At 56.8% G+C, this 55610-nt stretch carries 60 protein-coding genes (2 of these 60 running past the window's edge); 30 read left to right on the top strand and 30 right to left on the bottom strand.

Translation table 11 applies throughout. The annotated features are described in order from the left end of the window. From AC0J4F_RS09555 to AC0J4F_RS09540, 4 genes are all read left to right on the top strand, one after another. Positions 1–479, top strand: the final stretch of a protein-coding gene (locus AC0J4F_RS09555) for a sugar ABC transporter ATP-binding protein (protein WP_473026072.1). Its footprint begins 1090 nt before the window's first position; the window shows 479 of its 1569 coding nt (coding positions 1091–1569); its start codon lies off the left edge, out of view; the stop codon is at positions 477–479. Next, positions 476–1474, top strand: a complete 999-nt coding sequence (locus tag AC0J4F_RS09550; RefSeq protein ID WP_306147602.1) for an ABC transporter permease — start codon at positions 476–478, stop codon at positions 1472–1474. Before AC0J4F_RS09555 ends, AC0J4F_RS09550 begins: the two co-directional genes overlap by 4 nt. A 92-nt stretch (positions 1475–1566) precedes the next feature. Further along, positions 1567–2493: a ribokinase gene (gene rbsK, locus AC0J4F_RS09545; protein WP_473026071.1), complete on the top strand. Its 927-nt coding sequence runs from the start codon at positions 1567–1569 to the stop codon at positions 2491–2493. 79 nt (positions 2494–2572) lie between these two features. Continuing rightward, the gene (locus AC0J4F_RS09540; protein ID WP_473026070.1) at positions 2573–3559 is read left to right on the top strand and encodes a LacI family DNA-binding transcriptional regulator; all 987 of its coding nucleotides are present in this window, start codon (positions 2573–2575) and stop codon (positions 3557–3559) included. Here AC0J4F_RS09540 and AC0J4F_RS09535 read toward each other — a convergent pair. The 5 genes from AC0J4F_RS09535 to AC0J4F_RS09515 all read right to left on the bottom strand — a co-directional run bounded on the left by AC0J4F_RS09535 (position 3556) and on the right by AC0J4F_RS09515 (position 8070). Next, positions 3556–4257: an ABC transporter ATP-binding protein gene (locus tag AC0J4F_RS09535; protein WP_473026069.1), complete on the bottom strand. Its 702-nt coding sequence runs from the start codon at positions 4255–4257 to the stop codon at positions 3556–3558. The genes AC0J4F_RS09540 and AC0J4F_RS09535 overlap by 4 nt on opposite strands. Next, positions 4244–5026 carry an ABC transporter ATP-binding protein gene (locus tag AC0J4F_RS09530; protein WP_473026068.1) on the bottom strand — a complete coding sequence of 261 codons (783 nt, stop codon included), beginning with the start codon at positions 5024–5026 and terminating at the stop codon, positions 4244–4246. Before AC0J4F_RS09530 ends, AC0J4F_RS09535 begins: the two co-directional genes overlap by 14 nt. After that, positions 5026–5982 (bottom strand): branched-chain amino acid ABC transporter permease, encoded by a 957-nt coding sequence (locus tag AC0J4F_RS09525; protein ID WP_473026067.1) that lies wholly within the window; start codon positions 5980–5982, stop codon positions 5026–5028. The genes AC0J4F_RS09530 and AC0J4F_RS09525 overlap by 1 nt, the downstream gene beginning before the upstream one ends. Positions 5983–5985: 3 nt before the next feature. Next, positions 5986–6858 (bottom strand): branched-chain amino acid ABC transporter permease, encoded by an 873-nt coding sequence (locus AC0J4F_RS09520; RefSeq protein WP_133951815.1) that lies wholly within the window; start codon positions 6856–6858, stop codon positions 5986–5988. Between the two features lie 72 nt (positions 6859–6930). Beyond that, a complete protein-coding gene (locus AC0J4F_RS09515; RefSeq protein WP_473026066.1) occupies positions 6931–8070 on the bottom strand; it encodes an ABC transporter substrate-binding protein in 1140 nt (379 codons plus the stop codon). A 430-nt stretch (positions 8071–8500) separates the two neighbouring features. Between AC0J4F_RS09515 and paaG the strand changes: the two genes are divergently transcribed. The 4 genes from paaG to AC0J4F_RS09495 all read left to right on the top strand — a co-directional run bounded on the left by paaG (position 8501) and on the right by AC0J4F_RS09495 (position 11820). Continuing rightward, entirely contained in the window at positions 8501–9295 is a 795-nt protein-coding gene (gene paaG, locus AC0J4F_RS09510) for a 2-(1,2-epoxy-1,2-dihydrophenyl)acetyl-CoA isomerase PaaG (RefSeq protein WP_473026065.1), read from the top strand. 1 nt (position 9296) lies between these two features. After that, positions 9297–9743, top strand: a complete 447-nt coding sequence (gene paaI / locus AC0J4F_RS09505; protein WP_473026064.1) for a hydroxyphenylacetyl-CoA thioesterase PaaI — start codon at positions 9297–9299, stop codon at positions 9741–9743. Positions 9744–9778: 35 nt separating this feature from the next. Then, on the top strand, positions 9779–11089 hold the full coding sequence (paaK, locus tag AC0J4F_RS09500; RefSeq protein ID WP_473026063.1) for a phenylacetate--CoA ligase PaaK: 1311 nt from the start codon (positions 9779–9781) through the stop codon (positions 11087–11089). 131 nt (positions 11090–11220) lie between these two features. Continuing rightward, on the top strand, positions 11221–11820 hold the full coding sequence (locus tag AC0J4F_RS09495) for a TetR/AcrR family transcriptional regulator (RefSeq protein WP_133951805.1): 600 nt from the start codon (positions 11221–11223) through the stop codon (positions 11818–11820). 51 nt (positions 11821–11871) lie between these two features. Here AC0J4F_RS09495 and paaZ read toward each other — a convergent pair whose 3' ends face one another. The 8 genes from paaZ to pcaF all read right to left on the bottom strand — a co-directional run bounded on the left by paaZ (position 11872) and on the right by pcaF (position 19812). Further along, positions 11872–13926, bottom strand: coding sequence for a phenylacetic acid degradation bifunctional protein PaaZ (gene paaZ, locus AC0J4F_RS09490; protein ID WP_473026418.1), 2055 nt, complete (start codon positions 13924–13926; stop codon positions 11872–11874). Between the two features lie 29 nt (positions 13927–13955). Further along, positions 13956–14735 (bottom strand): Phenylacetic acid catabolic protein, encoded by a 780-nt coding sequence (locus tag AC0J4F_RS09485; RefSeq protein WP_473026062.1) that lies wholly within the window; start codon positions 14733–14735, stop codon positions 13956–13958. Further along, entirely contained in the window at positions 14725–15801 is a 1077-nt protein-coding gene (gene paaE / locus AC0J4F_RS09480; protein ID WP_133951801.1) for a 1,2-phenylacetyl-CoA epoxidase subunit PaaE, read from the bottom strand. The genes AC0J4F_RS09485 and paaE overlap by 11 nt, the downstream gene beginning before the upstream one ends. A gap of 23 nt (positions 15802–15824) precedes the next feature. Next, positions 15825–16346, bottom strand: a complete 522-nt coding sequence (gene paaD, locus AC0J4F_RS09475; protein ID WP_133951799.1) for a 1,2-phenylacetyl-CoA epoxidase subunit PaaD — start codon at positions 16344–16346, stop codon at positions 15825–15827. 11 nt (positions 16347–16357) lie between these two features. Beyond that, complete coding sequence (gene paaC, locus AC0J4F_RS09470; RefSeq protein WP_473026061.1) at positions 16358–17176, bottom strand: 1,2-phenylacetyl-CoA epoxidase subunit PaaC; 819 nt, start codon at positions 17174–17176, stop codon at positions 16358–16360. Then, positions 17176–17463: a 1,2-phenylacetyl-CoA epoxidase subunit PaaB gene (gene paaB, locus AC0J4F_RS09465; RefSeq protein WP_040450973.1), complete on the bottom strand. Its 288-nt coding sequence runs from the start codon at positions 17461–17463 to the stop codon at positions 17176–17178. The genes paaC and paaB overlap by 1 nt, the downstream gene beginning before the upstream one ends. 29 nt (positions 17464–17492) lie before the next feature. Continuing rightward, positions 17493–18491, bottom strand: coding sequence for a 1,2-phenylacetyl-CoA epoxidase subunit PaaA (gene paaA, locus AC0J4F_RS09460; RefSeq protein ID WP_420339891.1), 999 nt, complete (start codon positions 18489–18491; stop codon positions 17493–17495). Positions 18492–18606: 115 nt separating this feature from the next. Further along, positions 18607–19812, bottom strand: coding sequence for a 3-oxoadipyl-CoA thiolase (gene pcaF, locus AC0J4F_RS09455; RefSeq protein ID WP_133951794.1), 1206 nt, complete (start codon positions 19810–19812; stop codon positions 18607–18609). A 329-nt stretch (positions 19813–20141) separates the two neighbouring features. Between pcaF and AC0J4F_RS09450 the strand changes: the two genes are divergently transcribed. Beyond that, positions 20142–20822 carry a GntR family transcriptional regulator gene (locus AC0J4F_RS09450; RefSeq protein ID WP_133951792.1) on the top strand — a complete coding sequence of 227 codons (681 nt, stop codon included), beginning with the start codon at positions 20142–20144 and terminating at the stop codon, positions 20820–20822. Positions 20823–20909: 87 nt separating this feature from the next. On the opposite strand, the gene AC0J4F_RS09445 is transcribed toward AC0J4F_RS09450, so the two are convergent. From AC0J4F_RS09445 to AC0J4F_RS09415, 7 genes are read right to left on the bottom strand one after another with little or no spacing between them, the layout of a single operon-like run. Continuing rightward, positions 20910–21779, bottom strand: coding sequence for a dioxygenase family protein (locus AC0J4F_RS09445; RefSeq protein ID WP_473026060.1), 870 nt, complete (start codon positions 21777–21779; stop codon positions 20910–20912). 10 nt (positions 21780–21789) lie between these two features. After that, positions 21790–23097, bottom strand: coding sequence for a TRAP transporter large permease (locus AC0J4F_RS09440; protein WP_473026059.1), 1308 nt, complete (start codon positions 23095–23097; stop codon positions 21790–21792). Further along, a complete protein-coding gene (locus AC0J4F_RS09435) occupies positions 23094–23711 on the bottom strand; it encodes a TRAP transporter small permease (protein WP_473026058.1) in 618 nt (205 codons plus the stop codon). Before AC0J4F_RS09435 ends, AC0J4F_RS09440 begins: the two co-directional genes overlap by 4 nt. A 29-nt stretch (positions 23712–23740) precedes the next feature. After that, a complete protein-coding gene (locus tag AC0J4F_RS09430; RefSeq protein ID WP_473026057.1) occupies positions 23741–24826 on the bottom strand; it encodes a C4-dicarboxylate TRAP transporter substrate-binding protein in 1086 nt (361 codons plus the stop codon). 29 nt (positions 24827–24855) lie between these two features. Further along, positions 24856–25314 carry an OsmC family protein gene (locus AC0J4F_RS09425; protein ID WP_409694041.1) on the bottom strand — a complete coding sequence of 153 codons (459 nt, stop codon included), beginning with the start codon at positions 25312–25314 and terminating at the stop codon, positions 24856–24858. A gap of 6 nt (positions 25315–25320) precedes the next feature. Continuing rightward, positions 25321–26001 (bottom strand): malonic semialdehyde reductase, encoded by a 681-nt coding sequence (locus tag AC0J4F_RS09420; RefSeq protein ID WP_473026056.1) that lies wholly within the window; start codon positions 25999–26001, stop codon positions 25321–25323. Then, positions 25998–26879 (bottom strand): fumarylacetoacetate hydrolase family protein, encoded by an 882-nt coding sequence (locus AC0J4F_RS09415; protein WP_473026055.1) that lies wholly within the window; start codon positions 26877–26879, stop codon positions 25998–26000. The genes AC0J4F_RS09420 and AC0J4F_RS09415 overlap by 4 nt, the downstream gene beginning before the upstream one ends. A gap of 103 nt (positions 26880–26982) precedes the next feature. On the opposite strand from AC0J4F_RS09415, the gene AC0J4F_RS09410 reads away from it, so the two are divergent. Together AC0J4F_RS09410 and AC0J4F_RS09405 are read left to right on the top strand one after the other, a co-directional pair. Next, the gene (locus AC0J4F_RS09410; RefSeq protein ID WP_133951776.1) at positions 26983–27369 is read left to right on the top strand and encodes a YciI family protein; all 387 of its coding nucleotides are present in this window, start codon (positions 26983–26985) and stop codon (positions 27367–27369) included. A gap of 101 nt (positions 27370–27470) precedes the next feature. Further along, positions 27471–28529 carry an MBL fold metallo-hydrolase gene (locus AC0J4F_RS09405; RefSeq protein WP_133951774.1) on the top strand — a complete coding sequence of 353 codons (1059 nt, stop codon included), beginning with the start codon at positions 27471–27473 and terminating at the stop codon, positions 28527–28529. A gap of 103 nt (positions 28530–28632) precedes the next feature. On the opposite strand, the gene AC0J4F_RS09400 is transcribed toward AC0J4F_RS09405, so the two are convergent. The 4 genes from AC0J4F_RS09400 to AC0J4F_RS09385 all read right to left on the bottom strand — a co-directional run bounded on the left by AC0J4F_RS09400 (position 28633) and on the right by AC0J4F_RS09385 (position 32229). Then, positions 28633–29499, bottom strand: coding sequence for a metal ABC transporter permease (locus AC0J4F_RS09400; protein ID WP_133951772.1), 867 nt, complete (start codon positions 29497–29499; stop codon positions 28633–28635). After that, entirely contained in the window at positions 29499–30401 is a 903-nt protein-coding gene (locus tag AC0J4F_RS09395) for a metal ABC transporter permease (protein WP_473026054.1), read from the bottom strand. Before AC0J4F_RS09395 ends, AC0J4F_RS09400 begins: the two co-directional genes overlap by 1 nt. Next, entirely contained in the window at positions 30398–31297 is a 900-nt protein-coding gene (locus tag AC0J4F_RS09390) for a manganese/iron ABC transporter ATP-binding protein (RefSeq protein ID WP_473026053.1), read from the bottom strand. The genes AC0J4F_RS09395 and AC0J4F_RS09390 overlap by 4 nt, the downstream gene beginning before the upstream one ends. Positions 31298–31371: 74 nt before the next feature. Beyond that, positions 31372–32229: a metal ABC transporter substrate-binding protein gene (locus AC0J4F_RS09385; RefSeq protein WP_133952085.1), complete on the bottom strand. Its 858-nt coding sequence runs from the start codon at positions 32227–32229 to the stop codon at positions 31372–31374. Positions 32230–32458: 229 nt separating this feature from the next. Between AC0J4F_RS09385 and AC0J4F_RS09380 the strand changes: the two genes are divergently transcribed. From AC0J4F_RS09380 to AC0J4F_RS09335, 10 genes are all read left to right on the top strand, one after another. Then, positions 32459–33727, top strand: coding sequence for an MHYT domain-containing protein (locus AC0J4F_RS09380; RefSeq protein WP_473026052.1), 1269 nt, complete (start codon positions 32459–32461; stop codon positions 33725–33727). 422 nt (positions 33728–34149) lie between these two features. Beyond that, positions 34150–35016 (top strand): FAD binding domain-containing protein, encoded by an 867-nt coding sequence (locus tag AC0J4F_RS09375; protein WP_473026051.1) that lies wholly within the window; start codon positions 34150–34152, stop codon positions 35014–35016. Positions 35017–35039: 23 nt separating this feature from the next. Next, entirely contained in the window at positions 35040–35549 is a 510-nt protein-coding gene (locus AC0J4F_RS09370; protein WP_473026050.1) for a (2Fe-2S)-binding protein, read from the top strand. Then, positions 35546–37966: an aerobic carbon-monoxide dehydrogenase large subunit gene (locus tag AC0J4F_RS09365; protein WP_473026049.1), complete on the top strand. Its 2421-nt coding sequence runs from the start codon at positions 35546–35548 to the stop codon at positions 37964–37966. Before AC0J4F_RS09370 ends, AC0J4F_RS09365 begins: the two co-directional genes overlap by 4 nt. 61 nt (positions 37967–38027) lie before the next feature. Then, a complete protein-coding gene (locus AC0J4F_RS09360; protein ID WP_166672802.1) occupies positions 38028–38180 on the top strand; it encodes a hypothetical protein in 153 nt (50 codons plus the stop codon). 20 nt (positions 38181–38200) lie between these two features. Continuing rightward, the gene (locus AC0J4F_RS09355; protein ID WP_473026048.1) at positions 38201–39085 is read left to right on the top strand and encodes an AAA family ATPase; all 885 of its coding nucleotides are present in this window, start codon (positions 38201–38203) and stop codon (positions 39083–39085) included. A 3-nt stretch (positions 39086–39088) separates the two neighbouring features. Further along, positions 39089–40288 (top strand): vWA domain-containing protein, encoded by a 1200-nt coding sequence (locus AC0J4F_RS09350; protein WP_473026047.1) that lies wholly within the window; start codon positions 39089–39091, stop codon positions 40286–40288. Positions 40289–40307: 19 nt separating this feature from the next. Continuing rightward, positions 40308–41180: an XdhC family protein gene (locus AC0J4F_RS09345; protein WP_473026046.1), complete on the top strand. Its 873-nt coding sequence runs from the start codon at positions 40308–40310 to the stop codon at positions 41178–41180. Positions 41181–41203: 23 nt separating this feature from the next. After that, positions 41204–41779: an SRPBCC family protein gene (locus tag AC0J4F_RS09340; protein ID WP_473026045.1), complete on the top strand. Its 576-nt coding sequence runs from the start codon at positions 41204–41206 to the stop codon at positions 41777–41779. A gap of 57 nt (positions 41780–41836) precedes the next feature. Next, a complete protein-coding gene (locus AC0J4F_RS09335; protein ID WP_473026044.1) occupies positions 41837–42022 on the top strand; it encodes a hypothetical protein in 186 nt (61 codons plus the stop codon). A 145-nt stretch (positions 42023–42167) separates the two neighbouring features. Here the strand turns inward: AC0J4F_RS09335 and AC0J4F_RS09330 are convergent, their stop codons facing one another. Together AC0J4F_RS09330 and AC0J4F_RS09325 are read right to left on the bottom strand one after the other, a co-directional pair. Next, on the bottom strand, positions 42168–43592 hold the full coding sequence (locus tag AC0J4F_RS09330; RefSeq protein ID WP_473026043.1) for an aldehyde dehydrogenase family protein: 1425 nt from the start codon (positions 43590–43592) through the stop codon (positions 42168–42170). 21 nt (positions 43593–43613) lie between these two features. Beyond that, the gene (locus AC0J4F_RS09325; protein WP_473026042.1) at positions 43614–44588 is read right to left on the bottom strand and encodes an NAD(P)-dependent oxidoreductase; all 975 of its coding nucleotides are present in this window, start codon (positions 44586–44588) and stop codon (positions 43614–43616) included. 118 nt (positions 44589–44706) lie between these two features. Here AC0J4F_RS09325 and AC0J4F_RS09320 point away from each other — a divergent pair, with 118 nt between their 5' ends. Next, on the top strand, positions 44707–45582 hold the full coding sequence (locus tag AC0J4F_RS09320; RefSeq protein WP_133951751.1) for a LysR substrate-binding domain-containing protein: 876 nt from the start codon (positions 44707–44709) through the stop codon (positions 45580–45582). Between the two features lie 6 nt (positions 45583–45588). Here the strand turns inward: AC0J4F_RS09320 and AC0J4F_RS09315 are convergent, their stop codons facing one another. Beyond that, a complete protein-coding gene (locus AC0J4F_RS09315; RefSeq protein ID WP_473026041.1) occupies positions 45589–46677 on the bottom strand; it encodes a YeeE/YedE family protein in 1089 nt (362 codons plus the stop codon). A gap of 123 nt (positions 46678–46800) precedes the next feature. On the opposite strand from AC0J4F_RS09315, the gene AC0J4F_RS09310 reads away from it, so the two are divergent. Beyond that, the gene (locus AC0J4F_RS09310) at positions 46801–47739 is read left to right on the top strand and encodes an MBL fold metallo-hydrolase (protein ID WP_473026040.1); all 939 of its coding nucleotides are present in this window, start codon (positions 46801–46803) and stop codon (positions 47737–47739) included. A 92-nt stretch (positions 47740–47831) separates the two neighbouring features. Here the strand turns inward: AC0J4F_RS09310 and AC0J4F_RS09305 are convergent, their stop codons facing one another. The 3 genes from AC0J4F_RS09305 to AC0J4F_RS09295 form a co-directional block, all read right to left on the bottom strand. Continuing rightward, positions 47832–48938 carry a YeeE/YedE family protein gene (locus tag AC0J4F_RS09305; protein ID WP_473026039.1) on the bottom strand — a complete coding sequence of 369 codons (1107 nt, stop codon included), beginning with the start codon at positions 48936–48938 and terminating at the stop codon, positions 47832–47834. 139 nt (positions 48939–49077) lie between these two features. After that, a complete protein-coding gene (locus tag AC0J4F_RS09300; protein WP_133951745.1) occupies positions 49078–49437 on the bottom strand; it encodes an ArsR/SmtB family transcription factor in 360 nt (119 codons plus the stop codon). Between the two features lie 93 nt (positions 49438–49530). Next, positions 49531–49920 carry a thioredoxin domain-containing protein gene (locus AC0J4F_RS09295; protein ID WP_208326760.1) on the bottom strand — a complete coding sequence of 130 codons (390 nt, stop codon included), beginning with the start codon at positions 49918–49920 and terminating at the stop codon, positions 49531–49533. Positions 49921–50014: 94 nt separating this feature from the next. Between AC0J4F_RS09295 and AC0J4F_RS09290 the strand changes: the two genes are divergently transcribed. The 7 genes from AC0J4F_RS09290 to soxB all read left to right on the top strand — a co-directional run. Further along, positions 50015–50749: a cytochrome c biogenesis CcdA family protein gene (locus AC0J4F_RS09290; protein ID WP_133951743.1), complete on the top strand. Its 735-nt coding sequence runs from the start codon at positions 50015–50017 to the stop codon at positions 50747–50749. A 22-nt stretch (positions 50750–50771) separates the two neighbouring features. Next, positions 50772–51368, top strand: a complete 597-nt coding sequence (locus AC0J4F_RS09285) for a SoxW family protein (RefSeq protein WP_133951741.1) — start codon at positions 50772–50774, stop codon at positions 51366–51368. A 154-nt stretch (positions 51369–51522) separates the two neighbouring features. Continuing rightward, the gene (gene soxX, locus AC0J4F_RS09280; RefSeq protein ID WP_133951739.1) at positions 51523–52002 is read left to right on the top strand and encodes a sulfur oxidation c-type cytochrome SoxX; all 480 of its coding nucleotides are present in this window, start codon (positions 51523–51525) and stop codon (positions 52000–52002) included. A gap of 23 nt (positions 52003–52025) precedes the next feature. Beyond that, positions 52026–52475: a thiosulfate oxidation carrier protein SoxY gene (gene soxY, locus AC0J4F_RS09275; RefSeq protein WP_133951737.1), complete on the top strand. Its 450-nt coding sequence runs from the start codon at positions 52026–52028 to the stop codon at positions 52473–52475. Positions 52476–52598: 123 nt separating this feature from the next. Continuing rightward, on the top strand, positions 52599–52928 hold the full coding sequence (soxZ, locus tag AC0J4F_RS09270) for a thiosulfate oxidation carrier complex protein SoxZ (RefSeq protein WP_473026038.1): 330 nt from the start codon (positions 52599–52601) through the stop codon (positions 52926–52928). Positions 52929–53014: 86 nt separating this feature from the next. Next, the gene (gene soxA / locus AC0J4F_RS09265; protein WP_209174925.1) at positions 53015–53833 is read left to right on the top strand and encodes a sulfur oxidation c-type cytochrome SoxA; all 819 of its coding nucleotides are present in this window, start codon (positions 53015–53017) and stop codon (positions 53831–53833) included. A 198-nt stretch (positions 53834–54031) separates the two neighbouring features. Continuing rightward, positions 54032–55610 carry the 5' portion of a thiosulfohydrolase SoxB gene (gene soxB, locus AC0J4F_RS09260; protein ID WP_473026037.1) on the top strand. The gene runs 119 nt beyond the window's last position, so only the first 1579 of its 1698 coding nucleotides appear in the window; the start codon lies at positions 54032–54034; its stop codon lies off the right edge, out of view.

Here is a 55610-nt window from a genome sequence, read left to right as displayed (position 1 = left end):
ATATGCCGATCTCGGCCAACATCTCGCTGGCTAATATGAAGTCCGTGTCGCAATCGGGTCTGCTCAAATTCGCGGCTGAACGGCGAAAGGCCATGGAGGCCGGCGAAAAACTGAAACTTAAATACGGCAAGACAGCCGACCCGGCCTCAAGCCTGTCTGGCGGCAACCAGCAAAAAGTGGTGCTGGCCAAGTGGCTCGCACGGGACCCAAAGGTCCTGTTGCTGGATGAGCCAACAAGGGGCGTCGATGTCGGCGCGAAAGCTGAAATCTACGCGATCTTGAAAGATCTGGCCCGCAACGGCGTTGCTCTTTTGGTTGTCTCGTCCGAAATGCCGGAACTCATGACGCTGGCAGATCGCATTCTCGTTCTTGCAGAACACCAGATCCAGGGCACGCTCCAGCGCGCCGATTTCTCTGAAGAAAACATCCTGAAACTGGCCTACGGGCAAACCGAACTGGCCGGAGGAAACAGCCAATGACACTCCAGACAACAACCGATACGCTCCCGGCTCCATCCAGATTTTCCTTCCGGACAGTTTTGCAAAACGCGGGCATCGGCCTCGCCTTGCTGGCTCTGATCATATTTTTTTCCGTGTTCACCGAACACTTTCTGACACCGAACAACATCACCAACATCTTGACCCAGATCACCATCAATCTGGTCCTCGCCGTTGGCATGACATTCGTCATTCTGATCGGCGGCATTGACCTGTCGGTGGGGTCGGTGATGGCGTTTGCGGCGGTTGTTGCCGGCAAAGCCATCACCCTTCCCGGATTTGGGCCGGCCGAGGCAATTGCACTTGCGGTGATTGCCGCAACGCTGACCGGTGTGCTGTGCGGGTTCATCAACGGCGCCATCAGTGCTTATTGGGCGCTGCCATCGTTCATTATCACTCTTGGCATGTTGAACATTGCCCGCGGTGCGGCATTGCAGGTCTCCGATGCGCAGACAATCTACTCCTTCCCCTATGCATTTGAGGAATTCGGGTCCGCCATGATCTATGGCGTGCCTGTCGTATTCCTGGTGGCGCTGCTCCTGGTCTTCGTGGCTTGGTTCGTGTTGAACTTCACAGTTTTCGGGCGATTGCTCTACGGGATTGGCAACAACGAGGAAGCCGTCCGTCTGGCCGGACATTCGGTGCGTCGCTACAAGATTGCAGCCTTCACGATATGCGGCTTCACAGCCGGTATCGCGGCCGTTGTGTATATGGCCCGCCTCAACATCTCCAGCCCGATCGCCGGGATCGGTTTTGAACTCAATGCGATCGCTGCAGTGATCATCGGCGGCACCAGTTTGAGCGGCGGCCGGGGTTCGGTAATCGGGACACTGCTCGGCGCTTTCATCATTGGTGTGCTCGCAAACGGCTTGATCCTGATCGGTTTAAGCGACTTCATGCGCCAGATGATTACCGGTGTGGTCATCATCTTTGCAGTCATCCTTGATCATTACCGCGCCAAGTACGCGGCGACTTGATCGCCTATATTTAAAGCCTCAGCGGACACATCTTCCGCTGAGGCAAAATAATACGGTATACACAATCCGAACCCTATAAGCGGAGCGTAATTTTGAAGCCGGTTACTGTCGTTGGCAGCATAAACATCGACCTCTTCAGCTATCTCGATCGCTGGCCAAAAATCGGTGAAACCGTGATGGTCCGGGAAACCGCCAATACATTGGGCGGCAAAGGCGCAAATCAGGCTGTTGCAGCGACCAAGCTCGGCGCCAATGCCACGATGATCGGCGCAGTTGGTCAAGACGGTTTTGGCCGCGTTGCCGCAGATCAGCTGGCGGCCTTCCACGTCACCGCGGAATTAATCGAAAAACGCGATTGCGGAACAGGCATGGCATTCATCGATGTTGGGCCAGACGGCGACAACATCATCCGTTTAGCAAGTGGCGCCAATGGTCAGATGCAGCCCGAAGACCTTGGGCCGCATTCAAACCAGCTAAGCCTAAGCGGTGTCGTCCTCCTTCAAAACGAAATCAACCTGGAAACGTCATTGAAAGCCGCGGAACTTGCACGCGCTGGTAGCGCTTTGGTGATTATGGATCCAGCTCCAGCCCCTCACCCGGCCTGGACCAGGGATGTGATTGCCGCTTTTGATGTACTGACCCCGAACGCAAGTGAGGCTGGTGCCATCTTGGGAAAAACACCAGAAACGCTAGACGAAGCCCGCGACGGCGCGCGGCACCTGCGCTCTTTCGGACTGAGTGGTGCGATCATCACGCTCGGGGGAAAAGGCGTCGCCTGGTCCTTTGGAGATGAAGACGGCGTAGAACCTGCTCCGAATGTAACCGCAATTGACACGGTGGCTGCCGGGGATTGCTTTAACGGCGCGCTGGCAACTGCGCTCTCAGAAGGTGCCTCAATGCGGTCCGCGATACGATTTGCTATGCATGCTGCGGCCCTTGCAACCACCCGAAAGGGTGCATCGGCTTCTCTGCCGACCCGAATCGAGGTCGACCGGTTCTACGCGCCCGACCTGGTATAGCGCTGGCTTAAAAGAGGCAGTAAAAGGAACAGCGGCCCGCGGTCGGCTGCGACTATAGTATTTAGGGAGAAGCCTGTCTATGCCGACGATAAAGGATGTCGCGCGCAAAGCCGATGTGTCGGTCGGGACGGTTTCCAGGGTTCTTGCGAAAAACGATACGGTCAAACAGCCGCTCAAGCTGCGAGTGCAGGCTGCCATGGACGAACTTGGCTACAAGCCCAACCTGGCAGCCCGGGCACTGCGCACAAACAGCATCGATGTCGTAGGGCTGGTGGTACCGGATATTACTAACCCGTTCTTTGCCCAACTGGCCAAGGATATCGAAAAGGAAGCGGCCAGCCGCAGCCACTCAGTTATGCTGGCGAATTCGGATGACGACCTGGAAACCGAAAAGATCCAGATCGCGGCCTTGCTGGACCGCTCTGTCCGCGGTGTCATCGTTGTTGCAACATCAGACAGCAACCATCCTTACGAAGCAGATGTTCCAATTGTGTCGCTTGACCGCCGTCTTGGCGATCATGCGCTGGTCAGCACAAACCATTTCGACGGCTCAGCCCAGATTGCCGACCATCTCCATCAGCTTGGCCATCGGCGGATCGCCTATATCGCCGGACCGGGCACGATGGATGTCGCCCGCCGCCGCAGCGAAGGGTTTGTGACCCGGATAAAGACGCTCTCAACACCTGATGATCCAATCGAACTGACAATCCACGCAGGCCAGTTCGATTATGATTCCGGCGAAGAGGTTTGCCGGGAGATACTTGCAGAAACTGCGGACAGCGGTGATCGCCCGACCGCAATTGCCGCGGCCAGTGACCAGCAGGCGATTGGGGTCTTGCGCGCAGCTCGAGACTTGAAACTGGACGTTCCTGGTGACCTGTCCGTTACCGGTTTCGACGACATCTCCCTGGCTGCCCTTGTTGTGCCTAGGCTCACAACCATCCGCCAGCCGACCGCAGCCTTGGCACACTCCGTGATCGACCGGATTTTCAAAACAGAAAAAGCCACCGGAGACGAAGAAATCTCCGGCGACCTTGTCATCCGGGAATCAACGGCGGCTCTTTAAATCCCAAGATAGGCTTCACGGATACGTGGATCGGCGATCAGTTCTTCCGAGGGACCAGAAAGCGTGATCCGGCCGGTTTCCATGACATAGCCTCGATCGGCGATCTTGAGAGCGCCAAAGGCATTCTGCTCAACCAGAAGAACGGTCACTTCCTTTTCCCTCAAGGACTTCACCACATCGAAGATCTGCGCGACCAGAAGTGGCGCCAGCCCCATCGAAGGTTCGTCCAGTAACAGACAATGCGGCCGCCCCATCAAGGCCCGGGCAATCGCCAGCATCTGTTGTTGCCCACCTGAAAGGCCACCCGCTGCCAGGTTCCGCTTTTCCCGCAGGATTGGGAACATCTGGAAGGCGTCCTCCATGTCCCTTTCGACCCGGTCATCCGTAAATAGAAACGCGCCGAGACGCAGATTTTCTTCAACCGTGATGTTCGTGAAGATCTGCCGGCCCTCCGGCGATTGCGACAACCCCCGTTTCAAGCGCTTGTATGCCGGCACGGCTGTCAGCGCATCGCCGCGAAACCGGATATCGCCGCCGGTGATGGACTGCGTCCCGGACAAACACTTCAGCAAGGTGGTCTTGCCCGCTCCATTGGCGCCAACCACAGTCACGATCTCTTTGGATGTCACTTCCAGATCGATTCCGTGCAGCACCTCGATGTGACCGTAGGCCGACCGCAGACCCTCAACTGTCAGCATGGGCAGGCTCCTCTTCCGTACCGAGATAGGCGGCAATCACATCCGGATTCCTGGAGACATCCTGGGGCGTCCCTTCGGCGATCTTTTCGCCGTGATCCAGCACCACGATGTGATTGGAGATCCGCATCACCATTTTCATGTCGTGCTCCACGAGCAGGATCGCGATGCCGGATTTGGCAAGCTCCGCGATGAGCTCATCAATTTCTTCCGTCTCGACCGCATTGCAGCCAGCTGCCGGTTCATCCAGCAGAAGAACCTGCGGACCAACAGCCAGGGCGCGCGCGATCTCAAGGCGCTTGAGTGCACCATAAGAAAGGTTCCCGGCCTCTTCTTCGGCAGCCTTTGACAGATGAACCTTTTCAAGAAGCTGCAACGCTTGCTCGCGCACTTCCGCAGACCGCCGCCGTGCAGACGGCAGCGACAACAGATCAGCCCAGACGGACGGATTTTCCGTCAGATGAAATCCGGCGACCACATTTTCCAGAACCGTCATTTCCTGAAAGATCTGCAGGTTCTGAAAGGTCCGCGTCAGGCCCTTTTTCGCCAAGATATGCGTGGCCTTAGCGGTCACGTCTTCCCCGTTCAGTTTCACGTGACCTGCATCTGGCAAATAGACACCGGAGATCATGTTGAAGAGGGTTGTTTTGCCTGCCCCGTTTGGTCCGATGACCGATACGATTTCACCCGGTTTGACCGAAAACCCGACATCGTTCACCGCCCGGAGCCCGCCGAAACTGATGCCAAGGCAGCTGATTTCGAGAATGCTCATCAGACACCCCTCCATCTGATACGCGCTGCAAGGGACGGCAAAAGGCCAAGCGGCAGGAAGATCATCACCAGGATCATGACGAGACCAAGCACCAGATGCTCATAGTCGTGGAACACGGTCAGAATCTGCGGCAAGAGCGTCAGAACAGCTGCGCCGAATGTTGCACCGAGGACCGAGCCGACACCTCCGAGAACAGCCATGGTAACCATTTCCACAGAGTGCATGAAACCCGCGACATCCGGTGTGATAAACCCGTTCTGCAAGGCCAGAAGCGAGCCGCCTACCGACGCGTAGACAGCTGAGATGATGAACGCTTGCAGCTTGAAACGCGCGACATCAATGCCGACGGTTTGTGCTGCAGTCTCTGACCCGTGCAGGGCCCGCATCGCCCGCCCGGTCGCGCTCTGGTAGAGATTGAGTGCAATCCAGATCCCGATCAAAAGCGCAGCCGCATTGAAGATGTACCAGAATTCACCGCCGGACAGCCGAAGCCCCATGTCCCTGAGGAGTGGCCGCAAACCGAGACCTGGAACAGACATCCCATCCGGGCCGCCGGTCAAACCGCGTTCATTGGAGAGCACCATGGAGACCAGAATGCCAAATCCGAGCGTTGCAACTCCAAGATAATACCCCTTCAAGCGCAGAATTGGACGGCCGATCAGAAGGGCGAGCACAGCAGAAATCGCAGCGCCGAGCAGAATGGCCAGGACCGGCGGGATGCCGAGATGAACCGGTGCCAAGGCGCAGGCGTAGGCGCCAATTCCGGCAAAACCTGCATGCCCCAGACTGATCTGTCCGGCGTATCCGATCAGGATCACCAAACCGACAACGGACAGGGCATTTACGAATACAAGCGCGCCAACACGGTAGTAATAGCCGGACGGGAAAAAGGCCGGCAGAATGATGATGATTACAGCCAGAATGGCCAGCTGAACCCATTTGTTTTTGAGTGCCATCACCTAGACCCTTTCTGTCGTCTTTTGACCGAAGAGGCCCTGTGGCATGACAAAAAGCACAGCAAGGATCACGACAAAAGCGACCGCTTCCTTATACTGGGAGGAGATGTATCCAGCAGTTAGGGCTTCAAACAGGCCGAGCAGCAACCCGCCCACCAAAGCCCCTTTCGGATTTCCCATGCCGCCGAGCATTGCAGCCGCAAACCCTTTGAGGGCGAGGCCAACACCGACGTCATAGCTCACCAGCGTGATTGGCGTGACCAGAACACCGGCCAGCGCACCGATGGCCGCTGACAAGGCGAAAGACAAAGTCATGACGAAACCGGTGTTGATGCCCACGAGCTGTGCGGCCAGCCGATTGTTCGCGGTTGCCAGAACTGCTTTGCCCAAAAGCGTACGCGTGAAGAACAGCCAGAGCGCAATGAAAATCGCAAAGGCTCCACCAATCACCCAAAGGCTCTGCGGCAGCAAGGTTGCGCCGAGAAGATGGATCGGATCATCCCCGGAGAAGGCTGGCAAACGGTGCAGCTGCTTGTCGAACAGCACCTGTGTCGCGCCGCGGATCAGGATCGAGGCCCCGATGGTAATGATGATCAGGGAGACAACCGGCGCGCCCCGCGCAGGCTCGATCGCAAACTTGTTCAGCGCAACACCAATGGCCGCTGTTGCCACGATTGCAAGCAAGGCCGCCAAGGGCAACGGCAGACCCGCATCGAAAGCGAAAACGGTAATCATGCCGCCGAGCATGACGAATTCGCCTTGGGCGAAGTTCACAACATCAGAGGCGTTGTAGATGATGGTAAAGCCAAGCGCGACAAGGGCGTAGACCGCGCCGACGGTCAAGCCGGAAAAGACGAACTGCATCAATGCGTCCATCGACGTCTCCTAAGCGGGATTTTGGGTGCAAGGTTGGAAGCCGGACTTGATGCCCGGCCTCCGAAAATGGCGTCAGTCAATCGAAGTCCACTTGCCGTCGCGAATTTCCAGCATGCGGAACGCACTGAGATCGAGCCCCAGGTGATCATCCGGGCTGAAGGTGTAGGTGCCGGTTGTACCGACCATGCCGCTGGTTGCTTCAAGAGCATCGCGGATCGCGCTTGGATCGGAGCTGCCCGCACGGGCCATCGCATCCGTCATCAGCCGGAACGCATCATGCGCATAGCCGCCAAAGGTCGAGACTGCTTCACCGTACTCTTCCTCGTATGCGGTCTTGTAGGCGATCACCACTTCCTTCTGCGGGTCCCCCTCTTCCATGATGTCTGCAATCAGCAGCGCGGTGCCTGGAAGACGCACACCTTCGGCAGCCTCCTTTCCGGCCAACTCAATGAAACCATCGGAAGCAACTCCATGGCTTTGGTAGAGCGGCAGATCAATCCCAAGCTGGGCATAGTTTCGAGTGACGATGGCCGGCCCCTGACCGAAGCCCGGATTCAGAACGGCCTCAACACCCTCAGTGGACTTGATCTTGGTAAGCTGCGGGGTCATGTCCGCGTCCTGACGGGAGTAGGTTTCCTGAACCAGGATTTCGACACCGTAATTGCCAGCAACATCGACGCATTGCGCTTCCATCGACGCACCAAATCCGCCAGTGCCGGAAATCATGCCGATCTTGGAGATGCCGTTCTTCTGCATATCCGTGAAAATCTTCTCACAAGCCATGCGGTCGGTATGCGGGGTCTTGAAGACATACTCGCGAACCGGATCAATAATCTGGATTGCACCGGCGAGTGAGATGAACGGAATACCCTCATCTTCGGCAACCGACAGGATGGACATGGTCGTACCCGTCGTGGACCCACCGATGATAGCTACGACTTCATCGTCTTCCACCAAACGGGTGGCAAAGGTGCGCGCTTTGTTCGGGTCGCCGCCATCATCGTAAATCACCAGCTCGATCTTCTCGCCGTTGATCCCGCCCTTGGCGTTTAGATCATCAACGAGCATGTAGAGGGTCTTTGCTTCCGGGTCGCCAAGGAATGCAGCAGGACCGGAAGCGGACAGGCTGGCACCCAACTTGATGTCGGCGGCGGCGCCTGTAACTGTTCCCAGAACCATCAAGGTGGCGAGAGCTGTATTTGTAACTTTCATGATTTCCTCCCAGAGTGTGAAAATTCCGAAGTGACGGGCAGCCGGGGTCAGCTGCTGTGAGAGCTCCGGTCAGTGATGCGACGAAGACGGCTGAGGTGAGTAAACACGCCGCCGGCCACGCATTGCTGATGACTACGGAGCGATTTGGAGACGCCGGCTAACCGGGATTGTGCCGGGCGGGGCAGCGCAATGCTGTGTCGGTTTGCCGGTTTAAAAAACACTAAAACCAACATTCTGACGCTCTGGTCCCCGATCACCGAGAACGCAGCGCTCAAAATTCTGTAATGCCGGTCAAGCAGTTTTGGCATAAGGTCTCCTCCCAAGTCCGTAACGAGCGTTACGCCTCAGTTCTTATAATTGACCGACCGGACGGTTTATGCAACGATTTGTTTTGTCGGCATCGTGAGAAAATGATGTCAGGGAGAGAAAGATGTCGGAAAATCAGACTGTTATTTCGGAAATAAACAACGGCGTTTTGAAGCTAACCCTCAATCGCCCGGACAAACTCAACTCGTTTAACGAGGAAATGCACCTGTCGTTTCGCGCAGAAATTGAGCGTGCGCATTCCGAAAAAGCAGTTCGCTCGGTGTTGTTGACAGGGTCCGGGAGGGGCTTTTGTGCCGGGCAGGATCTGGGCGACCGGGACCCAAGAAAAGGCGGCGAGCGCTCCGATCTCGGACATACAATCGAGACCTTTTACAATCCGACCCTGCGTCTGATCCGCAGCTTGGAAAAACCAATCATCTGCGCGGTGAATGGCGTGGCGGCCGGTGCGGGCGCAAACATCGCCCTTGCCTGTGACATCGTTCTGGCGGCACGCTCGGCAAAGTTTATCCAGGCCTTTTCCAAGATAGGACTGATCCCGGATGCCGGCGGCAGCTGGTCTCTGCCCCGCATTCTTGGAGAACCACGTGCCAAGGCTCTTGCCCTCCTTGGGGAGCCGCTACTGGCCGAACAGGCCGAAAGCTGGGGCCTGATCTGGAAAGCGGTCGATGATGCTGCTCTCCTTGATGAGGCGACCGCACTGGCTGAGAAGCTGGCTGCCGGCCCCACCGTCGGACTGGGCCTCACCAAACGTCTCATCCAGGCCGCCGCCGACCAAGATCTCGACACGCACCTCGACATGGAGCGAGATTGTCAGCAGACAGCAGGCTTCACCGACGATTATGCTGAAGGTGTAATTGCGTTTTTGGAAAAACGCCCTGCACAGTTTCGCGGTGAATGACATGAAACACATATCTGAACTCGGCCCGCAGGAGTTGGCAGAAACCTGCGCCAAGCTGATGTGGGAGGAGGACAACGCCTCTCAGAAGCTCGGTATGAAACTGCTCCGCATCGCACCCGGTGAAGCAGACATCTCCATGACCGTGACGAAGGACATGACCAACGGCCATGGCAACTGTCACGGCGGCTATATCTTTGCGCTGGCCGACAGCGCCTTCGCCTTTGCCTGCAACACCTACAATCAGGTAACCGTCGCCCAGCACTGTTCGGTCACCTACATCGCACCGGGCGGCCTGGACGATTTCCTGACCGCCTCAGCACGCGAGGTCTCCCGTACCGGGCGCTCCGGTATTTACGACATCAGCGTTGCCCGCGACGACGGGACCGTGATCGCTGAATTTCGCGGCCACTCCCGCACTATCAATCGCACCTTTTTGCCAACAGAATAACTGCCGGCCTGACCTGTACCTTGTGGAGGAAACACATGATCGATCTCACACCGGATCGCGCCACTCTGGACCCCATCGAAATTGCAAGCCGTGACGAGATTGCAGCCCTTCAGGAAAAGCGCCTCGCCTGGACGCTATCCCACGCCTACGACAACTCTGCTTTCTTCAAGAAGCGCTTTGATGAACACGGCGCGCACCCGGGCGATTTCAAATCGCTGGCAGATATGGCGAAATTCCCCTTCACCGTGAAACAGGATCTGCGCGACACCTATCCGTTTGGCATGTTCGCGACACCACGTGAAGACCTCGTCCGGATCCACGGCTCCTCCGGCACAACAGGCAAACCCACGGTGGTCGGATACACCGCCAATGACATTTCCAACTGGTCAGATCTGATTGCCCGCTCCATCCGCGCAGCCGGGGGACGCAAAGGCAACATTCTGCACAATGCCTATGGCTATGGCCTCTTTACCGGCGGGCTTGGCGCCCACTATGGTGCGGAAAAGCTGGGCTGCACGGTCGTCCCGATTTCCGGCGGCATGACAGAGCGTCAGGTCACCCTGATCGAAGACTTCAAGCCGGACGTCATCATGGTGACGCCATCCTACATGCTGTCCATTTTGGACGAGTACCGGCGCCGTGGCCTCGATGCTCGTCAAAGCTCGCTGAAGGTCGGCATTTTCGGCGCAGAACCCTGGACAAATGCCATGCGTCAGGAAATCGAACAGGCCTTCGACATGCATGCCGTCGACATTTATGGCCTCTCGGAAATCATGGGCCCTGGCGTTGCCCAGGAGTGCGTTGAGACCAAGGACGGCCTCCATGTTTGGGAAGACCATTTCTATCCGGAAATCATCGATCCGGTGACGGAAGAGGTCCTGCCAGACGGTGAGATGGGTGAACTGGTTTTCACGACACTGACCAAGGAAGGCCTGCCGATGGTCCGCTACCGGACCCGCGATCTGACCCGCATCCTGCCGGGAACTGCCCGCTCCATGCGCAGAATTGAAAAAATTACCGGCCGCAGCGACGACATGATCATCCTGCGCGGCGTCAATGTTTTCCCGACCCAGATCGAGGAGCAGATCCTGAAATGTGAAGGTCTTGCGGCGCATTTCCATATCGAGCTCGTCCGTTCTGGCCGCATGGATGCGATGATCGTTCATGGAGAAGCGATGCCGGATGCCAGCAGCAGCGAGGCGCGGGAAGCGTCGGCCAAAGAGCTGGCGCACCACATCAAATCAACGATCGGGATTTCTTCAAAAATCGAGATCCACGAACCAGAAAAACTTCAGCGCTCAGAAGGCAAAGCCAGGCGGGTTATCGACAACCGGCCCAAGGACTGAATCAGTCGCCGCTTTTCTATCCCCCATGTTGTGAAGCCGGCCAGGCATTGGTCGGCTTCGCTCTACATTGACTTAAAAAAGGCATTGGGTTGCTATGGCGGCACCGTGTCAAGAAATGGAGCTCCAAACACATGGCGAGAACCCGCGCCAATGATTTTGAGGAAAAACAGCATGGCCTTCTGCTGACGGCAGCCAATGTCTTCGCAACACAAGGCATGGAGAAGGCGTCCATGGCGCAGATCGCTCAGGAAGCCGGCGTTTCAAAATCCCTGCTCTATCACTACTACCCGTCGAAAGACGCGCTGATTTTCGAGATCATCCATTCCCACTTGGCAATCCTCGACAAGGCACTGGAGGAAGCAGACGATCCGACCCTACCACCGGAAGACCGGCTGCAAACTCTCGTGATGACCGTCCTTGACTCCTACCGGGGAGCCGACGATCAGCACAAGGTGCAGCTCAATGCCGGCCCCGCGTTGTCGGACGAGCAAAAGAGTGAGATCGTCGCAATCGAGCGGCGCATTGTCCGGCATTTTTCAAATGCCTTGAAAGACATCCATCCGCACCTCGACACACCGGATCGGCCCCTCTTGATGCCCGTGACAATGTCGCTCTTCGGCATGATGAACTGGGTCTACATGTGGTTCAAGGAAGGTGGACCGATCTCGCGCGAAGACTACGCCAAGGTCGCCACCACCTTGATCCTGGAAGGCGTGAAGGCCGTCCGCTGAATGGCTTGCCGGTCACGCTTCATCAGCTGACCGGCAGTACCACATAGTTTTTTATGCCGCAGGCGGCCAAGTCTTGGCGACCATGGTCAGGACGTCGTATTGCGCGACGACTTCGTCCTTCTGGTTGGTCACCTGACAATCCCAGCGCACCTCGCCGTGGTCGGCGTTCTCGCGCGGATTGATTTCCTTGCATGTAAGCCGGACTTTCAGGCTGTCGCCGAAGTAGACCGGTGTCAGGAACCGGAGATTGTCGACGCCGTAGTTGGCGAGAACCGGACCCGGCTCCGGATCCACGAACAAACCCGCCGCAAAAGACGCGATCAGATACCCATGGGCGACCCGATCCTCGAAGAACGGATTTGCCTTGGCCGCTTCGCTGTCCATATGCGCGTAGAAGGTGTCACCGGTAAACACTGCGAAATGCTCAACGTCTTCCAGCGTTACTTCGCGCGCCTTTGTGGCGATCTGATCGCCAATTTTGAGCTCGGCAAGCGATTTGCGGAACGGATGGACGTCGGTGCGTACAGATGCTCCATCGACCCATTGCCCGGTCACCGCGGACAACATTTCCGGTGTGCCCTGAATAGCAGAGCGCTGCATGAAATGCTTAACGCCGCGCATGCCGCCCATTTCCTCGCCGCCCCCTGCCCGGCCCGGGCCGCCATGAACAAGCGGGGCCAAAGGCGAGCCGTGCCCTGTGGAGGTTTTCGCGGAACCGCGATTGCCGATCAACACGCGCCCGTGGAACGGCGCAAGTCCTGTGACCACCTCATGAACCAAGCCGCCATCATTGGTGAACAGCGAGGATGCGAGCGAACCCCGGCCCTTGCGGGCCAGCTCAACGGCTTCTTGATTGTCTTCGTAGGACATCACGGTCGCAACCGGCCCGAAGGCCTCAACGGAGTGAACGATCTCGGCAGTGAGCGGTTTCGCGCAGTGAAGCAGTAGCGGCGCCATGAACGCACCGCGATCTGCTTCGCCGGAAACCAGGTCAACCGTGTCCAAAGATCCGGACACAATCTCCGCTTCCGTTGCCAGTTCGGCGACCTTTGCCTTGACGCCATCGCGGTCCTTCAGGGAGACGATTGCCCCCATACGCACGGCATCATCATCCGGCAAACCGACTTTCGTCTTGGAAAGCCGGGCGGAAATTGCTTCGACGGCTGCCTGCTCGTGCATCTTCGGAACGATGATCCGGCGAATGGCCGTGCACTTTTGGCCCGCCTTGACAGTCATCTCGTTTGCGACTTCGCGCACGAAAAGATCGAACTCGTCCGTCCCAGGACCGGCATCCGCACCCAGAATGGACGCGTTCAGACTGTCGGCTTCCATAGTGAAGCGAACAGAATGCTTGAGGATCGCGGGGCTGGATTTCAGTTTCTGACCGGTCGACGCAGAACCGGTGAAGGTGACCACATCCTGTTCATCGACATGGTCGAGAAGATCACCGGCTGACCCGGTCACGATTTGCAGCGCGCCTTCCGGCAATACGCCGGTTTCCAGCATCCGCCGCACCACCAACTCTGTCAGATATGCGGTTTGCGAGGCCGGTTTGACGATGCACGGCATGCCGGCGATCAGGGACGGTGCGATCTTTTCCAGCATCCCCCAGACCGGGAAGTTGTAGGCATTGATGTGCACGGCAACGCCGATAAAAGGCGAAAGGATGTGCTGTGCCACAAAGGATCCATCGCGGGACAAGACTTCCACCGGCCCCTCGGTCAGTACCTTGGTATTCGGCAACTCGCGGCGGGCCTTTGACGCAAAAGTTAGCATCGTGCCGATGCCGCCTTCAATGTCGATCCAGCCGTCCCGGCGCGTTGCACCGGTCGCAAAGTTTTCCAGATAAAACTCTTCCTTGAGTTCCATCAGCCTCAAACCGACGGCCTTCAGCATCAAAGCCCGTTCGTGGATCGTCATGGCTCTTAGCGCAGGTCCACCTTTGGCCCGCCCCCACGCAAGTGCCGCCTTGAAATCGAGCCCCTCGGTCCCGATCAGCGCGTGAACGTTTCCGGTGGCAGCATTCAACACAGGTTGGCCTTCGCCGTCTCCGCGGCGCCAGGCGCCTTCCACATAGCTTTCCAAACGGCGCGCCGTCGTCCCCATGGCCATTCTGGATTTCCCTTTATGTTTTTTTATTTGGTGAGCTTCAGTTCATTGAGCCGCTCGTTGGCGTCAGCTTGCCAGGCGGCTCGAAGCGTTTCGTTTTCCGTCTGGCGCAAGCCCATCTGCTTGAGCCGGTCAAACCGCTCCGACTTGGCCGGACCAAAGGTTTCAGAAACCTTGGGCAACCAATAGCCAACAGACGACAGCGCTTCATCGCGCGTTGCCTCGTCGGCAGCCAGAACTTGAAGCCCCTCCAGGCCGAGTTCCATGTGACGCTGTTCCCGCGGCAAGATCTTGCGGAACACTTCGCCAAGCGGCTGGTAAGAGGTTTGGCTGAGGTCCTTGAGCTGGTGGACGGTCGCCAGCCCCATCAGGAAATTCATGACAACAGCGTCTGTCCAGCCTTGCAGCGGGTAATGAAACACCGACAGGCGCATATCTCCGCCTTGGCGTTTTGCATCCACCTGTGCATCGCGCGGCCGACGAGCGGACCACGAGTGCGCTCTGTTATAGAGCGCCTTGTCGGTTCCAAAGTCGCTCATCAGGTCCAGCACCTGTTCGGCGTGGTCGACCTTTTCCAGCGTGATCCTGCTTGCCGCGATCCGTTCTTTCAGGCCAGGTGCCCAATTGATGGCGTCGGCAAACCCGGCAGACCCGGCAAGTTCACTGTCGACAAAAGACGACATCAAACGCAGGAGTTCGGCGCGGTAGCGCGGCGGGACATTATTTGGCGACGTGAGCTTACCGCCCCGGGCCAGATAGTCGGCCAAGGACATGGTGTCGTTGTCCAGTACGGCTTCATTCGTCATAACTGATCACCACCTTGTCCGAGACCGGGATGCATTGGCAGGAGAGCACGTAACCGGCGCGGACTTCATAGTCTTCCAACGCATGGTTCACTTCCATCTCCACCTCCCCTTCAATCACCTTTGCCCGGCAGGTGGAACACACCCCGGCCTTGCAGGAATAGGGCGCGTCCATTGAATTCGCGATGGCCGCCTCCAGAACAGAGTTGCCGTTTTTCTCCATCTCGAAATTCCGCGTGCTGCCATCGAGAGTGACCGAGACCTCGCATTTCCCGGCACCTGTTGCCGCTGCTTGCGACTGGGCGCGCGCTTTTGCACGTCCGGGCTGGGAAGAGGCAAACAACTCGAACCGGATCTGTTCGTCGGCAAGGCCATGTTTGCGCAGGCTGTCCGCGATGGTTAGCATCATCGGCTCCGGGCCGCAGATGAAAGCGGTATCGACCTCTTCGGCATCGACCCATAGACGGAACAGGAGATCCATCTTTTCCGCATCGATCCGGCCGGTGAAGAGATCAATGTCCTGGGTTTCCGTCTCCAGAATATGGATCACCGAGAACCGGCCGAGATAGGTGTTCTTCAGGTCTTCCAGTTCCTCGCGGAACATGATCGAACTGGTTTGGCGGTTGGCATAAATCAGCGTGAATGTGCTCTTCGGCTCGCGCGCCAGAACGGTCTTGATGATCGAGAGAACCGGTGTAATGCCTGACCCGCCGGCAAAGCCGAGATAGCTTTTGGCCTTCTCCGGCTCAAGTTCGGTAAAGAACCGGCCCATTGGCGGCATGACATCAAGGCGGTCGCCCACTTTCAGGTCTTCATTGGCCCAGGTCGAAAACGCACCGCCCTCGACCCGTTTGATCCCGACCTTCAGGCACCCCTCATCCTTGCCCGCGCAGATCGAATAGGATCTGCGCAACTCCTCGCCGTCGAAGTCGCGGCGAAACGTTAGATACTGCCCCTGAATGAAGTCAAAAGCGTCTTGATCTGCGGCGTCGGGCTTCAGCGTGACCACAACGGCATCGCGTGTGTCGCGGCGGATATCGGTAACTTGTAGCGCGTGAAATCGTGCCATAGGCGAAACCCTCCTCCTGGGTGTCAAATGCACTTGAAATAATCGAACGGTTCCAGACAGTCCTTGCAGCGCCAGGCGGCCTTGCACGGTGTCGACCCGAACTGGCTGACCCGTTCGGTATGAGCAGAGCTGCATCTTGGGCAGGGAACCACGAGATTTGTCTGGCCGGACAAGCGGGCCGCCTTCGCGCCCATGCCATCAGCGGCCGTGCCATCGATCGGCGGCGCGATGCCAAATTGTTTCAGTTTCTCGCGCGCTTCAGGCGTCACCCAGTCAGTTGTCCAGGGCGGTGAGAGGCGGCGTTCCAGACGCACATTCTCCATGCCCTTTTCGCGCAGCTTGTCCTCGATCATCAGATCGATGACAGCCGTTGCAGGACATCCCGAATACGTCGGGGTGACCGCCACCACGAGAGTATCGCCGTCATATAGAACGTCGCGGATGATGCCGAGCTCTGTCACAGAGACAACAGGGATCTCCGGATCCGGGACTTCGGCAAGCCAATCCCAGACCTCTTCAGTCGGCGTGGTATGGGGTGCGGGCATGGCAGACTTCCTTACCAGCTCGCGCCAGGGTAGGCGCGTTGCAGGAACTGCATCTCCGCAAGGATGTATCCAAGATGCTCCGTGTGCCGGCCCTGCTTGCCGCCCTTATGAACGAAACCGGCTGCCTCAGGCGCTTTCAGCGTCGCCTCATCCAGGATCTCGCGCACGGAAGTTTCCCAGTCCGCTTTCAGATCCTCTGGTTTCGGCGCAATACCGGCATCAGCAACGGCCGCATCCAGTGCATCACCTTCGAACATCTCGCCTGTGTAGGGCCATAGTAGATCAAGGGCATACTGCATCCGGCGATGGCTTTCCGGCGTCCCGTCGCCCAGGCGCACAACAAGATCAGATGCCCGTTCCAGGTGATAGCTCACTTCTTTCAAAGCTTTTGCGGCAATTTCGGCAACGCGCGGGCTCTTGGAGTTTTCTGCAAGCCAGGAGAGCAACAGATGATGATAGGCGTCGAACAGAAACTCCCGCATCACCGTGACGGCCATGTCACCCTTCGGAAGTTCAACGAGCAAGACATTGCGGAACTTGAAGGCATCGCGCAGGTAAGCGAGCTTGTCCGCGTCGCGCCCCTCACCTTCAACCTCGCCTGCAAGACCAAGCCACATCTGCGTGTGGCCGATCAGATCGAGCGCGGTGTTCGCGAGAGCGATGTCCTCTTCCAGAACCGGGCCATGACCGCACCATTCGGACGTCCGGTGACCAAGAACCAGAGCGTTGTCGCCCATGCGGCAGAGCCATTCAAAGAAGGCCGGTTTCAGCTCAGTATCGGAAACGAACGGATCGTGAGCTGCACCGGAAGCTACAGTTTGATCGCTCATCACATTTTCCCCACTTCTTCCGGAATATCGAAGAAGGTCGGATGGCGATATGTCTTGCTTTCGGCCGGATCGAACAACGGGCCCTTTTCGGACGGGCTGGAAGCCGTGATCTCCTTGGACGGCACCACCCAGATGGAAACACCTTCCTTGCGGCGGGTGTAGACATCCCGAGCGTGGTTGATCGCCATCTCCGCATCCGGTGCATGCAGGCTACCGACATGACGGTGGTTCAGGCCATGCTGACCGCGGATAAACACTTCCCAGAGCGGCCACTCTTTCTTGCTCATGACTGTCTCTCCCTCAATCGTCTTGTCGGTTATTCTGCGGCCACGGAGGCAGCCTGACGGCGGTCTGCCGCCTTGTCGGCATAAGCGTTCAAGCCATCGCGGAACCACTCGCCGTCATCCCAGGCCTTGACCCGGGCCTCCAGGCGTTCGCGGTTGCACGGACCGTTGCCCTTGATCACTTCAAAGAACTCGTTCCAATCCGGCTCGGCGAAGTCGTAGCCCTGCTTCTCCTCGTTCCAGGCGAGCGTTTCGTCTGGAACGGTGAGCCCGAGGTATTCGGCCTGCGGTACGGTCTCGTTGACGAACTTCTGGCGCAATTCGTCGTTGGTGTTGATCTTGATCTTCCACGCCATCGATTGGGCGGAGTGGACGGAATCCTTGTCGGACGGACCAAACATCATCAGCGACGGGTACCAAAACCGATTCAGGGCATCCTGTGCCATTTCCTTCTGATCAGGCGTGCCGAAGGCCATCTTCATCATTATGGAATAACCCTGACGCTGGTGGAAACTTTCCTCCTTGCAGATCCGGATCATCGCTCGAGAATAGGGCCCAAAGGATGTTCGCTGCAGCGGCACCTGGTTCATGATGGCAGCGCCATCGACCAACCAGCCGACCGCGCCCATATCGGCCCAGTTCAGTGTTGGGTAGTTGAAGATCGACGAGTATTTCATTTTGCCGGAATGCAGAGCCTCAAAGAGCTCGTCCCGGCTGACGCCCAGTGTCTCGGCCGCTGAATAGAGATAAAGCCCATGCCCGGCTTCGTCCTGAACCTTTGCAAGGAGGATGGCCTTGCGCTCAAGGGTCGGTGCACGGGTGATCCAGTTGCCTTCCGGCAGCTGGCCAACGATTTCTGAATGCGCGTGCTGGCCAATTTGGCGGATCAAGGTCTTGCGGTAGCCTTCCGGCATCCAGTCCTTCGGCTCGATCTTTTCACCGTTGTCGATCCGCTCTTGGAAAGCCTGCTCTTCGGGCGACATTTCCTCGCGGGACTTTAGAGCGTCAGATTTCACAAGCTGTGCGTACATGCCACTTCCTCCAACTGTGCCGGACTTAAATCCAGCGCGTTCCGATCGGGCTTTCCTCAAAGCGACCGCCTGCTTTCAAAGCTGCCGGCACCGTCCCGAGCCCTTCAAATCCAGTTTACACCCGCTCCAGGACGAGCGCGATCCCCTGACCAACACCCACACACATGGTGCAAAGCGCATACTGCCCACCGGTCCGCTGCAGCTGATTGGCGGCGTGCAGGACCAGCCGCGATCCGCTCATGCCAAGTGGATGGCCAATGGCAATGGCCCCGCCGTTGGCATTCACGTGGGGTGCATCATCGGGCAAACCAAGCTCACGCAAAACTGCGAGCGACTGGGATGCAAAGGCCTCATTGAGCTCGATCACGTCCATCTGCTCAAGCGTCAGACCCGCGAGGCCCAGAACCTTTTGCGTCGCTGGCACTGGACCAATGCCCATAACTCGCGGCGGAACGCCGGCTGCTGCCATGGCAACAATGCGGGCCTTGGGCGTCAGCCCATTCGCACTTGCGGCTTCTTCCGAAGCGATCAGCGCTGCGGCAGATCCATCGTTGACCCCGGACGCATTTCCAGCCGTAACCGTTAAATCAGGCGCGTTTACGCCACGCAGTTTTGCCAAGGCCTCGACACCCGTGCCCGGCCGCGGATGTTCATCCGTATCAACGACAATCGGATCGCCTTTGCGTTGCGGGATCGAAACCGGAACGATTTCATCTTGAAAAACGCCAGCTTCCTGCGCTGCGGCCCATCGGCGTTGGCTTTCCGCTGCAAACTTGTCCTGATCCTCGCGGGAGATCTTGTAGTCCTCCGCCACATTGTCAGCCGTCTCCGGCATTGAATGCGTGCCGAAAGCCTTTTCCAGTTTCTTGTTCTTAAAGCGCCAGCCAATAGTGGTGTCATACATCTCGGCATTGCGCGAAAACGCTGTCGTCGCTTTGCCTACAACAAAGGGTGCCCGGCTCATGCTTTCAACACCGCCCGCAAGCATCAACTCAGCATCTCCTGCCCGGATCGCGCGGGCCGCCATGCCGATAGCATCCATCCCGGATCCACAAAGCCGGTTCACTGTTGTGCCAGGAACGGAGACCGGCAACCCGGACAAAAGCACAGCCATACGGGCAACATTGCGGTTGTCTTCGCCAGCCTGATTGGCACAGCCGAGGATTACATCAGCAACAGCCTCCCAATCGACACCAGGGTTGCGCTCCTTCAGGGCCTGGAGAGGAATCGCTGCCAGATCATCTGCACGTACTGGAGACAGGGCTCCGCCATACCGGCCGATAGGCGTGCGCACGGCGTCGCAGATGAAGGCTTTTGGCATTTGTTTCTCCCATTTCGCGATCAATCAGGCATTCGCCGACCGATCGGTCAGCTTTGTATAGCACCAAAACATCACACTTTGAACTATTTTTTTGGAAAAAATGTGATACTTTGAATTTTATAACTGTCTTTCAGCTACTTAAATCGAAAACCGATCTCTTCAATGCGGCTCACAGATCGGTTTGGACGGGCGTTCATATACGACTGTGGCACCGAACCACCTCATGCGGCAGAACTCTCGGGAATTTGACTGATGATTTACGTATAAGCACGTAGGGTTACACAAGAAAAAACTGGCATTTTTGCAAAAAAATCGATATTATCACTCTCATGAATATTCAGCCTCATATCGACCCGGCTCAAGAACCGTCTGCCACCCAGCGCGCCTATCTCGCGATACGGCAGATGATTCTGACCGGAGAAATCCCGCCCGGCGAAAAACTGAAAATCGAAAACCTGCGCAAGAAGCTGGATATGGGCGGTTCACCGATCCGCGAGGCTCTGACCTTGCTTGTATCGGACCTTCTGGTCGAAAGACTGGATCAACGTGGCTTTCGGAGTGCGGAGGTTGGCCGGGAAAACTTTGCCGAAATCCTGAAACTCCGGTGCCATCTGGAAGAGATGGCGCTGCGGGAAAGCATTGCCCATGCTGATCAGGTGTGGGAAGACAACCTGGTCATCAGCCACCACAGGATGATGCGCGAACCACGCAACAATGTTGAGCGGTTCGAAGACCTGCACAAGACGTTCCATATGAACCTTCTCGCAGCCTGCACCTCGAAGGTTCTCCTGAAGTTCTGCAATCAGCTCTATGATCTCAATATCCGGTACCGCTATCTGGCAGGGAAAGCGTTGGACTATTCGACCCGTGATATTGGCAGCGAACACACTGCGATCATGAATGCAGCTGTCGACCGCGACACAGAAACCGCATGCCATCTATTGCTCGACCACTACCAGCGCACTGGTGCTTTTTTGGAGAGGCTCTTCACCTCAGAAGCTGCCGAATAAAGCAGCAGAGCATCTTTCAAAAAGTGGATCAGCTGCAAAAAAGAGGCGGGCCAAAAGACCCGCCGTTGTATTGCCTGGCTTCAGAACTTATTCCCGTACCAGAACCAAATCGAAATCGGCGAGAAGATAGGGTCCGTCGACCTTTCCGGAAAGCTCAAATCCGTCTGCCGGGAAGCTCCCAGCTGGCTTCTCGACATAGGTCATTACGAGATCTTCACGCACCCCGAACACGGTGTCCTCATCCAGATACGGATCATCATCTGGAAAAATCTCTGTGACGAGCTGTCGGAACCCCGGAGCCGTAACAATGTAATGAAGGTGTGACGGCCGCCATGGATGGCGCCCGCTGGCCCGAAGAATATCGCCAACCGGGCCATCACTTGGAACCGTGTAACTCACCGGCTTTACAGACGTGAAAGCGTATCGGCCATCTGCGCCCGTGGTTTGGATCCCGTGGAAGGAGTAAGTGTCCTGATCCGGGTCCTGACTGGAGTACAGACCATTCGGTGCCGTTTGCCAGATATCAAGTTCGGCACCCTCAATGGGATTTCCGTCCATGTCCCGCACAATGCCTTGGGCGAGCAGGACTTGTTCCTTGAAATCACCACGCAGATCCCCGCCAATCGGAAGCGCTGGAGACCCCGTAATATGGAACGGCCCAAGCACGCTGGAAGACGTGCCCTCAGGATGAGAGTGCAGCATGTCAACCAGCGAGGAGAGGCCAAGAACATCGGACAAAAGCACAAACTCGTGCCGTTCCTTGTCTGAAATATCTCCGGCCCACTCGAGGAACTCGATGCCCTTGCGCCATTCGGCATGGGTGAGGTTCGTCTCCCGGGCAAAGTTATGCAGATGGGTGACAAGGCTCTGCAATATCTCCCTGAGGCGCGGATCCGTATCCGGCCCGAAATAGTTCATGAAGACGTCAGTTATGTTGTCTTTGGTGACGCTGCGCATGGAGCTCCCTCTAGTTTAAGATGGCCAGGCTCAAGGACGGCCAGCGGATCAGAGCGATTAGAACGATCAGCATCACCAGCGCGAAGGGAAACGCGCCGATGAACACATCCTTCAAAGAAATCCTAGGGTCGTTCAATGTTGCCTTGATCACAAAACACGAAATTCCGAGTGGCGGAGTTAGAAGCCCGATTTCCGCGCCGACCACCGTCACAATGCCGAACCAGACAAGGGACATGCCCATCGGTTCGACCAGCGGCAGGAACAAGGGCACCACGATGAGAATGATCGACGCGGTATCGAGTATGGTGCCAAGGAAAATCATCATCAGCACATAGATCACCATGACCCAGAAGAAGGTCATTTGCGTTTCCGTCAGGAGATCTCCGAGATCATTCGGCAGGCCCGCGAGACCGAGCATCCGGCTGTAGATCGATGCGGCAGTGATCAAGAACAGAATAGACGCCGTGATGTGACCGGTTTCCAATAGCGCCTGCCACAGCGACTGCAATGTCAGCTTTTTACGGAACGCAGCGATCAGCAGACCAAAAAGAGATCCTGCAGCACCTGCTTCAACCGGAGTTAGCCATCCAGTGTATATCCCGCCCAGGACCGCAACGATCAACAAGAGCGTTGGAATGGTTTTGTCGGCGATTTCCAGAGGGCTCATCCACTCTGTTTCATCCGATGTACGACCGCCGACATACTTTGGCGTGAAACGTCCCATCAAAAAGATCGCAACAACGTAAGCGGCCGCCAACATCAAGCCCGGGACAACACCGGCAAGGAACATATCTCCGACGCTCTGCTCAGCGACGAAGGAATAGATGATCAACATCGCCGATGGCGGAATGATCATCCCAAGGACCGACGACCCGGCCACCACCCCGACTGCGAAACGCGGGTTGTAGTTGAACGCCAGCATTTGCGGCACAGAAACCTTGGAAAAGACCGAAGCGGAGGCAATGGAAGATCCGGTCACCGCAGCGAAGACCGCATTGGCACCGACGGTCGCCATGCCGATCCCGCCCTTGACCCTCCGGAATCCGGAATTCATGACCTGATAAATATCGGCCCCAAGCCCTGCCTTGGAGACGATCAAACCCATGAATGTGAAGAGTGGCACGGTGGCGAAAGTGTATTCCATCACACTGTCGCCAATGGCAATTTTCAAAAGGTTGATCGCGAGATCGAAATTGTCTCGCATCAACAAGATTGAAACGAAGGACACCAAGCCGAGAGCGATCGGAATGTAGACGCCGAGATAGACGAGAACGACGATCGCGACAACGGACGCAATTCCAATTTCAAATGGGCTCATTGAATTTTCTCTTCAGCCGCAGGCTCATCGGGTTTTGGTGCGTTCTTCTGGCCGAAATAGGGCCCGCTGTACCCCAGTTCACTGTCTTCGTCTGAAGGCTTACCCAGTCGTTCGAAGGCCTTGAAAAGAAACAGAAGTGTGCACAGTCCAGCGCTAAGATAGATGGCCAGCTTGATCGGCCACCAAGGGGCCGTGAAGATACCAGGGACACCGAAGAAGTCTTTTGTCTCATACATTTCGACGAACTCCGGCCAGATTGCATAAGCAACCAAAGCCATGAATATCGCCGATGCAAAGTCGATAACCCGGCGGATCGTGTCAGCCAGCTTTGGCCGGGTTGTTCCCAAGATCGTCAGAAATCCATCAGAGCGGGTAAGCCGGCTCATCCGAACGACATCAGGCAACTGCAGGAAGACGATCAGAACCATCGAGAACTGAACAACTTCGACGACCCCCCGGAATGGCGCGTTGAAGAAGCCACGCGCCACCACATCGTAATTGACCACCAGAACCAGACCGAGGACGATCAGGGTGCCAACTGCGTTAGCGCCAATCGCTACCCAGTTGGCTGCTGTTGCCAAGGCCTTGAGGCCGGTGTCCAGAAGACGCAGCATAGAGCTAATCCTGTACTCAAGCCTGCGGCTTACTGCGTCAGTTCCGCGGACCAGTCCCGGACCGGGGTATGGCCAGCTTCCTTCAGTTTGGCCGTATAGGACTTCAGCATATCGCTGCCTGGCTCGCCTTTTGTGTCGAGATCTGCAGCCCATTCGACCGCGATATTCGGCATGTTTGCGGCCCATTGTGCACGTTCAGCCGGGTCCATCTCGACGATCGTACCGCCGGATTCCACATAAGCGGCACGGCTTGCTTCAGCGCGGTCCATCGCAACACCGGCCACGTGATCGCGATAGGCAACAGCCACGTCCTGCAGCACCTCTTTGACTTCATCCGGGAGCTTGTCCCAGTAGTCCTTGTTCACGGTGATTGTTTTGGAATTCACCGCGCCGAGGTCCGCTTTAAGCATATACGGTGCCACTTCAGCGATCTTGAAGGTTTTGGCAGCTTCCGGCCACAGCATCGCGTTGTCGACCAATCCAGTCTGCAGCATGTTGTAGAAGTCCGTCAGACCACCGCGCACACCAGCGGCATTGTCGAGACCTTCCAGGTACCGCAAGTTCATGCCTGCACCGGCAACCTTGGATCCGCTCAAGTCGGACAGCGAGTTGATCGGCTCCTTGGAAAACACCTGGTAGGTGTCGAGCACCACGCCCGTTGCCAGATAGACCTGGTTTTGAGCCTCAAACTCTTTCTGCATGGTCGGGTATTCCTTGGCGATTTCGTCGACCGCTTTGGCAACAGCCCGGGCATCCGGTGCAATGAACGGTGTCACGGCGGACAACGCCTGACTTGGCAGCTTGGATGAATGGAAGATCGTGGTGACAATCCCGATGTCGCCGAGGCCGAGCTTAACGCCCTCAAGAACACCTTTCGGTTTGACGATTGACCCACCATAGCTCTCTTGCCAGTCGATCTTGTAGTTGCCTTTTTCAGCAAGGCGTTTGTCGACTTCAGGAATAAAGAAGTTTGTGAACTCCTTGACCCACATCGCACGGGCCGGATAGCCATCAATCACGACCGCCTTGATGGTTTCGGTCGCAAAAGACGGCATTGCAATTGCGCTTAACGCGGCAAGAGCGATTACGCTCCGTCTGGTCAGTTTTCCGATCATCACATTTCCTCCCAAAAACATCAGAGACGTCAGGCCTTGGCCCAAGTTGTCTCCATTGAGGTCCCCGACTGTTCAAACAGTTTGGACAGGGGACAGTACTTGGCGACTTCAGATCCGACGCGGTCGAGCTCCTCTTGCGAGACCGAACCATCGCTGGTCACTACCTGCCGCAACGCGACAAAGGGAACGTCGATCTCCTCCTCAAGAGTGACCCCCCGGCGATCGAATTCGCAGGTAATTTCGATTGTCAGGTGACCGATGTCGGCCCCCAGTTTGCTGGCACACTTGTGCCCGATTACATTTGTACAACCTGCCAGTGCGGCCAATGCAGCTTCTGTTGGCGCCGGTCCCAGATTTGTGCCACCCCGCGCCTCCGGTTCATCGATCTGAAAGGTCAAGTCGCGTATGGAAACGTCTGTCCGTGAATGGCTGATGCCCAGCCCTTTGGCACGAAGCTTGACGACTGTTTTTTCTCTCAAGCTCGGCATGCGGCCTCACAAGAACTTGCAGGCGATATCAAACGGCAACCGCGGCAGTTTTTGGAACAACGCACTCTCATCCGCATATCCAAGATTACACAAGAAGTTCGATTTCAACGTCGTGCCAGCAAAAAACTCCTCATCGACTATCGTGTTCGAAAAGCCGGACATGGCTCCCACATCAAGACCGAGGGCCCGTGCAGCGATCATGAAATAGGCGCCTTGCAACGTCCCGTTCCGGAATGCGGTCGTCTCGGAATGCTCGGGCTTCCCTTCGAAATGCGGCCTCCGGTCCTCGTGCGGAAACAGGAAAGGCAGCTCTTTCCAGAAGTCCAGATCATGGGCAATGATCACAGCCACCGGTGCAGACATCATCTTGTCGATGTTCTTGTCCTTGAGCGACTTGGCCAGCCGCTCTTTTGCAGCCTGGCTCTCGATGAAGAAGAACCGCGCCGGACAGGTGTTCATACTCGTTGGACCTGCAGCGGTGATCTCGTAAAGCAATTCAAGCGTGTCACGGGACACTGGCTTGTCCTGCCAGGCATAATGCGAACGCGCCTGGCGCAAGATCAAATCAATGCCGTCATCATCAAGTTTCGTGACTCGTTCGCGTAGGGACCGGACCACATCCTGGGCCTCAGCACGCAATGTTGCCAGAGCTTCTCCAACCGGTGCTTGCGACGCTGCCATTGTCATTCGGCAGCCTCCGTCGCGCGCATGTCTTCTTCAGCGACAATCGGATTTGCACAAATACCGATGCCTTCGATTTCGACTTCAACCACTTCACCCGGCCGCAGCCAGCGTTGAGGCGTCTTCGCGTGGCCCACTCCAGGGGGTGTCCCCATGGCAAGGTAATCACCCGGCTCCAGGGTCGTATACTCAGAGATGGTGGAGATCGTACGGGCCACGCTCCACAGCATGTCGGACGTGGTCGCGCTTTGCAAAATTTCGCTGCCGACCCGGCTTTCGATCTTCAGGCCTTCAGCGCCCTTTGGCAGCTCGTCGGGCGTCACAACAACTGGACCCACGGGACCTGTGCCGTCAAAGTTCTTGCCAGGCGTCCACTGATGAGTTTTGCGCTGATATTCGCGAACGGAACCATCGTTGAAAAGCGTGTAACCGAAGACGTGATCCAACGCGCTGTCTTCACTGATATGCCGGCCGCCTTTGCCGATGATCACCATAAGTTCGGCTTCATAATCGAGCTGCTCGGAACAAGAAGGACGCACCATCGGAGCCCCGGCGGGGATCATTGACGTCATCGACCGCATGAAGAGCGCCGGATAGGTCGGCACATCGTAACCGCCTTCCTTGATATGATCGACGTAATTCAACCCAAGGCAAATGATCTTGCCGGGTGCCGCCACCGGCAATTCCGGCGTTATCGCGGACAGATCAAAACTGGCAGCTTCGTCTTTTTTGGCCACCAGTTCGGAAAGATCCGCTGCGCCGGAAATCAAACCCATCAGATCATGGCCAACTTTGCGGTCCAGTGCCGTCAAGTTCCAAGCCTTTTGACCTTCGACCAGATAAACGCCCTGACCTCCAGGTCCGGTTCCCACAATGAAGCGCATGATTTCCTCGGTGTTAACGAATACCACCTCACTTTGACGACGTTTTTTTAGTTTGTCAAATAATATCGATTTTTTTATACTGCTGCAAAATTGGAGGATAAAAATGCCCAAATGGCAGGAATATAAGCAGATCGCCAAAGAGCGCGGTGCGCTTGCTTTGGAGCTTTATGTCGTCAACACAAAACCTGTCGGACCGGACGCGGACATTCCCGGGACCCTCCCTGATCACCTCGCATACCAGGCGCAGTTGGAAGCATCCGGCAGTCTCGCCTTTGCTGGTCCGGTCTCCGATGAAACCGGCGAAGAAATGCAGGGCGAAGGCATGATCGTCTATCGAGCTAAGACTCTAGAAGAAGCTCGAGCTCTTGCTGATGGCGACCCAATGCATGCGCGCGGGGTTCGCAGCTACACACTCCGACGCTGGATGATCAATGAAGGCAGTTTCACGCTGTCGGTCGGTCTTTCGGCGAAAAAAACGAGTTTCTCGTAAGCAAAAATCGGCCGGCGCCGCGCAAAGCACGCAGCGCCGTCCAAAGGATCAAGAAAAACGGGACTCAAAGAAGGAAGAAACGAAACCATTGGGAGGAAACGATGTTTCGGACACTGATTTCTGGATTACTGCTCAGCTCAGGCACCTTGATGGCGCCGCCCGCACTGGCAGAAAACTGTCTCAAAGTCACCTTAACCGGCACCCAAGGCGGACCACCTGTCTTTCAAGGACAGGCGGGTGCCGGTACTCTTGTGCAGTACGGCTCGGAAGAAAACAAATGCAACGACATGCGCTTGCAGTTCGATACCGGCCGTGGAACCACACAACGCCTGTCCCAGGCCGGTGTACCGGTCGGCAAAATCGATGCGATTTTCCTGAGCCATCTGCATTCCGATCACACCGAGGGCCTTGCAGACATGATGCAGCTGCGCTGGCACTTTAATTCTGGCGGGCCGAAGGTTGATCTGGTGTGCAGTGAGGAAACCAAATCTCCGCTTGGCTTCTCCTTAAGCTGCGAGCGCTTTGCCACACATATCGGAGATGCCTTGATCAACTCCGGTGAAATCGCCCAACGGCTTGCTGAAAACAAAAAACGCCTTCCCGGCGGCCCGGCCGAGCTGATCAATGTCAAGGACTTCAAACCTCAAGATGAGGCCCAGGAAGTCTGGTCAAAAGGCTACGTAACAGTCAGCGCCATCCGGTCAACACACATCCCAGGACATGCTTCCTATCGGGTAGATACCCCTGCCGGCAGCGTGGTGATCGGCGGTGATGCAGGCAATGATGTGCGCAAGCCGCCGCGAGAGACATCTACATCAGGCCAGGTCGAAAAGCTGGCACAAGGTGCGGACATTGTCGTGCATTCCACGATCCACCCGGTCATGGGGCCAGACGGTGGCACGGGCTTCCCACCACCGATTTACTTCCGTCAAAGCAATGCCACGGACCTTGGGCATCTTGCCCGCAGGGCCGGGGTAAAACACTTGATGCTCACCCATCTGATCCCGCCGGTCGGCGCCCCGCGCCAAGGTCCCTACAAACTCCCTGAAGGCGCACTGACCAACGAGGACTATACCGGAGCCGTGGCCGAAAGCGGTTTCGACGGCACCACGATTGTGGGCCAGGATCTTGTCTCGTTGACACTTCCGGTCAAAAACTGACCCGGTCAAAAGTCCAAAACGAAAAAGCCGTCCCGAACGCTTCGGGGCGGCTTTTTTCGTCACTGTTCCTAAACGATTTCAAAGGAAACAAACGTTGTAAAATTCAAACCTCTTTGAGGGTCCTGTCCTCCTCAACCCTGCGCAAAGACATCTGCCGAGTAACAATTTGCCGGCGGATGAAGGCAGCAATGAACGCTGCTGTCAGGATCAAGACAATGGTCGGTGCCGGCGCACTGTCGATGAAAAAGCTCAAATACGTACCGGCAAGCATGGAGAGCATGCAGACAACCACGGACACCCAGAGCATCGTGCTGAATTTCCGCACAAGCAAGAATGCGATCGCGCCCGGTGCAATCACCAAACCAATGGCAAGGATCAGCCCGGTCGCCGAAAGGGTCGCAACGATCGTCAATGAGAGTGCAGCAAGCAGGCCATAGTGAAGCAAATTGACCGGCAGCCCCGAGGCCTGTGCCTGCGCGGCATCAAAGCTGTGAAGGACGAGATCCTTCCATTTCAAAACCAGACCACCTGCAACAACAAGTGAGATGATGCCGGCGGTCCAGAGGTCCTGATTGCCAACACCCAGCATGTTTCCAAACAGAATGTGGTCAAGGTGAGCGTTTGTTTCGACTGCCACATAGAGCACGATCCCAAGACCGAACATGCCGGAGAAAACAACACCCATAACGGTATCCTGCTTTACCCGGCTGTTGGTCGAGAGATACCCAGTTGCCACAGCGCATACCATGCCGGCGGCAAAGGCACCCAGGATCAAGGGAAGACCGACGATGTAGGCCAGCACAATGCCGGGAAGAACGGCGTGACTGACAGCGTCACCCATCAGCGCCCATCCTTTCATGACCAAAAAACAGGATAACAGCGCGGTCGGAATCGAAACCAGAACGCAGATCAGGAACGCGTTCTGCATAAATGGGAATTTGAACGGCAGAAGAAGAAAATCGAGATCCATCACTGCGGCCCTCCGCCGGGCTGTCCTGGCAACACGGTATCAGAGGGCCCATTGCGAAGCGCTTGAGATGCTTTCCGGCGCGCGGACAAAAGGCCGTGTTTTGGCGCAAAGACAAAGGCAACAAGAAAGATCAGGGTCTGCAGCACCACGATGATCCCGCCGGTCGCTCCATCCAGAAAATAGCTGATATAGGCACCGGAAAAACTGGTGACCGATCCAATCACAACAGACAGTGCGATCAGTCTTGGGAACCTGTCACACAGAAGATATGCCGTTGCACCCGGCGTGACCACCATAGCGATCACCAGAAAGGCACCGACCGTCTGCATGGCCGCCACAACGGAGGCAGAAAGAAGTATGAAAAAAACAGCCTTCAGGAGTCCTGGTCGCAGACCAATGGTGCGCGCGTGGTTCTCGTCAAAGAAAGTGACCATCAGGTCCTTCCACTTGAGCAGCAGCACGCCCAGCGACACAAACCCGATAATAGCAAGCTGAAGCGTGTCTGCCGGTGTGATAGCCAGAATGTTGCCCATGGTGATGGTCTGGATCGATACCGACATCGGATTGACCGACACGATGAAGAGACCCAGTCCAAAGAATGATGTGAAAATCAATCCGATGATCACATCGACTTTCAATCCCGAGCGTTCAGATAGAAAAAGCATCGCTCCGGCAGCCAGACCGCCGGCAATGAAAGCCCCAAGAGCAAAGGGCAATCCGAGGATATAAGCGCCGGCGACACCCGGCACGACAGAGTGCGAAAGAGCATCGCCAATCAAAGACCAGCCCTTGAGCATGAGATAGGCAGAAAGGAACGCACAAACGCCGCCGACAAGTGCCGACACCCACATGGCGTTGGTTATATAGGCGTAGTTGAAAGGCTCAAGCAGAGTGGCAATCATGGCCGTTTCTCGGCCGTTTGCGTTTCATTTCCATATTGAACAAATGGGCGTTCATCATCGGTCAGGATGGTCACCTTCCGGTCATCCCCATCCGTGTGCAACGTCTGATCGCTGATGGTGAAATGCCGGAGAACGCCGCCAAAGGCCTGCTCCAGGTTCTCACGGGTGAACGTCGTTTCGGTGGGGCCAAAGGCCAGCACCGTTCCCTTGACCAGCACAGTGCGGTCACAGAACTCTGGAACAGATCCGAGGTTGTGTGTGGAGACCAGCATCACACGTCCCTCGGCCCGCAATTCTCCAAGGAGTTCGATAATCTGTTCCTCGGTTTTGACGTCGACGCCCGTGAACGGTTCATCCAGCAGAATGACTTGACCGTCTTGCGCTAATGCTCGCGCAAGGAACACACGTTTGCGCTGACCACCAGACAGTTCCCCGATCTGGCGCTTCCGGTAATCCTGCATGTTGACCCGGCTGAGCGCTTCGGCAACAGCATCGTGATCGGACTGTTTGGGACGGCGCAAGAACCCCATGTGGCCATACCGGCCCATCATGACAACGTCTTCAACCAGCACCGGAAACGACCAGTCAACTTCTTCCGACTGCGGTACGTAGGCGACGAGGTTTTTGCGAAGCGCTTCTTTGACGCTCATGCCCAGAAGTTGAATGGTTCCCTTCGCAGCTGGCACGAAGCCCATGATAGCCTTGAAGAGTGTTGATTTACCGGCCCCGTTGACGCCGACGAGTGCGGTGACTGTGCCCCGCGGGATCTCAAAACTGGCGTTCCAAAGCGCGGTATGGCCATTGCGGTAGGTTACGGTCACGTCCTCTGCGGAGATTCCGATATCTGACACCATGTTTGTCGATGCCAACTCCGGCTCCTCGATGACCTTCAACATTCAACAAATCCAATCATTACAAAATCCGGTCCGCCGGGGAAGAGCCGCGGCACCGAAAGGCGCCGCGGAAAAAATCAATTGGTCGCGCTTTCGAGCCCTTCGGCGACCGTTGTAGAGGTCACCCGCAGAAGGTCGAGATAGGTCGGGACCTGCCCGTCGGCTTCGCTGAGTGAGTCGACATAAAGCACCCCGCCATAACTAGCCCCAGTCTCCCGGGCGACCTGTTCAGCAGGCGCGGTATTGACTGTGCTTTCACAGAAGACCACCGGGATGTTGTTTTCTTTTACGCCGTCAATAACCGAGCGGACCTGTTGCGGTGTCCCAACCTGATCAGCATTCATCGGCCAAAGATAAAGCTCTTTCATGCCGAAATCGCGCGCAAGATAACTAAACGCACCTTCACAAGTCACAAGCCAACGCTTGTCTTCCGGAACTTGTGCGATTGTCTCACGAAGCGGTTCGATCACGCCGCGCAACTGCTCTTTGTAAGCTTCCGCGTTCTTTTTATAAATGTCCGCGTTAGCCGGATCTTGAGCAGAAAAGGCAGCTGCAATGTTGTCAATGTAGACCTGCGCATTGTTGAGGCCCATCCAGGCGTGGGGATTGGGCTTGCCCTCGTAGGAGCCGCTTCTGATGGAAATCGGATCAATGCCGTCTGTCAGTGTCGCCGACGGAATGTCGCCGAGGTTTGACAGGAACTGTTCAAACCAAAGCTCCAGGTTCATGCCGTTCCACAGAATTAGGTTGGCATCGGAGGCCCGTACGATGTCCTGCGGCGTCGGTTCATACCCATGAATTTCAGCGCCTGGCTTGGTGATGGACACCACCTCAGCCGCATCACCGGCAACATTCGAGGCCATGTCGGCAATGACGGTAAAGGTCGTAACGACCTTCATCTTATCTTCCGCCCAAGCGCTCTGCCCGGACATCATCGCGACCGCTGCCACAGCAGCAAATAAAGCAGTCTTTTTCACTGAAACCTCACACAATAAGTGTTTGACCCTGATGCAAGTGATATTGCAACTCATTCGCAAGTGTCAAGCTTATTGCGAATGAGTTGCATTAAAAACTGGCAACTTGGCCTGAGCCAAATCTTGACCTATCCTGAACCGAGGACACTGCTTCGTTCTATGAATGGTGTTGAGTGGGAGGACGCTCACAATGACAGTGACGCACGAGCCCTGGCTCGTGGCGCTTTCCCTGATAATGGCATTTCAGGGCAGCTATGTTGGTTTGGGTTTGGCCGTCCAAGTCCGCACGTCGACAGAACCCCGTCGGCGTCTGTTGTTGGCTGGAGCCGCGCTCACACTCGCATTGGCAATTTGGTCGATGCATTTTGTTGGTATGCTCGCCGCCCGCCTTCCTGTCCTGACAAACTTCCTTGTATTGCCGACCCTTCTTTCCTTTCTCGTCTGTGTGCTCGTCGTCGGTATCGGCGTGTTTGCGGCCAGCAATCGCCAACTGACACCCGTTCGCCTTGGGATCGCATCCTTTGTCATGGGGGCCGGGATATGCACGATGCACTATCTAGGCATGTACGCGTTGCATCTGTCGTTAAGTATGTCTCATGACACGGCCTATGTATTTGCCAGTTTCTTGATCGCCTTTAACGCCTCAGGCCTTGCGCTCTGGCTCTTATTCGGCCCCGGACGACGGCCACCAATGTTTGTCTCTGCGGTCGTGATGGCGCTTGCGATCTCTGCAATGCATTACATCGCGATGGCCGGCTTGACCGTTGAACCGCTTGAATCGCCAACACCCTCACTTGCTCCGGCCCTAGACCCCGGAACTCTCGCCATTTTGGTGTCCTGTGTGGCTTTTCTTGTCTCCGGTCTTTTTCTGCTCAAGCTTGTCCCGGAACAGCCTCTTGAAGGGGATGAGGCTCCCCACTTCGATGATGAGCTTGCTTTGCAAGCGGCAACACCAGCGAGCCCTGCGGCTGCGGAAGCGAATTCCGGAGGTTCGTCTTCTGCCAAACCGGAGCAGACCTCCAAACGCACTGCCCATGGCTTACAGTCCGCCGCCACTCCGATCCAAGCGCAGAAATTGACGGCAAAAAGGATGCTGCCGATCGAACATGACGGTCAAAAAACTCAGATCGCCACAACGGAGATCGTGGCCATCCATGCAGATGCGCATTACACGAAGCTGTTCGACGGATCACGGGAGTATTTCTGTCCCTTATCCATAAGCGAAGCCGAGCGTCAGCTGGACAGCAAAACTTTCAACCGGGTGCACCGGAGCCACATCGTGAACCTTGCATGTGTCGCTTCCTTCAAGAGATCCGGTGATGGTGGCCTACTGGTCCTGCAGGGTAAAGGAGGGCAGTCTGTACCAGTTAGCCGCTCTCGCTGGAGCCGTGTCAAATCCCAGCTCACGACAATGTCGGCGACCAACGCTCCAGAGCCCGACCCGGCTCCCGCTCACTAGCATCGTACTATCGGTTTCCTTCGGCAAAACGCCCAGCACGCAGTGCAACATACGCGTGCAAAGGCCGCATTTCGTGAACCAGACCGCTTTTCTGGCTTTTCGCTGCACAGCCACAGGTCTATTGAAAATAGATTTCCTTAAATTACTGACATTTCGAACAAATTTACCTCTACACCAAAGTCAAAAATATCGATTTTTTCACAAAAAACGTCAGCAATGATGACGTAATTCGTGAGGGAATAAACGTATTCCGTGCATACTCCTAGGTCATTTGTGCAGGTTTCCTTGAGAGTGCGCTGCAGCAACTGCGACGCTTACAGTCAGATGAGGCGCGTGGGAGAGCGCCGTACCCAAACGAAAGGGCCTGTCCAGATCTCGGACCACCGCCCAACCGTTTAAGCTGCATGAGGGAGGAGAAAGACGTGATCCCAGGTGAATTCACATATCACCGGCCAGCGACTGTCAAAGAAGCAGTGGCGATCCTGGCCGAACACGGCGATGAAGCCCGGCCCCTTTCCGGAGGCCACAGCCTGATCCCAATGATGAAGCTGCGAATGGCGGCACCGGAACATCTGATAGATCTTGCCGGCGTCGAAAGCCTTAAGGGCATTTCGGAAGACAGTGGAACCATCGTCATCGGAGCGATGACGACCCAACACGAGATGATCCATTCGGAGTTGCTTGCAGAAAAATCGCCGATCATTCGCGAAACATCCCTGCTGATCGCCGATCCTCAAATCCGGTATCTCGGTACACTCGGTGGCAACGTCGCTAACGGCGATCCGGGCAACGACATGCCCGCCCTGATGCAATGCCTTAATGCAAGCTATGTGCTGACCGGCCCGGACGGCGACCGTGAAGTCGCTGCGCGCGAGTTTTACGAGGCCGCCTATTTCACGGCACTGGCGCCGGAAGAAATTCTGACCGCTGTTCGGATCCCGACACCGGCGACGGGCCATGGTTATGCTTATGAAAAACTGAAGCGCAAGGTGGGTGACTACGCCACCGCCGCCGCAGCGGTTCTCCTCACGATGAATGGCGGAACCGTCGCATCCTGTTCCATAGCCCTCACAAATGTGGCCGACACTCCGCTTTTTGCCGCTGAGGCAGGCGAGATCCTGACCGGATCTGCGTTGGACGCAGAGACCGTGAAGAAAGCGGTTGCAGCCGCAGAGGCCATAACCGAACCGGCATCCGATGGACGTGGCCCTGCCGAATACCGCACGAAAATGGCGGGCGTGATGCTGGAACGCGCACTGGCCCGCGCAGCAGAGCGCGCAGGCAGCTGACCGGGGACGAGGGAGAGACAAGAATGAGCGATATTGAACAAATCCCGGTCACCATGACCGTCAACGGCAAGAAGGTGCAGCGCTTCGTGGAGCCGCGCACGCTTCTGATCCACTTCCTGCGGGAAGATCTCGACATCACCGGTCCGCATATTGGCTGTGAGACCTCCCATTGCGGTGCCTGCACCATCGAAATGAACGGCATGTCGGTCAAGGCCTGCACGATGTTCGCAGCGCAAGCCAACGGCGCAGATCTTACGACCGTCGAAGGCATGGCCAACCCGGACGGCACATTATCTGCCCTTCAGGAAGGTTTCCGCCAGATGCACGGTCTCCAGTGCGGCTTCTGCACACCGGGCATGATTATGCGGGCGCATGTTCTCTTGAAGGAAAACCCGAACCCAACGGAAGACGAAATCCGCATGGGGATCGCCGGCAACCTGTGCCGGTGCACCGGATACCAGAACATCGTCAAGGCGATCCAGTATGCCGCCGCCAAACTCAACGGCACTGATTTCCAGGAGGCTGCAGAATGAACGACATGACCCCGACACGGGAACAGCGGGAAGCAGCCCTCGAAGGCATGGGTTGCAAGCGCAAGCGCGTAGAAGACATCCGCTTCACGCAAGGCCAGGGCCAGTATGTGGACGATCTCAAACTGCCGGGCATGGTGTTCGGTGATTTCGTGCGCTCGCCCTACCCGCACGCAAAGATCACCAAGATCGATGCTTCAGAAGCGCTCAAAATCCCAGGCGTGATTGCCGTTTTGACGGCGGAAGACCTGAAGGGTGTGAACCTTGCCTGGATGCCGACACTAGCTGGTGACGTCCAGATGGTTCTGGCCGATGGCAAGGTGCTCTACCAAAACCAGGAAGTCGCCTTCGTCGTCGCGGAAAACCGCTACATTGCGGATGACGCCATCCAGCTTGTTGAAGTCGAATACGAAGAGCTGCCGGTTCTGGTCGATCCGTTCAAGGCCATGGACCCGGACGCACCCGTCCTGCGGCCCGATCTTGAAGGCAAGACAGAAGGCGCACACGGACCGCGCGATCACCACAACCACATCTTCAAATGGCAAGTGGGCGACAAGGACGAAACCGCCAAAGCATTTTCCGACGCCGACGTCACCATCAAGGAGATGATCTCCTATCACCGCACACACCCGTCACCGCTGGAGACCTGCCAGTGTGTTGCGTCCATGGACAAGGTGAAGGGAGAGCTGACGGTTTGGGGCACCTTCCAGGCGCCGCACGTCATCCGCACGGTTGCCTCGCTGCTGTCCACCATTCCGGAGCACAAGATCCACGTGATCGCGCCGGATATCGGCGGTGGCTTCGGCAACAAGGTGGGCGCTTACCCGGGCTACATTTGCTCAATTGTTGCGTCCATCGTCACCGGTGTCCCGGTGAAGTGGGTCGAAGACCGGATGGAGAATCTCTCCACCACATCCTTTGCCCGCGACTATCACATGACCACGGAAATTGCCGCAAAGAGTGACGGCACCGTGACCGGGTTGAAAGTGCACGTGCTCGCCGACCACGGCGGTTTTGATGCCTGCGCCGACCCGTCCAAATGGCCCGCCGGGTTCTTCAACATCGTCACCGGCTCCTATGATTTCCCGACCGCCCATCTTGAGGTCGACGGGGTCTACACCAACAAGGCACCGGGCGGAGTTGCCTACCGCTGTTCCTTCCGGGTGACGGAAGCGGCCTACTGCATTGAACGGGCCATGGACATCCTGGCACAGAAGCTGGAGATGGACCCAGCCGATCTTCGTATGAAGAATTTCGTCAAGCAGGAACAGTTCCCATATCAGTCGGCACTCGGCTGGGAGTATGACAGCGGCGACTATCACACGGCCATGCAAAAGGCGATGGACACCATCAGCTACCGCCAGCTGCGCGAAGAACAAAAAGCCAAACAAGAGGCCTTCAAACGCGGAGAAAGCCGCGAGATCATGGGCATCGGCATTTCGTTCTTCACCGAAATTGTCGGCGCCGGCCCGTCGAAGAACTGTGACATCCTCGGCGTTGCCATGTTCGACAGTGCGGAAATTCGTGTCCACCCGACAGGCTCGGTGATCTCGCGCATGGGCACCAAGTCCCAAGGCCAGGGCCATGAGACTACCTGGGCCCAGATCATCGCGACCGAGATCGGTATCCCGGCTGACGATATCATGGTCGAGGAAGGCAACACGGATACGGCACCCTATGGTCTTGGGACCTACGGCTCGCGTTCGACGCCGGTCGCGGGCGCTGCAATTGCTCTTGCGGCACGGAAGATCCGCAACAAGGCCCAGATGATCGCGGCCCACATGCTGGAGGTCTCCGAGTACGATCTGGAGTGGGACATCGACGGGTTCCAGGTGAAGGGCAATCCGCAGGCCCGCAAGTCGATGAAGGAAATAGCCTGGGCAGCCTACAACGCCCCGCCGCCCAACATGGAGCCTGGTCTGGAAGCGGTCAGCTATTATGACCCGCCCAACATGACCTATCCGTTCGGCGCGTACTTCTGTGTCATGGATATCGATGTCGATACGGGCGTTGCCAAGACACGGCGGTTCTACGCGCTGGACGATTGTGGCACCCGCATCAACCCGATGATCATCGAAGGACAGGTGCATGGCGGTTTGACCGAGGCTTTCGCCATCGCGATGGGGCAGGAAATCCGCTACGACGAGACCGGCAATGTCATGGGCGCCTCGTTCATGGACTTCTTCCTGCCAACCGCCGTGGAAACGCCGCATTGGGAAACCGATCACACGGTCACCCCGAGCCCGCATCACCCGATCGGCGCCAAGGGGGTCGGTGAAAGCCCAAATGTCGGCGGCGTTCCTGCCTTCTCCAATGCGGTCAACGATGCGTTCCAGTTCCTGGGCTCAACGCATATCCAGATGCCGCATGATGCGTGGCGTGTCTGGCAGGCGGCCAAGGATCTTGGCGCGCATAGCTAAGTACGAGCGAATAAGATCTCCCTCCCGGCGATTGGGAGGGAGACAATTCAAGGACGATTTCATGACACTCACTGATGCGCTGCAGGCCGATGATCTGCTTCTTCCAATCAATGCACCTTCCCGGCGTGTGTTCGAAATCGCCGTCGCGAATGGTTTTGTGGTCTGGCCGAAACCGGCCAACGAGAAATCTGAAAAGGCGCTGGCGTCCAGCTGACTGGCCCGGCCGAACAGACCATGACGACCCAGACAAAAGACACACTGGCCGAAGCGCTCGCTGCCACCGGATACGTTGCAGATGATGGCCTTGCCATGACCCTTCTCCTCACCGAGATGTTGAACAGGCCTTTGCTTCTGGAAGGGGAAGCCGGGGTCGGTAAAACGGAAGTCGCCAAGGCGCTCGCAAAGCTGGACAACACGGATCTGATCCGCTTGCAATGCTACGAGGGTCTCGACCGTTCCGACGCGATTTACGAGTGGAACTATCAGCGCCAGCTCCTCGCCATCAAGGCACGGGAAGGTACCGGCGATGACGCGGAAACCGTCGAAGAGGCGGTGTTTTCCGAAAAGTATCTTTTGGAGCGCCCCCTCCTGGCTGCGATCCGCCAGGACAAGGCGCCGGTCCTTCTGATCGATGAAGTTGACCGGGCCGATGAAGAATTCGAGGCGTTCCTGTTAGAACTCCTGTCCGACTTTCAGGTCTCCATTCCCGAACTTGGCACCATCGAAGCCACAAGCATTCCCCGGGTCATCCTGACTTCGAACGGAACACGGGAACTGTCCGACGCACTGCGCCGCCGGTGCCTATATCACTATGTCGATTACCCGGACACCAGCCGCGAAGCGCGCATTCTTTTGAGCCGGGTGGAGGGACTGGACACTGCCCTTGCCCTGCAAATCGCCGAGCTGATGGGCAAATTGCGCAAGGAAGACCTTATGAAGGTGCCGGGTGTTGCAGAAACCATCGACTGGGCGGCTGCCCTTGTCGGCCTTGGCACAAAAAACCTGCATGAGCGGCGTGAGACGGTTTTCGACACGCTGGTCTGCGTTTTGAAGACACGCGAAGACCAGGCCCGCATTACATCGGAAGTCACCGATCGGCTTCTTGGAAAGGTGGCCTGAGCCATGGCCTCCGTCCATCTTGACTGCCATGACGATCTTGGCGCCGCAGTCCGGGTACGCCTCGCAGGGTTCGTGCGTTCCTTACGCGACAGCGGGTACAAGGTGGGTCTTGGCGAAACGGAAGATGCAACTCGCTTGCTTCAGTCCGATATCATCAAACGTCCCCAGAGGCTGAAGGAAGCGTTCCGGGCCCTTTTTTGCGGCCGCTTGTCCGACTGGACCAAATTCGATGACGTGTTCGATGCCTATTGGCTCGGGCGCGGTGTGAAACCCGGCATCAAGGTCTCCGGCAGCAGTTCCAGGAAGACCATGAAAACCATCCGCGAGTTGGTTGATGCCCAAGGCCCGCGTCAGGACACCATCGCAGGTGATGTTGACCGGGTTCCGGGCGAAGAGGACGAGCCCAGCGACGAGGCACCGTCAGGACGCCGGGAGGGGGCCAGCATTGCGGACCACCTCGGCAAGACCGACTTCCGGAACATCCATGACCCGGAACAAATGGCCAAAGCCCATGAACTGGCAGAAAGCCTCGCCAAAGCCATGCGGATCCGCCTCACGCGCCGGGACAAGCAAAAGCGCAAGGGTCCCCGGCTCGACTTGCGCAAGACGATCCGTCACTCAATAGCGCATGGCGGCACGCCTATCGAGTTGATCCGCAAGGGCCCGCGCGCGCGCCAGCTCCGTCTGGTGATCCTTCTCGATGCTTCCGGGTCGATGAGCAATTACACCGGTGTCTTCACACGGTTCGTGCACGGGCTCCTCGACAATTTCCGGGAAGCCGAAGCGTTCCTGTTCCACACCCGGCTTGTCCATGTCTCATCCGCTCTTTCAGAACGCGACGCAACGCGAGCGATCGACCGGATGGGCCTGATGGCCCAGGGCATCGGCGGCGGGACGAAGATCGGTGAGGCGCTGGCGGACTTCAACAGGTCCCACGCTGCCCGCGTCATTCATTCCCGCACCTGTGTGATGATCCTTTCCGACGGCTATGACACGGGCACACCGGACCAGCTCGGCGAAGAGATGGCCCGGCTTCGCAAACGCTGCAAGCGGATCGTCTGGCTCAACCCCATGATCGGGTGGGATGGCTACGAGCCGGTAACCGGCGGGATGCAGGCCGCCCTGCCCCATGTCGATCTGTTTGCGCCAGCCCATAATCTCGACAGCCTGGCCGCCCTCGAACCTTATCTTGAACGCCTGTGATGCGATGGGAGAGACACCGATGAAACACTCTGCCCCTGAAACACTGAGCGCTGCACAACAAGCCTCGGCAACCGATGTTTCCGCTTTGACAGAGCAACTACGGAAAGATGCCGAACCCTATGCACTGGCGACAGTCGTCCGAACCATTTCGGTGACCGCTGCGAAAGCCGGCGCAAAAGCCGTTATTGCCGCAGACGGCAGCATCGCTGGGGGTTGGATCGGTGGCGGCTGCGCCCGGTCCGCCGTCATCAAGGCTGCGAAGGCTGCCATTGAAGACGGCGAGCCAAAACTGATTTCCCTCCAGCCGGAAGATCTGCTGGCGGAACTTGGCGTTGAAGCTGGAGACAACCGGCAAGGCGTACAGTTTGCAAAAAACATGTGCCCAAGCCAGGGCACGATGGACATCTTCGTCGAACCGGTTCTCCCACGACCGAAACTTGTTATCCTCGGAGCAAGCCCTGTGGCCGTCGCCCTAGCACAGCAGGGGCCGAACATCGGCTTTGAGTGTATTGCTCATGCCCCGCTCGAAGACCTGAGTGCATTCCCAGAGTTTTGCGATCTCAAAGACGGTTTTAACGTCCCAGAAAATAATTACGCAGAGCGCTATCTTGTAGTCTCCACCCAAGGGCGCGGTGATTTGGCGGCGCTTGAGTCCGCCCTTGCTGCGAACTCGAAACACATCGCCTTTGTCGGCAGCCACAGGAAAATCGCCCATCTGAAGTCCAAGCTACGCGAAAAGGGGATCCGCGAGGAGAGCCTTGACCGGATAGACGGTCCTGCCGGGCTCGACCTTGGTGCGATCACGCCGGAAGAAATCGCCCTTTCGATCCTTGCCGAACTCTTGATGGTCCGCCGTAAGGGCCAACGCGGAACCGACGTTCATCACATTTGAAGTTACAGACGGAGTATAATTCCATGCAAATGACCGACAGCCAACGGATCGAGGCGCCCCGCGAAACGGTTTGGGCGGCGCTGAACGACCCGGAAGTTCTCAAGGCATCGATCCCCGGCTGCGAGGAGTTGATCAAGCACTCCGACACCGAGCTGGAAGCCAAAGTGAAGCTGAAGGTCGGCCCTGTGAAGGCAACGTTCGGCGGCAAGTTGGAACTGCTCGATCTCGATCCGCCGAACGGATATCGCATTGAGGGCGAAGGGTCCGGCGGTGTGGCCGGGTTTGCACGCGGCGGCGCGAAGGTCCAGCTGGAAGCAGATGGGCCGGACGCCACCATTTTGCACTACGAGGTCGACGCCAAAGTCGGCGGCAAGCTCGCGCAGCTCGGCGCTCGCCTGATCGACTCCACAGCCAAGCGCCTAGCTGGTGAATTTTTCACCGCGTTCGCGGAACAAGTTGCCCCGAGCGCACCCGAAGAGGCCGAAGAAATTACAGATGCGGCCGGTGACGCAGACGCGTTGAAGGAAAAGAAAGGCTGGCTCGGCGGGCTGTTTGGCGGAAAGAAAACCGAAGAAACACCCCACGAAGCAGCCGAGTAACAGGTCTGGCAGATGCTAACCCAATGTGATTTTTTGAACCAGGAAAGGAGTGAGCTGATGACCGCACAGACCTTGAGCTGGAAGGCCGCCATGGATGAAGTCCGGCAAGATCCCTCATTGATGCTGGCACTTGGCACCGGCGCAACGCTGACCGCGTTTCTGGCAACCGTTCACGCCTGCTGCCTCGGCCTTGCAACACCGCCGATGGCCGCGCTTCTGCAGATTTGTTCTGCGGCGGGGTGACTGGCCTTCAAAGAGCTTTGTAGGGTCAATCACCCAGAACTCACGATTGGCAGTCCCGGTCCTGAGCCGGGACCAATTGATGCAACGCAGAGACCCCGGCTCAAGGCCGGGGTGGCGTCGGCCGGGGATGTCAGGATGATTAAACTCAGGCCGTAATCGCCTTGAGTTCCAGAAAATCTTCCAGACCGAACTGGCCGAATTCGCGGCCGTTGCCGGACTGCTTGTACCCACCGAAAGGAACGTCGTAGTCAATACCCGCGCCATTGATATAGACGTTTCCAGCACGCAGTTTTCGAGCGACCCTGCCCGCCCGCTCCGGATCTCCGGTCTGGATATAGGCTGCCAGACCGTAAGGGGTGTCATTGGCGATGCGGATTGCGTCTTCTTCCGTCTCAAACGGCAAGATCGCAAGCACCGGCCCAAAGATTTCTTCCCGCGCGACGTGCATGTCGTTGGAGACGTCTGCGAAAATGGTTGGCCGAACATAGTAGCCAGTTTCCAGCCCTTCGGGCCTTCCCACACCGCCGGCAAGCAGTTTGGTGCCTTCCTTAATGCCAGCTTCAATATGTCCCTGGATCCGCTCATATTGCAGCTGACTTACGACCGGACCAATATGGTCTCCATCGCGCTCCGGATCGCCGACAGCCGTCTCGCTAGCAAATCGTTCAGCCAACGCGATAACTTCATCGTACACAGACCGCTCGACCAGAAGCCGGGTCGGCGCATCGCAGGATTGGCCCGAGTTGGCAAAACAACCTTCGACCGAAAACCGGACGGCCGTTTCAAGGTCAGCATCGGCAAAGAGTATATTGGCCGACTTGCCGCCGAGTTCCAAAGCGACACGTTTGACGGTCGCTGCTGCATTCTGGGAGACGGACGTCCCGGCCCGTGTCGAACCGGTGAACGATACCATGTCGATATCGGGGTGTGACGACATCGGCACACCGATCCCGAGACCATCCCCGTTGACCAGATTGAAGACCCCTTTGGGGCAGCCAGCCTCTTCCAGGATCTCGGCAAATAGCATCGCCGAGAGCGGCGCAACTTCGCTCGGTTTCAGGACCATCGTACATCCAGCGGCAAGTGCTGGTGCGACCTTTGCGGCAATCTGATTGATCGGCCAGTTCCAAGGTGTAATGAGACCGCAAACACCTATCGGCTCATCCCGCAAGGTGCTGCCGCCACGTGGGCTTGGCCGCTCCCATTGATGGGATTTGAGCGCTTCAAGCGTTGCCTCAAAATGCCCAGACCCTGAGGGTGTTTGCTGCTCGCGGGCAAACTTGGCTGGTGCCCCCATTTCAAGACGGATCGCCGCATCCATTTCAGCGGACCGGCGATTGTAGATTTCTATGATCCGTTCAAAGAGGGCAACACGCTCTTCAACCGAGCTCTCACCCCAGGTTTGAAACGCTGCTTTTGCGGCATCCACTGCCTTGTTCAGGTCTGCCTCACCTCCCAAAGAGATGACCGCAACCGGCTGCTCCGTTGCCGGATTGATGACATCGAAGTCATTGGCTTCAGTTGGAGCAACCCATTGCCCATCGATATAAAATTGGCGTTTATCAAGCATCTCAGTCAGATCACTCCAGACTCATTCCGCCGCGATGGCGACCGCAGCTGTTGGTCTGACTTCGTACCCCGGTTCTTCCGGCTCGTCATCTTCCATTTCGGCCGGAAAGCCATCTCCAAGGATCGTGAGTCCTGTCGCATCCTCGAGCCGCTTGATGATGTTCGGCGACAGCTCGCGAGGACCATAGCGGGAGATGCCATCGGCGAAGATCTGGTTCAACAGGGGTGACAGCTCGAGCGGGACGCTGTGTTCCTCGGCAATCGACTGGAACAATCCGATATCCTTGGCAACCAGGTCCATTGTAAAGGAAATATCCCGGGACCCATTGAGGATGACTTGACCTTCGGTTTCATGCACGAAGGAAGTCCCGGATGAGATCTTGATCGCCTCATAGGCCGTGTTGAGATCCATACCAGCCGCCTTGCAGGTGGTCAGGGCTTCACAGACGGAGACAAGGTTCGCGGTCGCCAAATAATTGGTGACCACTTTCAACACGGAAGCCGACCCGATGTCCCCTGTGTGCAGAACCCGGCGTCCCAGCACCGTCAGGAAAGGCAAGGCCTTTTCAAAGGTCTCCCGGTTACACCCGGCGAAGATCGAAATATTGCCGGTGGCCGCCCGGTGGCACCCGCCGGAAACCGGGCATTCAATGGCCGCACCGCCCTTTTCTGTTACAAGCCCGGCAAGCCGTTTGACTTCGCTGGCGTCCGTTGTCGACATTTCAGCCCAAATGGTGCCCGGACCAATGCCTTCAAGAATACCATCCGGCCCCTCGACAACTGCAGCACAGGCGGCCGGACTTGGCAGACAGGTAATCACCACATCGCAGTCTTGAGCTAGCTGTTTCGGACTTTGCCCCTTTTGGGCGCCAAGCGCGGCAAACTTCGCGATGAGATTTTCATCGAGATCGAGAACCGTGAGATCAAAACCATTGCGCAAGATGCTGCCAGCCAGTTTGCCGCCAACGTTGCCAAGACCGATAAACCCTACATGCATGTCCGCCTCTCCGAAGTTACAAGGCCAATTCAGATGGCGGAGAGGATCCCTGACTCATTGGGAAAAGAAAAACGAATAAATAGATGGACATTACTCCGAAAATTTTATCAATAAGAAGATGTCTACTCTTCCAAATCTGATGTGGCTCAGAAGCTTCGAAACGACCGCCCGGCTCGGAAGTTTCACAGCGGCCGCCGATGACCTGGGCCTCACCCAGGCCGCCGTCAGCACACATATCCGCAATCTGGAGAGCCAGCTTGGACATGCCCTGCTTCTCCGCTCGACACGCAAACTCGCACTGACCGAAATCGGAAAGGCCTATTTGCCCTCCGTGCGCAAGGCAATTGACGAGCTATCCTTGTCAACGGCAGGTCTTTTCGGGGCACGCCAGACCGGGACTGTCACCCTGCGGGCACCAATCTCAACGACGGTTCTGGTGGTCGCGCCACAACTGCCCACATTTTTGGAGCAACATCCGACAATCAAGGTTCGACTCCTGTCTGCCATCTGGGCAGAGACGGTTTTGGAGACCGAGGTCGATATCGACATTCGACTTGGTATCGGCAAATGGCCAGACGGCCACGCAGACCTTCTGGCAAGAGACACTATCATTCCCGTCTGCGCCCCCTTGCTTGCCGAAGACATAGACACGCCCGCAGCGCTTCTGGCGACACCGCTCATCCACATTCTAGGTTTTGAAGATCACTGGGACCGATACTTTGAAGAATGCGACCTGGAACGTCCAAAGGGGCAGCGGCGTGTTACTGTCGACACCACGCTTGCAGCTGTTGAACTGGCAGCTGCTGGTGCCGGGGTCGCTCTCATCCTGGAACGGGCTGCGATCCGGCTGGACGAGGCCGGGCGGCTCAAAATTCCCTTGGACATTCGTATTCCACTCGGACAAGACCACTACCTTGTGGAACGGGATCACTTGGCAAGAACTCGCCCTGAGGTGGAGACGGTGAAAAACTGGCTGAGGACGATCCTCACATAGCCTTGCTCAGGACGCTCCGACGACCGGCTGCGCCGATGCGGTCTTGGCCGGACGGCCATTCAATGCAAAGTCGGTCAATCCCGCAGATAGCCAGATCGCCGAGAGCGTAATCCATGCAGTCACCGCGAAAACAGAGGCCCCGGTGATACCCGCGCCAACGGCACATCCGCCTGCCAGCATACCGCCAAAGCCCATGAGCGCGGCTCCGGTACCATAGCGGGCCATAGACCGGCCACCTTCAAAACCCTGAAGCTCCAATTCGCGGGAAAAAAGTGCAGCGAGGAACGAGCCGGCAAAAACGCCGGGGACAAGTCCGATACCAAAATCGAGCGCAGACTGCGCGGGCGACAAGAACAGCATCAACGTATCAGCCGAGGGGCCGGTAAAGGTGATGCCTTCGATCTGCACCGGCTCAAACGCCTGGCTGGCAACGGAAGCTGTGAACCACCATGCGAGCGGTACGGCAAGCCCCGCTCCGCACGCTGCAATTGCTTGCCAAAGGGGTGTTTTGGCCTTGATCGCAATCACAATTCCGGCACCCAACCAAAGCAACGCAAAACCCAGTACGACTGTCTGCGACAATTCTAAATGGGCAATCAAATCATTCCCGCCGATGTCCGCCGTTGTCCAGAGCCCGGCCATCCATTCGCGCATGGGTTTCAAGATCCCCCGAAGGCTGGCTTGGGCAATCACCGCAAAGACCAAACCCGACAGAAGCGCCCGCAAGTTCCCGGTCGCGGAGAGGACGAGAAGCCGGCTGGCGCACCCCCGGGCCAAGACCATTCCAATGCCAAACATCACGCCGCCCAACGCTGCGCCGGAGAGACTTTGCAGAGAGGCGAGTTGACGGGCTTCCTGCGATGGCACTTCGCCTAAGCCGACAAGCAACTGCGTTCCAAGAAGCGCTGCGGAGAACGCGAATAGCCAGATTGATAAACGAACCCCAAAAACACCGTGCGCAAAATCGAGAGCTGCTGCCCTCAGACAGAACCGGCTTTGCTGTGCGAACCCCCCAAACAAAGCACCGGCCAGAAAGCCGCCCGCAGTCAAAATCGCAGGTTCTGAAAATCGATCCAGAAAGTAGGTCAAATCCATCGTTTTCTACCGATTAGCCGGTGTTGGATCTGCAACACTTGCCTGCCTCTTTCCCCATCTGCATTGACGTTTCTCAAGGAAACATAGATAAATTCATAAATTTGAATATGTGGAGGATTAAGCATGCCGGTTGCCTTGAAAGAACACCCCTCGCGCCGCCTTTTGTTAAAGGCCGGACTCGGCATAGGAGCAGCTGCGATCACGGGCCTCCGCCCTTCCTTTGCAGCCTCGAACCAAATAAATCTCGGCGGCAATGAGGTCAGCGTCTTTTCTGACGGCAACTTGAGCCTACCGATGAATTTCCTTCTGCCTGAGCAAAGCCCGGAGGAGATTCAGGCACTGTTGAAACCTCATGGCCTGCCAACCGATACAGCATCACCGGACTGCAACATCACCCTCCTGCGCCAGGACGACCGGCTTGTTCTGTTCGATGCAGGCGCCGGAGCCAACTTCCAGCCCAGCGCAGGCGAGCTGCTGTCTGGTCTTGAAGAGGCCGGCATTGATCCTTCAGACGTGACCGATGTGATCTTCACCCACGCCCACCCGGATCATCTCTGGGGTATTCTCGATGACTTTGACGACGTGCTTTATTCAGAAGCGACACTCTGGGTGCCACAAGCTGAATGGGACTATTGGCGCGCCGATGACACGCTGGCGAAGACACCGGAAGCCCGTAAAAGCTTCGTCGTCGGGGCGCAGGCACGCTTTGAGGCAATCGAAGACCAGGTGCAGATGGTCACGCCCGGAATGGAAGTCGTACCCGGTGTTGAAGCTGTCGACACGTCCGGTCATACGCCGGGTCACACGTCCTATATGATACATGGAGATGGTGAATCCGTTCTGGTCGTTGGGGATGCAATCACCAATTCAGTGATTTCCTTCGAGAAGCCCGACTGGGTGTCTGGATCGGATCAGGACCCGCAAAAGGGTATAAATACACGGAAGGCTCTTCTTGATCGCCTGGCCACGGACCAAACGCAATTGATCGGCTTTCATCTGCCGGACATGGGCATCGGCCGGGTCGAGCGCACAGGTTCGGTTTACAAGTTCGTGGCGGGCTGAAGCTGCGAAGCCACCCCGGCCTTGAGCCAGGGCCTCAATAGTGGTCCCGGTTCACAACCGGGACTGCACTAGTCCGTACAACTCCGCTGCCGCTATTCCGCTGGATGACGATGATCGGCGCCGTCACTCCGTCGGAAAGCCGCCAGGGCGGAGCCTTCGACGAGCCACGCGAGACCCACCCGGGCGCCGAATGCCATGGACAGCATCACGATCGGTGCCGAGATCGCCATGGTGGAAAAACCCGTAATGCCCTGCCCAACGGTGCAGCCCATTGCGAAAACACCACCGATGCCCATGAGTGTACCGCCAAGAATGTGACGTCCGAGTTCCCGGGCATCGTCACAGGCTTCCCAGCGGATATCGCGTTTCCAGAGAGCTGCAAGAACCGCACCAGTCAGCGTGCCCGCAACAAGTCCGACACCATAGTCGGGCCAGACACCGGTGTAGGTGATCAGCTGCAAAATACTGTCTCCAACCGGCACAACGAAGGACCCTGCCTCGATCTGCACCGGATCAAAGGAATTTGCGGCCACGTAAGTTGTGGCCCACCAGCCGAACGGGATAACCAGACCGATTGCAGCAGCAGAGGCGATTTTAGCCCGGGCACGGCGATAGGCCTTGTCCTTGAATATCCAGCCCAATCCAAACGCAACCATGAGAAGCGCGACCAGCCACCGCAGATCGAAACCAGCCAGACTGGAGACAATATCGCCCATGGACTGACTTCCAGCGGCGGCGAAGGTAATCATTTGATCATCAACCAATGGCACCCGAATGATGCCGACGATCCCGCGCTGAGCGGCCAATGCGGCCAGTCCGATGACGGTCAGAACCACCAGAGCTCTCAGACTGCCGCCACCAAGGCGCAACACGGCGCCAAACCCGCACGTGCCAACCAGGGCCATGCCGAGGCCAAACATCGCCCCACCGAGAACCGCGCCGGTCCAAGGAAACCCCGGATCGAGATAAAAGGACGCTCCAGTGTCGGCGAGACCGAATGCGACAAGCACCTGCGTTCCGATCAAGGCAACCACGGCTGCAAGCACCCAGGTTCTGAGCCCGGAACTGTCTCCGGCATACCAGTGGCGCTCCAGCGCGGACAGAGTGCAAAAGTGTGTGGCGCGGCCAATAAATCCAAGAACGCATCCGGCAAGAACGCCGAATACAGGCAATACAAGCGTCAGGTCTAATTCAGGCATTGTTGGCTGCCGTTGCCGGCCCCTCGTCGCGTCCCCCCCAAAGGCCACTCTCCGGTGGCTCTTTTTAGAGAGTAACAAGGAGGATAAGGCTCTTCAACGCTCAAGCGTGCTGCAATGCACGCGGCAGCATAGTCCAAGCTTACTGATGATCGCCAGGCTGCGGACGCACGTCCTTGCAGAAAAGATCATACAACGTGGAGATGATGGAGCTCACCTCATCATCAACCAGACTGTAGTATATCATCCGGCCTTCGCGCCGCGTCTGGACAAGCCCCTCCAGACGCAATCGGGCGAGCTGCTGAGACACAGCTGCCTGTGGTACAGTCAGGATATCTTCCAGTTCTGAAACAGATTTCTCGCCTTCAGACAGTAGGCACAGGATCACAAGACGCACTTCATGCGACAGTGCTTTCAAAAGATCACTTGCCTTGCGCGCCTGACCCATCAACTGGTCGAAGTCTTCGGCGCTCATATCCTTGTTGAAGACGGGCAGGTTCATCGAACGTTTCAGTATCCGTACAGGTTCAGCGAAACTATTGCAGCGCAGCAATTCTGCGCTCATTCGGGTAGATGATGCAAGTGGCAGCAATAATCAACTGCCGCTTTTTCTGTGCTCCTCCAGTTTGTCGAGCATATCGCCGAGCAGTGGCCAGAAAAAATGCTCACCGGGATACCCGCGGAGCCGTGCGATCTCCTTGCCATCTTCAACAAGAATGAAAGTCGGTGTCAGCCGTTCCCGTTGAACGTTTCCCAGATCTTCCGGCCAGCCGTCCGTGATATCCACACGGCGCAAGGGAGCACGTTTGCCCTCGTTGGTTTTCGGGTAGGCAACGCCGATCTCTTCATTCCAGATCATGCACCAGGAACAACCCGGTTGTTCAACCATGATCAATTCCGCTGCAATCCCGGGCCTCGGAAACGCAGCAAGTCCGGCAAAAAAGGCGCTCGCAACCAGCGCTCCCACAACATTCAAACGACGCACTTGCCATTCTCCGTGTTTTCTGTGATTGCAATATATATGACTTTTTGAATATTTTAAACAAAACACAAAGTCGTCATGTCTGGGAGGACACTTTATGCTCGAGGTTTCGTGGGGCGCGGCGTTTCTGGCGGGATTGCTGTCCTTTGTGTCGCCTTGCGTCCTGCCAATTGTACCGCCTTACTTGTGTTACCTCGCCGGCGTGAGCGTGGACGAGTTGAAGGGTGATGCGGCAACGACCGCCACCGGACGCCGGGTGGTCCTGGCCGCAATTGCGTTCGTGCTCGGCTTCTCAGCCGTGTTCGTGGCGCTTGGAGCAACCGCGAGTGTGATCGGGCAATCTATCGCGCGCTATTACGATGTTCTGTCCTATATCGCCGGCACGATCATCATTATCATGGGTCTGCACTTTCTCGGCATTTTCCGGATCGGACTATTGTTCCGCGAGGCAAGAGTTCACGTGGAGACCAAACCGGCTGGTCTGGTCGGTGCATTCATCATGGGGCTCGCCTTTGCATTCGGCTGGACGCCGTGTGTCGGGCCCGTGCTTGCTGCAATCTTGTTTGTTGCCGGATCGTCGCAAACGACGTGGCATGGCGCAGGCCTTCTGGCCGTCTACGCCTTAGGCATAGGTATTCCGTTCATTCTCGCGGCCGCCTTTGCCAGCCGGTTTCTGGGCTGGGCCAGTCGCTTCCGCAAGCATATGGGTACGATCGAAAAAATCATGGGCGGGTTCTTGGTCTTGACCGGAGTTCTGTTCATCACCGGCCAGATGTCGGCCATTGCTTTCTGGCTGTTGGAAACATTCCCGGTTTTTTCACAAATCGGCTGAGCGCATCTGGGAGGAGCTCGACATGCATGAGATCATCAAATCATTCGCGGCGGCAGCGGTCTGCTTAACGCTGAGCCACACCGCAGGGCATGCCGCAACCCTCGGCGAAGACGGGCTCCACAAACAGCCCTGGTTCACCATCACTTTCAAGGATATCGCAGAAGATATCGAAACAGCATCCGACGAGGGAAAACGCCTCGCCTTGGTGTTCGAGCAACGCGGCTGCATCTACTGCAAAGCCATGCATGAGAAGCTCCTGAGCGACCCGGAAGTGACGGACTACATCAAAGAGCACTTCATGGTCGTGCAATACAACATGTTCGGCGACGAAGAAGTCATCGACATTGACGGAGAAGAGCTGACCGAGAAGACCGCCGCCCGAAAATGGGGCTATGTGTTCACGCCAACAATCGTCTTTCTTCCAGACGAAATACCGGAAGACGGCACGGTCGCGGATTCGGCGGTTGCGACAATGCCAGGATCATTCGGCAAGTGGACATTTCTGAATATGTTCCGCTGGGTGAACGAAAAAGGCTACGAAAGTGACGAACACTTTCAGAAATATCACGCTCGTATAATCAATGAGTTACGTGACCAAGGCCGTCTTGGAGGGGACTAAAACTTGCACAAATTTGAAAGTCCGCAAAAAGGCGTATTGCATAACATATGCAAAAAATCATATCTTTTAATGTGAGGAGAACAGATGGACCGTGGAAATGAGTCCATCTTGGGTACGGTGGAGCGTACCCGCACTGAGGAGGAAAGCCGATAACATGACAAAGGGCGCAACACTTAAACGCCTGCCGGCAGCAATAGCCGGACTGGCCATAATGGCTGCATCCGCTGCGACTGCGGAAACAGTGGCTCCGGACAGCGTTCCAATTGAAGACATGGAATTGAAGGTCTCTCTAACGGGGACACCAGGGGATGCCACCGTTGGCCGCGAGACTTTTGCCGATCGAAAAAAAGGCAACTGCCTTGCCTGCCATGCCAATGAAGATCTCAAGGATCAATTGTTTCATGGCGAGGTCGGACCTGAACTGAACGGCGTGGCCGATCGTTGGACTGAGGAGCAGCTGCGGGCGATCGTTGTGAACAGCAAAGCTGTCTTTGGCGACCAATCCATCATGCCCGGTTTCTACACGATGAAGGTCGGCGTGAACGTTGCTGAGAAGCATCAGGGGAAGACCATCCTTTCGGCGCAAGACGTCGAAGATGTCGTCGCCTACCTCATGACACTCAAAGAAAACTGATCTCGGGACTCAAGGAGCAAGAGATGACCATCACCAGACGCCAGGCATTGGGCTTGACTGCAGGCGCAGCGGCTTTCCTGACATTCGCACCGCGGATCTCTTTCGCGGCCACCGCAGAAACCGATGAAGCGATCAAAGCTTTTACAGGCGGAGCAACTCCAACAGAGGGGACAGTTTCGCTAGACACTCCGGAAATCGCTGAAAACGGCAACACCGTTCCCGTGGGTGTGACCGTCGACAGCCCAATGACTGAAAACAGCTATGTTGAGTCGGTTCTAATCCTCGCGGATGGCAACCCGAGCCCAGCAGTCGCTACATTCCACTTCACAGCCATGAGCGGAGCAGCGGAGGCCAAGACCCGGATCCGTCTTGCCAAAACTCAAAATGTTATCGCTGTAGCCAAGATGAATGACGGCTCAACTTTCATGGACACCAAAGAAGTCAAGGTCACGATCGGCGGTTGCGGCGGATAACGCACGCTTTTGGCGGACAATGGCGGTCTGCCATCCATGCATCCAATGAGACATGACTTTGGGCCGAAATCAGCAGCGTAGAATTCAGCGCAGATCGGTCCAAACGAGGAAAGGAACAAAACAATGGCAGCTCCAAAACCCCGCGTGAAGGTGCCGAAAAAGGCGTCTCAGGGCGAAGTCATCACCATCAAAACGCTGATCAGTCATCCAATGGAATCTGGTCAGCGCAAGGATAAGAAAACCGGCGAGCTCATTCCGCGAAAGATCATCAACAAGTTCTCTTGTGAATTTAATGGCCAGGCGGTCTTCAGTTGTGATCTCGATCCCGCGGTCTCGGCAAACCCTTACATGGAGTTCAACGCCAAGGTGAACGAGCCCGGCACGTTCAAGTTCACCTGGGTGGACGATGACGGCAGCGTCTACGAAACAGAAAAGAAAATCACAATCGAATAGAGCCGCAGTCAGTTGGACCGCACAAATCGGGAGGAGACGATTTGGCCAAAGTAGTAAAACATGTCGCCGTGCTATTTGCCGGTGTGATGCTTGGGGGAAGCACCGCCGCACTCGCAGGAGGTCCCTCGGATGACAAGTTGGTTATCGATGACGAGATCGAAATCATCACTCGAACAGCTGCTCCGGAAGGGCATCCGTTGGATGAAGTGATTTCAGGCTGGCACTACCGGACAGAGGAAACACGCGCGCTGGAGGCTGACAGTTTCCAGAACCCGGGCATGCTTTATGTCGAACGTGGTGAGGAAATCTGGAACACGGTCGACGGCGCTGCCGGGAAATCCTGCGCATCTTGCCATGGCGATGACGGTGAGTTCCTGAAAGGGCTCGGGGCGAACTACCCAAAATGGGATGAAGCCAACAATCGACCGATCAACATCGAACTGCAGATCAACGCCTGCCGCGAAGCCAACATGGAGGCGAAACCCTACAAGTTTGATGCTGCCGATCAAAAAGCACTGACAACCTACATCAAGCACCAGTCTATAGGCATACCGGTCGAGGTCGATTTGACCCAGGGCGAGATGAAGAGCTGGTGGGACAAGGGCGAGGAACTCTATTACACCCGGACTGGCCAGTTGAACCTGTCTTGCGCAACCTGCCATGAAGACTACAACGGCAATTACATCCGTGCGGATCACCTCAGCCAGGGCAACGTCAATGGTTTCCCAACCTATCGTCTGAAGCAAAGCTCGATGGTGTCCCTGCACAACCGGTTCCGCGGCTGTATTCGCGACACCCGGGCGGAGTTTCCAGCAGCATTTTCTGACGACCTGATGGCTTTGGAAGTCTACGTGACTTGGCGCGGGTCCGGCCTGTCGGTCGAAACACCGGCCGTACGCCAGTAAGACAATACGAGAACTTGGAAGCGGCGGTGGACTGCCGCTTCTCAAACTCCGGCCAGGGCGCCGGCGACGGATCAAATCAACACCGGTCGATAAAACGATCAAGGTGCGTAAGTTTATACGCGCCAACAGAAAAACTTTGCCTTTTGCTATTGGCTAATTCGGAGGCTTTGGCCTCATCAGGATTCGGGAGTTAAGTGAATGTTTTCAAGACGCGAGTTCTTGATGGCGGCAACCGCAACCAGCGCCCTGCTCGGCTCCGGCATGGCCGGCTCGTGGTCAAAGCTGATGGCACAACAGGCGTTGAGCGAAGACCAACTCCTGGCCATGGAGCCGGCAGGGTCCCTGACGCTGGTCCACATTACCGACATTCATGCCCAGCTGAAGCCGATCTACTTCCGGGAACCCTCCATCAATCTCGGCATTGGCGATGTCACCGGCAAACCGCCGCATGTGACCGGCGCGGACTTTCTCAAACTCTACAACATCGAAGCTGGTTCGCCGGACGCCTACGCACTCACATCAGAGGACTTCGCTTCACTGGCTAAATCCTACGGCAAGATGGGCGGCATGGACCGGGTGGCAACCGTGATCAAGCGCATCCGCGCCGAGCGCGGCGATGACAACGTCCTGCTACTGGACGGGGGCGACACCTGGCAGGGCAGTTACACGTCCAATCAAACGCTTGGCCAGGACATGGTAACGGTCATGAACGCCTTGAAACCGGATGCCATGACCGGCCACTGGGAATTCACCTACGGCACGGACCGGGTTCAGGAGATCATCGACGATCTCCCCTTCGCGTTCCTGGGCTCAAACATTTACGACAACGAGTGGGATGAGCCGGCGTTCGAAGCCTGGAAGATGTTTGAGCGTGGCGGGTCGAAGGTTGCGGTCATCGGACAGGCATTCCCCTACACGCCGATCGCCAATCCACGCTGGATGATTCCGGGCTGGTCCTTCGGCATCCGCGAGGAAGACATTGCCAAGCACGTCGAAGAGGCCCGCGGCGAAGGCGCAGAAGTCATTATCTTGCTCTCTCACAATGGATTCGACGTTGACCGGAAGCTTGCCTCCAACGTTGCTGGCATCGACGTCATCCTGACCGGCCACACGCACGACGCTTTGCCTGAACCGGTCATTGTCAATGACACGCTGGTGATTGCATCTGGCTCGAACGGCAAGTTCGTCTCCCGCGTTGATCTGGATGTGAAAGACGGCGCGGTTGTTGGCTACAAGTACCGTCTGATCCCGATCTTTTCTGACGTAATCACGCCAGATGCAGAGATGAGTGCGCTGATAGATGAGGTCCGCGCGCCCTTTGAGGCAGACCTTTCGCGGGTTCTCGGCAAGACAGAAAGCCTCCTTTACCGGCGCGGCAACTTTAACGGCACCTTCGATGACCTGATTTGTCAGGCGCTTCTGGAAGAACGCGACGCCCAGATTGCACTGTCGCCCGGCTTCCGCTGGGGCACCAGCCTCCTGCCCGGTCAAGACATTACCTTCGAAGACCTCCACAACGCCTGTGCCATGACCTATCCGGCCGCTTATCGCTCCACCATGAACGGTCAAATGCTGAAGGACATTCTTGAAGACGTTGGCGACAACCTCTTCAACAAGGACCCGTATTACCAGCAAGGCGGCGACATGGTCCGCGTTGGCGGCATGGGGTACACGATCGACCCCAAAATGGAGATCGGCGAACGCATCTCCGACATGACGCTTCTTTCAACCGGCGAGCCGATAGATCCAGCAAAAGACTACGTCGTTGCCGGCTGGG

The organism is Roseibium sp. R5 (assembly GCF_055755305.1).
This window is presented reverse-complemented; position numbering and strand designations above follow the sequence as displayed.

Bases quoted from the DNA above. Each gene is read 5' to 3' on its own strand.
- AC0J4F_RS09550 (WP_306147602.1), top strand. From the start codon at position 476: ATGACACTCCAGACAACAACCGATACGCTCCCGGCTCCATCCAGATTT.
- AC0J4F_RS09540 (WP_473026070.1), top strand. From the start codon at position 2,573: ATGCCGACGATAAAGGATGTCGCGCGCAAAGCCGATGTGTCGGTCGGG.
- AC0J4F_RS09535 (WP_473026069.1), bottom strand. From the start codon at position 4,257: ATGCTGACAGTTGAGGGTCTGCGGTCGGCCTACGGTCACATCGAGGTG.
- AC0J4F_RS09530 (WP_473026068.1), bottom strand. From the start codon at position 5,026: ATGAGCATTCTCGAAATCAGCTGCCTTGGCATCAGTTTCGGCGGGCTC.
- AC0J4F_RS09525 (WP_473026067.1), bottom strand. From the start codon at position 5,982: ATGGCACTCAAAAACAAATGGGTTCAGCTGGCCATTCTGGCTGTAATC.
- AC0J4F_RS09520 (WP_133951815.1), bottom strand. From the start codon at position 6,858: ATGGACGCATTGATGCAGTTCGTCTTTTCCGGCTTGACCGTCGGCGCG.
- AC0J4F_RS09515 (WP_473026066.1), bottom strand. From the start codon at position 8,070: ATGAAAGTTACAAATACAGCTCTCGCCACCTTGATGGTTCTGGGAACA.
- paaG (WP_473026065.1), top strand. From the start codon at position 8,501: ATGTCGGAAAATCAGACTGTTATTTCGGAAATAAACAACGGCGTTTTG.
- paaI (WP_473026064.1), top strand. From the start codon at position 9,297: ATGAAACACATATCTGAACTCGGCCCGCAGGAGTTGGCAGAAACCTGC.
- paaK (WP_473026063.1), top strand. From the start codon at position 9,779: ATGATCGATCTCACACCGGATCGCGCCACTCTGGACCCCATCGAAATT.
- AC0J4F_RS09495 (WP_133951805.1), top strand. From the start codon at position 11,221: ATGGCGAGAACCCGCGCCAATGATTTTGAGGAAAAACAGCATGGCCTT.
- paaZ (WP_473026418.1), bottom strand. From the start codon at position 13,926: ATGGGGACGACGGCGCGCCGTTTGGAAAGCTATGTGGAAGGCGCCTGG.
- AC0J4F_RS09485 (WP_473026062.1), bottom strand. From the start codon at position 14,735: ATGACGAATGAAGCCGTACTGGACAACGACACCATGTCCTTGGCCGAC.
- paaE (WP_133951801.1), bottom strand. From the start codon at position 15,801: ATGGCACGATTTCACGCGCTACAAGTTACCGATATCCGCCGCGACACA.
- paaD (WP_133951799.1), bottom strand. From the start codon at position 16,346: ATGCCCGCACCCCATACCACGCCGACTGAAGAGGTCTGGGATTGGCTT.
- paaC (WP_473026061.1), bottom strand. From the start codon at position 17,176: ATGAGCGATCAAACTGTAGCTTCCGGTGCAGCTCACGATCCGTTCGTT.
- paaB (WP_040450973.1), bottom strand. From the start codon at position 17,463: ATGAGCAAGAAAGAGTGGCCGCTCTGGGAAGTGTTTATCCGCGGTCAG.
- paaA (WP_420339891.1), bottom strand. From the start codon at position 18,491: ATGTACGCACAGCTTGTGAAATCTGACGCTCTAAAGTCCCGCGAGGAA.
- pcaF (WP_133951794.1), bottom strand. From the start codon at position 19,812: ATGCCAAAAGCCTTCATCTGCGACGCCGTGCGCACGCCTATCGGCCGG.
- AC0J4F_RS09450 (WP_133951792.1), top strand. From the start codon at position 20,142: ATGAATATTCAGCCTCATATCGACCCGGCTCAAGAACCGTCTGCCACC.
- AC0J4F_RS09445 (WP_473026060.1), bottom strand. From the start codon at position 21,779: ATGCGCAGCGTCACCAAAGACAACATAACTGACGTCTTCATGAACTAT.
- AC0J4F_RS09440 (WP_473026059.1), bottom strand. From the start codon at position 23,097: ATGAGCCCATTTGAAATTGGAATTGCGTCCGTTGTCGCGATCGTCGTT.
- AC0J4F_RS09435 (WP_473026058.1), bottom strand. From the start codon at position 23,711: ATGCTGCGTCTTCTGGACACCGGCCTCAAGGCCTTGGCAACAGCAGCC.
- AC0J4F_RS09430 (WP_473026057.1), bottom strand. From the start codon at position 24,826: ATGATCGGAAAACTGACCAGACGGAGCGTAATCGCTCTTGCCGCGTTA.
- AC0J4F_RS09425 (WP_409694041.1), bottom strand. From the start codon at position 25,314: ATGCCGAGCTTGAGAGAAAAAACAGTCGTCAAGCTTCGTGCCAAAGGG.
- AC0J4F_RS09420 (WP_473026056.1), bottom strand. From the start codon at position 26,001: ATGACAATGGCAGCGTCGCAAGCACCGGTTGGAGAAGCTCTGGCAACA.
- AC0J4F_RS09415 (WP_473026055.1), bottom strand. From the start codon at position 26,879: ATGCGCTTCATTGTGGGAACCGGACCTGGAGGTCAGGGCGTTTATCTG.
- AC0J4F_RS09410 (WP_133951776.1), top strand. From the start codon at position 26,983: ATGCCCAAATGGCAGGAATATAAGCAGATCGCCAAAGAGCGCGGTGCG.
- AC0J4F_RS09405 (WP_133951774.1), top strand. From the start codon at position 27,471: ATGTTTCGGACACTGATTTCTGGATTACTGCTCAGCTCAGGCACCTTG.
- AC0J4F_RS09400 (WP_133951772.1), bottom strand. From the start codon at position 29,499: ATGGATCTCGATTTTCTTCTTCTGCCGTTCAAATTCCCATTTATGCAG.
- AC0J4F_RS09395 (WP_473026054.1), bottom strand. From the start codon at position 30,401: ATGATTGCCACTCTGCTTGAGCCTTTCAACTACGCCTATATAACCAAC.
- AC0J4F_RS09390 (WP_473026053.1), bottom strand. From the start codon at position 31,297: ATGTTGAAGGTCATCGAGGAGCCGGAGTTGGCATCGACAAACATGGTG.
- AC0J4F_RS09385 (WP_133952085.1), bottom strand. From the start codon at position 32,229: ATGATGTCCGGGCAGAGCGCTTGGGCGGAAGATAAGATGAAGGTCGTT.
- AC0J4F_RS09380 (WP_473026052.1), top strand. From the start codon at position 32,459: ATGACAGTGACGCACGAGCCCTGGCTCGTGGCGCTTTCCCTGATAATG.
- AC0J4F_RS09370 (WP_473026050.1), top strand. From the start codon at position 35,040: ATGAGCGATATTGAACAAATCCCGGTCACCATGACCGTCAACGGCAAG.
- AC0J4F_RS09365 (WP_473026049.1), top strand. From the start codon at position 35,546: ATGAACGACATGACCCCGACACGGGAACAGCGGGAAGCAGCCCTCGAA.
- AC0J4F_RS09360 (WP_166672802.1), top strand. From the start codon at position 38,028: ATGACACTCACTGATGCGCTGCAGGCCGATGATCTGCTTCTTCCAATC.
- AC0J4F_RS09355 (WP_473026048.1), top strand. From the start codon at position 38,201: ATGACGACCCAGACAAAAGACACACTGGCCGAAGCGCTCGCTGCCACC.
- AC0J4F_RS09350 (WP_473026047.1), top strand. From the start codon at position 39,089: ATGGCCTCCGTCCATCTTGACTGCCATGACGATCTTGGCGCCGCAGTC.
- AC0J4F_RS09345 (WP_473026046.1), top strand. From the start codon at position 40,308: ATGAAACACTCTGCCCCTGAAACACTGAGCGCTGCACAACAAGCCTCG.
- AC0J4F_RS09340 (WP_473026045.1), top strand. From the start codon at position 41,204: ATGCAAATGACCGACAGCCAACGGATCGAGGCGCCCCGCGAAACGGTT.
- AC0J4F_RS09335 (WP_473026044.1), top strand. From the start codon at position 41,837: ATGACCGCACAGACCTTGAGCTGGAAGGCCGCCATGGATGAAGTCCGG.
- AC0J4F_RS09330 (WP_473026043.1), bottom strand. From the start codon at position 43,592: ATGCTTGATAAACGCCAATTTTATATCGATGGGCAATGGGTTGCTCCA.
- AC0J4F_RS09325 (WP_473026042.1), bottom strand. From the start codon at position 44,588: ATGCATGTAGGGTTTATCGGTCTTGGCAACGTTGGCGGCAAACTGGCT.
- AC0J4F_RS09320 (WP_133951751.1), top strand. From the start codon at position 44,707: ATGTCTACTCTTCCAAATCTGATGTGGCTCAGAAGCTTCGAAACGACC.
- AC0J4F_RS09315 (WP_473026041.1), bottom strand. From the start codon at position 46,677: ATGGATTTGACCTACTTTCTGGATCGATTTTCAGAACCTGCGATTTTG.
- AC0J4F_RS09310 (WP_473026040.1), top strand. From the start codon at position 46,801: ATGCCGGTTGCCTTGAAAGAACACCCCTCGCGCCGCCTTTTGTTAAAG.
- AC0J4F_RS09305 (WP_473026039.1), bottom strand. From the start codon at position 48,938: ATGCCTGAATTAGACCTGACGCTTGTATTGCCTGTATTCGGCGTTCTT.
- AC0J4F_RS09300 (WP_133951745.1), bottom strand. From the start codon at position 49,437: ATGAACCTGCCCGTCTTCAACAAGGATATGAGCGCCGAAGACTTCGAC.
- AC0J4F_RS09290 (WP_133951743.1), top strand. From the start codon at position 50,015: ATGCTCGAGGTTTCGTGGGGCGCGGCGTTTCTGGCGGGATTGCTGTCC.
- AC0J4F_RS09285 (WP_133951741.1), top strand. From the start codon at position 50,772: ATGCATGAGATCATCAAATCATTCGCGGCGGCAGCGGTCTGCTTAACG.
- soxX (WP_133951739.1), top strand. From the start codon at position 51,523: ATGACAAAGGGCGCAACACTTAAACGCCTGCCGGCAGCAATAGCCGGA.
- soxY (WP_133951737.1), top strand. From the start codon at position 52,026: ATGACCATCACCAGACGCCAGGCATTGGGCTTGACTGCAGGCGCAGCG.
- soxZ (WP_473026038.1), top strand. From the start codon at position 52,599: ATGGCAGCTCCAAAACCCCGCGTGAAGGTGCCGAAAAAGGCGTCTCAG.
- soxA (WP_209174925.1), top strand. From the start codon at position 53,015: ATGCTTGGGGGAAGCACCGCCGCACTCGCAGGAGGTCCCTCGGATGAC.